This is a genomic window from Fredinandcohnia onubensis (genome assembly GCF_002734285.1).
Lineage (GTDB): Bacteria > Bacillota > Bacilli > Bacillales > Bacillaceae_L > Ferdinandcohnia > Ferdinandcohnia onubensis_A.
In genome coordinates this window covers 1-40,581 of sequence record NZ_NSEA01000012.1, presented here as the reverse complement: position 1 = coordinate 40,581, position 40,581 = coordinate 1, and the positions used below count along the sequence as shown (strand labels likewise).

Below are 40,581 nucleotides of genomic sequence, written 5' to 3'. Positions count from 1 at the left end.
TTTTTTTAGTCTTGATTTACTATCGGAGGGTTAGACTTCTATTATGAACGGTACAATCATCGGCTTTCGTTTCGTTTGTGTAAATAAATATTGACCCACTGCCTTTTTTATTTCTCTTTTCATCGCATTCCACTGATACTTGTTTTCACTTTGAAGATCAAGAATCGACTTTTTCACAAGTCGGTTGGTCTCTCTTAGAAGCTCTTCAGAGTCTCGATTGAACACAAAACCGCGCGTAATTGTATCCGGACCCGATATGATTTTTTGATCTCGTTTACTGAGTGTAACAACGATGACAACCATGCCATCCTCAGACAGCTGCTTACGGTCGCGTAAAATAATATCGCCAACGTCACCGACACCAATTCCATCCACATACGTGTCTCCTGAAGGGATTTTCCGAGTTTGACGGGCCTCCGAATTTGTAACATCAACCACATCACCATTTTGAATAATAAAGGTATTCTCTGGATCCACTCCAACGGATGCTGCAAGCAACTTGTGCTGATGAAGCATTCGATATTCACCGTGAATCGGAATAAAATATCTCGGCTTCATTAAGGTCAACATGAGCTTCAATTCCTCCTGATACCCGTGACCAGAAACATGCATTCCAGTGGCACTGCCACCGTATAAAACGACAGCTCCAAGCTGGAACAAATTATCAATAATGCGTGATACATTTTTTTCATTACCAGGAATCGGCCCCGCCGCTAGGATTACCGTGTCCTCAGGAAGGATTTGGACATCTCGGTAGCTTGCATTCGAAAGACGGGCGAGCGCAGCCATCGGTTCCCCCTGACTTCCGGTACATAAAATACAAACCTTCTCCGGCGCAAGATTGTTCACTTCTTTGGCATCAATCAGCATCCCATCCGGTAGGTTAAGATACCCGCGCTCGACTGCAACATCCACCACATTCACCATACTTCGCCCAAGTAGCGCAAGCTTTCGGTTCGTCTTCATTGCTGCATCGACAACTTGCTGCACCCGACTAATGTTCGAAGCAAATGTTGAAACAAACACCTTTCTTTTCGCTTTAAAAAAGGCTTCCTCAATACTGTTTCCAACCTTTAACTCAGTCGGTGTCGAGCCAGGGCGCTCTGCATTCGTACTTTCAGATAGTAAAACGAGCACACCTTCACGCCCAATTTCGGCCATCCGATGAATGTCCGAATGTTGATCATTCACAGGTGTCAAATCAAATTTGAAGTCCCCAGTATGTACGACCCTACCCTCAGGAGTGTCAAACACGATTCCGAGACAATCCGGTATACTATGATTTACTTTGAAAAAGGAAACCGAAACTTCACCGAACTCAAGCTTTGAATCAGCATCAATTGTTTTTAGCTCAGAGTCCGCAATAAGTCGATGCTCTGTTAGCTTTAATTCAATTAACCCAAGTGTAAAACGAGTCGCATAAATTGGTACATTGAGCTTTTTTAGAAAGTATGGAATCCCGCCAATGTGATCCTCATGCCCATGCGTAACGAGGAGTCCACGAATTTTTTCGCGATTTTCTTCTAAGTAAGTAAGGTCCGGAATAATTAAGTCGATGCCAAGCAGGCTCTCATCCGGAAACTTTCCCCCGCAGTCAATCACCAAAATATCATCATCATACTGGACCACATACATATTTTTCCCAATCTCATTAATCCCGCCAAGTGCAAAAATCGATAATCCGTTACTCAATACACACGCCTCCTACATCTTAAATCGTGTTCTTAGTTTGACCAGAGTTTATTGGATTTATTTATAAGGTGTTCCAAAATATGTTAGTATTGGTTTGTGAGGGGGTATTGAACGTGAAACGATTACCATTTGAACGACCAAACGTACACTATCATGAAAAACTTTTTGAAATAGATGAGCAAATTTGTGCTCTTTTAGAGAAGAGAAAGAACATCTCAAATGACAATCCAGGAATACCAAAGGAAGAAATGATTTCCAGGTGGGCGAAAAAATATGGATTCTACGAGGAATATTTGAATGCTGTTTTCGAATCATTCCGATCTGAAAAATACTTTAAACCTAGGGTAGAGCCCAAAGGTTTTAAAAAGCACCTACCGGTTTTAAAAGCGGTAGAAGTGAAAAATGTATTATATACTGTCAATTTTATTCGACAGTACTCGAACGCAAGTGTCATCAATTTAAATATTGATTGGGATGCATCAGAAGAAATCGAAGAAACGTGGGTACACACATTTTGGGAATTAGAAATGGGAGACAAGTACGATTGTAGAACAGAAGGTGGTAGTGGATCAGGAGGTCATGTTTCTTATAAGTTTGTTGTGTCACCACCACTACCAGACGAACCAAAAGGGCTAGTCCTACAATTCAAAGGTTATAAAACACCACATCGTGAAGCTCCAACTGGAGTAGAATTTGAAATTGAATTATGAAATATTTTATGAAACTAAATGTAATGGGTATCCTCTATGCCCTTTAATTTACTACGTGCATTCATGTACTATAAATATGAACCCGAAACGAAGCACCATATCCTTTTTCTCTATGAATTAGTGATGTTAGTGGTAGTTTGGGCTGTGGCGTATTGGTGGATTTTTGTGTAATTACGGCTAATGGCCATAAAATAAAAATAACGGCCATAAAACATATTTATTGGCCGTATTATTGTGCTAACGGCTATAAAAGTTTAATAAAAGCCATAAACTGTCCTACGTTGAAAAATTAAAAAGGATTTGTAGGGATTTTGTCGAAAAAAGTATTATCAAATCTTAAAGGAGTTAGATTGAATGAGAAAAAAAGAGTTAGAAATCCCTTTACGCATTAGAAAACTTGAAGCTGAACTTAAAAGATTGCCGGAATCGCACCCAAAATATCAAGAAATTAGCGATGAATATGGCCGAAGAATGTCGGGCTACCGCGGTGAACAATCCTTAAAGTACTATTTGTCCTTTTTAAAAGAAAAAAATTACTCCATCTTCCACAACCTCCGTCTTCCTGACGTCTCCGGTGAGCACTTTTTTGAAATAGATCTACTTCTAATTAGCCCTAATTTCCAACTAATCATTGATGCTAAAAATTATCGCGGAGAATTATATTTTGACGGTAAATTTGACCAACTGATCCAAACTTACAAAGAAACGAAGAAACCGTACCACTGCCCAGTTGCCCAAATTAACAGGCACCAACTACAGCTAAAAAGACTCCTCGAAACTTTCAAATTACCCAGCCTCCCAATTGAAACCCTAGTTATCTTCACAAATCCCAATGCTATTATTGATGCAAGCAAAGACTTTAAACATTCTCATAAAGTCATAAAAAGCCCTAGCTTTCTTCCAAAAATAGAATTGTTTGAGAAGAGGAATAGGCAAGAAGTATTGGATAAAAAGCAACTTCAAAAAGTGTTCAAACTGCTTTTAAAGAATCATACCCCACATAATCATGATATACTCGCACAATTCGGGATAAAAGCGCATGAACTCATTAAGGGCGTGCGTTGTCCTAAATGCGATTTTCTCCCAATGACTCGAAATGTTAGATCATGGTTCTGCACTTCTTGCCACTATTCTTCTTCCAAACCTTATTACAATTCTTTAAACGAGTATATTCTGCTCTTCGGCAACACGATTACGAATCGCCAATTACGTGATTTTCTTGATATACAATCCATTTCTACAGCAAAACACATCTTAACCTCTTTAAACCTACCCTATAGTGGTAGCTATAAAGATAGAACTTACACAATTACAGAGAAAGATTTACAATTAATGAATCATAATGAACAATAATAGGGTTTGTCCTGATTAATACTGTCACTAACCCGAAAATACTGTCATTATTCCAGATTTACTGTCACTATCTGAAATTTACTGTCACTATTTCTAAAATACTGTCACTAGCACTTTCATAGCTCCAAAAAGCAGGATTCCCCGCCCCACGTCTCGAATGAATAAAAAATGTCAATCCTACTTACTATCAAGGAGGCCAAAACTAAACCATGTACGAATTAAAAACAAAAGAAAATGATGCGAGTGTCATCGAATTTATTGAAAGTGTCGAGAGTCCGAAGAAGAAAGAGGATGCATACAAACTATTAGATATTTTCACGGAAACGTCAGGGTATCCGGCAAAAATGTGGGGGACGAGCATTATAGGCTTTGGTTCCTATCATTACAAATATGCTTCCGGTCATGAGGGAGATGCACCACTTGTTGGATTTTCACCGCGCAAAGCGAAAATTAGTCTATATTTTGCAACTGGCGATACAAAGCGTGAGGAGCTTCTCGAAAGGTTCGGCAAGCATACAACTGGAAAAGCGTGCGTCTACATCAATAAAATTGCGGATATCGATGTTGACGTACTCAAAGAGCTAATTACCCAATCGATCACATTTTTACAAGAAATGTATCCAGAAAAATAAGATAAACTTATACAAATACATAAAATTTATCAAATTTTGTTATCCCCCGATATGAAGTACGATAGAAGTAACACATATAAAGAGGGGATAAAAATGACTTATACCATTAAGGCAATTGACCATATTCAGCTTGCTGCGCCAAAAGGCAGTGAGGATCAGGCACGCCACTTCTACTCAACCATTTTAGGCTGCAAAGAAGTCGAAAAGCCAGGGGCTCTTCGTAAAAACGGCGGTGTTTGGTTTGCATACGGAACTGTACAAATTCACATCGGTATTGAGGAGCCTTTTGCACCCGCCAAGAAGGCACATCCGGCTTTCGAAATTGAAAACCTTTATGCCTTAAAGCAGCACCTCCAAACCAACAATGTGGGGATAATTAATGACAACAATCTCCCAGGTGCAGACCGATTTTACACGCATGATCCGTTTGGCAATAGACTAGAATTTCTTGAGTGGAAATAGAGGTGAAACTATGAAAATCCTGGTTCGAAGCCACAGCAAATCATTCGCTCGCAGCATGAATGAACCACAAACTGATTGCCCACACTATGGCTAATGTAGAATTTTCCAAGATGGAGGTGGTCAGTTTGCCTAAGGATACGAAAGATGAGAGCATTGAACTTTTTTCAAATGATGCACTTCGCGGGAAGCCATATCTGGATATCGATCGCACCATTGTCGAGGGTGTTTCAGCATATGTTAATAAAGAAACGAAAACAAAGGGTGTATAGGGGCTTGTAGCCTCTTTTTTGTTTTTAACATAGGAGGAGAAAATGGGTAAAATTCAAAAAATCACAACGAACCTTTGGTTCAATGACCAGGCTGAAGAGGCAGCGAAATTCTATACGTCCATCTTTAAGAACTCTACGATTAATCGAATCACTCGCTATGGAAAAGAACGGCACGACAGTATGTCTGAAGGCAAGGTAATGACCATTGAATTCGAATTAGAAGGTCAAAAGTTTGTGGCCTTAAACGGTGGACCGAGATATACATTTACAGAGGCAATTTCACTAATTGTAAATTGTGAGTCACAGGAGGAAATAGACTATTTTTGGGATAGGCTGTCTGAAGGTGGCGACCCAAAGGCGCAAGTTTGTGGATGGTTGAAGGATAAATTCGGTGTTTCGTGGCAAGTTGTGCCCGAAACATTGAACGACATGATTACCGATGTCGATCCTGAAAAATCAGAAAGGGTCATGAAAACGCTGCTCCAGATGAAGACGAAAATTGATATGGAGCAATTAAAAATAGCATACGAAGGATAGTAAAAAGGGATGTCCCACGGACATCCTTTTCGATTTAGCGTCCCAGATAGGAATCGAACCTACGACCTACAGCTTAGGAGGCTGTCGCTCTATCCTACTGAGCTACTGGGACATGATTTAAAAAATATACTACAGAAATTAATTATAAAATTAATTGCAGAAAAAGGTCAAGACATTAAAACGACAAATAAAAAATCCACTCTCCTATCGGAAAATGGATTAGCATGAAATTGGAAAAGCCACAATTGCCGTAATACGCTAAGAAAGTTTAAAACCACCACTCCTCAAAGTGGGTGTTTGCAGAAACATTCCTGTATGTCCTTCAAGTCGCCATGGACGAAGGCCTGCCATTCCAGCTTCAATGTTAAACTCCCTATTTCAGTTCAAAGGTTAAACTTTATTATGATTACGTACAATGTAGCTTGTATATGTATACTACATGATTGAAACCATGAAATCAAATGTAAAAAAAATCCAAAGTGTTGAATTTTGTCGTAGAATTATTCGGTTATAATCAAATGTTGGATCCAATAGTAGTAAAACCAACAACATCTTTAGTAACTAGAAAGAATTTTTGTCGAAAAAAATTTTAAGAGTCTGTTATTTTTGAATACATTTGCTCGGCTTGAAAATACTATATAAAAAAAGTGATGAGGAGTTATGCAATGAATCCAACTAATGAGCAACTTACTTCGGCAGAAATGGGTAAGCTGTGGGCGGTGTATATGGGGAACTCAATGGCCATTTGTGTATTAACTTATTATCAAAAACATTGCCAGGACCCTGATATTATGAACATTCTTAAAAAAGCAAAAAGCCTCAGTGAAAAAATCATTGCTGCCATTACAAAGATATTCAAAAAAGATAATTTCCCATTACCTATCGGATTTGACGTTAAAAAGGATGTTAACTTAGAGGCCCCCAGATTATTTGCAGATGAATTTTACCTTCATTATTTAAAATATACTGCGAAAGCAGGGCTAAGCCTTTACTCTACTGCGATTCCTATGATGATACGGAAAGATGTTAGAGAACTTATTCGTAATATTGATCAGGATACAATTCAATTTTTAGTAGATCTAAATGAAACTTTAGAGAAAAAAGGATTTTTAACAAAACCACCAGCCATCCCAATCCCTAAGGAGGTAAGTTTTGTCGAAAAACAAAACTATCTAGCTGGATTCCTTGGTGACGTAAGACCACTACATGCTTTAGAGGTTGCACACCTACAAGATAATCTCGAAAACAATGTTGCGAGTAAAGGGCTATTGATTGGATTTAGCCAAGTAGCTGTTCATAAAAAGGTAAGAGAGTTTATGCAACACGGAGTGGAAATTACGAACGACCATATTAAAGATGCTACTGCAAAATTGAATGAGAATAATCTTCCGGGGCATCCATTACTTGATGACTTGGTAGAACCATCCTCCATTCCTCCTTTTTCAGACAAGTTGATGGTCTTCCACAAGATTGATATGTTCTCAATGAAGATTAGATCTTATGCTAATGCTATGTCCACGAACGGTAGACGTGACCTTGGGATGATGTATGGCAAGTTCATTATAGATGTAGGGAAATTCGCAGAAGATGGTGCAAACATTATGATCGAAGAACACTGGTTTGAAAAACCACCACATGCTATTGATAGGAAAGCTCTTGTAGATGATCGATAAAAGGTAAAAAAGTCAGGCAACCAAGACCTGACTTTTTTATTTAAGGTAATGTAATTTTAAATGTTTCAAAAACGATAGGTGAAGGTATTTTTAAAGCCTTAAATTCTACATCACTATCTTTTGCTGCTTTAAATTCCTGTTTAAATAAGTTTCCGTTAATTCGTACAGCTAAAGGATTTTCTGGGAAGGATAAATCCTTACCATCCTTTGATTCTAACCATGTACGATTCATCGTTAAATTATCGTCAAACGGAAAATCACTTTCCAATTCAAAGTAAACAACCGTTTTATCTTCAAGAAATTCTACATCTGTTACTGTAATTTTCCCTGCTTCGCCTTGATCAATTTCCAGTGGAAGTGTTTTGTTTAATGAAACAGATAGCTCCTCAACAGCTCCCGATTGATTTGGAATTTTATAAGGAAGAATTGTCAGGCTTTTTGCATCTTCTTTCATTGGCGTATAAAGATATCGGTGATTTGCTACCTCAATTCCGTCAATGGTATCTCCATACCCACTACCAGTAAGCGTTCGTAACACCCTGCCCTGATCATCAATCATAGCAAATTTTAAATCCATATAAGGGTCAATTTTGGTATTATTCGGATCCGATTGTATTTGAATGGCCAAGTCTGTTCCGGCTGGCCCAAGCTTAACGGACTCTACAGTCACTTTCGCATCATAAATGACGTTTGTTATGTTTGGTCGAATAACAGTTACTTCATTTGATTGCTTCACAGGAAACTCAAATTCCCAATTACCCGGCATTAGCCCTACGGCATCAATGATGATCTTCATATCAAATTCTTCCGGTAATTCTTCAGTTGGCGTAATATTCATGATCGCTTCATATTTTGCCGGGGTAATATACTTTCCAGAGCTGCCCGAGCTAAAATTAATCTCTTTTCCGTTAACCAAAATAGTCGGGCGCTCGATATCACCAATTGCAAGGAGAGATTCATGTGTAAGGCCAAATGTTAAACGAGTGCCATCATAAAAAATTTCATTCATGGTTAGTGTCACACCATTGTCCTTAGATTTTTGATTTATTACTTGAGTGAGACCACTTTTTCCGGCAATTTGCAGCCCCTCATCACCTGATTCATTGAAAAAAGTTCCCACTAATGGAATTTCAGAAGCAACTTTAGCTAAAGTAGGTGATAAAGTAGCCGATCCTAAAAATAGAATAAAGGCTGCAGCAACCGATCCGATTGTTGTTAGTACCATTTTTTTGCGTCTTGGTTTTTGTTTTCGATTTTCATTAATTGTCTGCTGAATAATAGTATCAAGCTTGTCAACGGGCACATGAATGTTTTCAAGTTCTTTATTAAATTCAGGGAAATGTTTACTCATTCACAATGACCTCCTTTAATTGATCACGCAAGAGGGCGATCCCACGATGGATATTCGTTTTTACTGTTCCTTCTGGACAATCAAGAAATTCAGCGATTTGCTTGATTGTAAAATCCTTGTAAAACCTCAAAATTAAAACGGTTTTATATTTTTCATCCAAACTTTTAATTGCGTCTAATAAATCCGACTCAATTTCCCGATTCATGTACGAGGGAGCCTTACTCTCAAGTATGTCTCGTTCCATTGGAATGACTCTTTTTTTCTTGCGAAGCTGGTCAATCGCGGTATTAATCAAAATTCGAGTAATCCACGTTGAAAAATATGTATCATTTCGCAAATCTTTCAGAGAGGTAAGAGCCTTATAAACCGTTTCCTGAAACACCTCAAGTGCATCGTCCTCATTTTTCATATATAAATAGGCCATTTTATAAAGCTTCGTTTTTTCAGTATCAATTAATTCCTGAAAAGCACGATTATTACCCTTTTTTGCTTTCGCAACCAGTTTGCTAGTATTCAAATCCCTTCCTCCTTTCTTCTAATAGTTAGAGAAATTAGACATCCAAAACGTTTCAAATATATTAAAAGGATTTTAGTAGTTATTATCGAAATACATATAAATCTTATCATTTTTAAAAAGGGCGGAAGCGAAAAATGTCAGAAACACATGGCAACATTTTTAAGATTAGACAAGCGGTCGGAGCAATCGTTTATAAAGATGAACACTATTTGCTTGTACATAAAACTAAAATTAATACTCAAACAGGTACAGAAAAAATAGATGGCGAATGGGATTTTGTTAAAGGAGGAATCGAAGATAGTGATGAATCGCCAAGACATGCTATCCTCCGCGAACTGCAAGAAGAAACGGGCTCGACCGATTTTTTTATCATTAAGCAGTTTGATGAAAAAATTCACTTCGAGTTCCCTGAAAAAATGAAAAAGAAAACTGGTTATGAGCGCCAGGAAACTACGATGTTTTTAGTGGTATTCACAGGTTCTAAATTTGACTTAGCTCCAGTAGATGAAGAAATTGCAGACCTTCAATTTATTCCTGAAAATGAGGTAGCCGGCAAACTCACTCATGAAGATACAAGAAGCTTTTTTATGAAAAAACTGTCTCAACAAAGCACAAAATGACAGGATGGAAAAACGTGTGACAGATAGAATGAAGGTAAGGAGTGAGGGGAATGAGTTGGCTAGAATCATTACAGAATGCAATTGATTATATGGAGGACCACCTGCTTGTGGATGTCTCAATTGAGGAGATAGCGAGTCGCGCAAATGCATCACCGTTTCATTTTCAACGGACATTTTCGATTCTAACAGATATCACAGTGGGTGAATACCTTCGCCGACGCAGGTTAACGCTAGCAGCTGAAGAGCTATCGAGAACAGACACAAAGATTATTGATCTAGCCTACAAATATGGCTACGACACTCCCGAGGCTTTCACAAAAGCCTTTCGGAAACAACACGGTGTAACGCCAAGCGACGTTCGGAAGGGGATTGGAAAGCTGCAATCATATAGCCGCCTGGTCATCCAGGTGAGTCTGAAAGGAGCAGATCCAGTGAAGTATCGAATAGTTGAGAAGGAAGGATTTAAAGCAGTTGGGGTGAAACGAAAGTTTTCATGTGTGAATGATGAGCATCTGAGTCAGATACCGAAATTATGGGATGAAGTGAATTCCGATGGTACCTGCGATTCATTGATTCCACTAATGAATGGTGAAACAAACGGGATATTAGGAATTTGTGTTAGTGAGCCAAATGCCAGAGCAATCGATTATTGGGTTGCGGTAGAGAACACCGATGGCGCATCTGGAAAGTATGACATTTTAGACATACCAGCTTCAAAATGGGCCGTATTCGAAGTTCATGGCGCGATGCCACACGCGATGCAGGACGCATGGAAAAAAATCTACTCAGAATGGTTTCCATCAAGCGGGTATGCGTATGCAGGGACTGCTGAGTTCGAACTTTACCCAGGCGGAAACGCATCAGACCCCAATTACTACTCAGAAATTTGGATACCAGTGAAGTAAAGAGAGAGCCCCAAGGAGATTCCTTGGGGCTTTGATGTGGGGGCGGGTTCGCTAGTGACAGTATTTTTTGGATAGTGACAGTATTTCTGGAATAGTGACAGTAAATTAGCGAATAGTGACAGTAAGTTGGCGATTAGTGACAGTAACAAGTACTATATGGGCGATTTAGACGAGTGGTTACCAGGAAAAAAATGTCATCGCAGCGATTTATGGCTGATAATCCCAAAATACGGCTAATAAATTAAATTTATGGCCAATAAAAAAGTTTTATGGCCAATAATTCGAACTTATGGCCGATAGCTAAAATTGCTCTCACACTTTGCGCACTCAAACAGAAGAGGCAACCCCAAATTGTCTATTCCCATAGCCGAAACTTAAGTCTTAGCACACACAAATAAATTAGACAGAAATTTTCGAAAAACATATAATGGAAATATCTAAATACATATTATGAGTTAACATTTAATAAAGGAGGGACTAGATGAACTTAACACATATTCGTCTGTTAGTAGATAACTATAAAGAATGCTTCTTATTTTACAGAGACACACTAGGTTTTGAGGTTTCATGGGGGGATGAAGATTCCAATTATGCTGATTTTACTGGGATCGGAGGAGCAAAACTTGGGCTTTTTGAAAGAAAACAAATGGCGGCAGCGATTGGAGCTGAATGTGCCCCACTTGTTGATAATCAGGACAAATCAACATTGATTTTTAAAGTGGACAGTGTCGAGGATACATACGAAAAAATGAAAGATAAACTTGAGTTCATCACGAAGCCGCACGAACAAGCTGCTTGGATGCTGAAGGTTGCTCATTTTCGAGACCCAGCCGGAACCCTAATTGAAATTTATGAGAACCTTTAAAACCCCATTGTAAAAACAAGAAGGAGTGCTGACCATGCATTATGGCTGGGTTGTGGTTTGGATTACATTCGTTGCGGTATTGATTGCAGCTGGGATCCGCTCTATTACCGGAGTTATTTTAATTCCGCTTGAACAAGAGTTTGAGTGGAGCCGTTCATCGATTTCATTTGCATTTGCTATTAATCTCATACTCTATGGAATTTCAGGACCGTTCATTGCTGCGGGGCTTGAGAGATTAGGCGTTCGAAAAATCATGGCTTATTCAATGGTCCTGTTGGTTATTGGGTTAATTACAAGTCTTTATATGACACATATTTGGCATCTCCATCTCATTTGGGGAGTCATAATTGGGATAGGTTCAGGCGTATTCCTGTCCGTTCTTTCTGCAAATATCGCAACGATTTGGTTTGAAGAAAAACGCGGAATGGTCTTGGGTCTACTCATGGCTGCGACTGCAGCGGGGCAAATGATCTTTTTACCGTTATTGTCGTTCTTAACAGAGGAATTCTCCTGGAGAATGGGGATGACTGTATTCATTGGACTCGGCCTTCTAATAACCCCGATCATCTTCATCTGGATGAAGGATCATCCTCGTGATAAGGGGCTTCTTCCCTACGGAGCGACCGAGGAAGAAGTGAAAAATGAAACAAAAAAGAATCCAATCACATCCGCCTTTGAAGTGCTATGGATTGGAATGCGCTCCGTACCATTTTGGTTACTATCAGGTAGTTTCTTCATTTGTGGTTTGTCGACTGCTGGACTTTTAGGTACACATTTTATCCCAGCCTCAACCCACCATGGAATTCCTGAGGTTCACGCAGCGAGCATTTTCGCGTTCATGGGAGTTTTTAATATAATCGGAACGATGATTGCGGGCTGGTTATCTGATCGATTCGACAACCGCTGGCTCTTATTTTGGTTTTATGGTCTTCGAGGACTGTCGTTGCTTGTGTTGCCGTACGCCCTGCAGATGCAGTCGTATGTGATGCTTATCGCCTTTGCCGTGTTTTATGGATTGGACTGGATTGCTACGGTTCCGCCAACGGTCCGACTGGCGGCTGACTTTTTTGGAAAAGTAAATGGGCCAATTGTTTATGGATGGGTATTTGCAGCCCATCAGATTGGTTCAGGCGTAGCCGCATATTTAGGAGGATACTTTTATGAGGTCTTCCATAGCTACACGATCACATTTCTTTCAGCAGGAGTCCTGTGTATCGTCGCGACCCTGTTCGTTTTAATCATTAAAAAGCAATCCTCAAGCGTCTCGCAAGACCCTAGTGTGACGGTTGGTAATTAATCGGAAAGGGATAAATTTGTTTTTTACTACTAAAAAAGAAGGTGTTCTAGAATGAATAAAGGTAATCCATTTCTACAGAAAGTTGAAACAGAAGAAGAATTACGCTCCATGATGGGTACTCCAAGTGAGTTGGTCAAAAGAAAAGCTATTTCTTATCTTGATCAAAATTGTGTGGAATTCATTTCTAACTCACCATTTCTTGTCATATCTACTTCCGACGAATCTGGCTTTTGTGACGTTTCTCCAAGGGGGGATCATGCAGGTTTTGTTCAGGTGTTAAGCAAAAAATATTTACTCATACCCGAGAGACCTGGGAATAAGAGAATGGACTCACTTCGAAATATTTTAACGAACCCTAGGATAGGTCTTCTTTTTATGATTCCAGGATTAGGTGAAACATTGAGAGTGAATGGAAAAGCAATGTTGGTTAAGGACGAGGAACTCTTAGGGGAAATGGCCGTTAATGGAAGGAAGCCGCTCATAGGCATAGGAGTAGAGGTAGAAGAGTGTTTTATCCATTGTGCCAAAGCTTTTATCCGATCAGGATTATGGAAGCCAGATTCTTGGCCGGATCGAACAAAATTACCATCCCCAGCAAAAATGTTACTTGAACATACGAAACTTCCACATGAAACTAAAGAATCGATTCAGGATAGCCTTGAAGAAAGCTATACGAAAAGACTTTATTAGGGTAGGTCGGATTACGATGAACGTATGTAGGCGCGTTGTTCTACGAAGGGTTAACGCGCCTTTTTGATTTTGAAAGTTAATCCATTAAACCGCAGTATTATTGAATTAGACTAGTATTTAGCCCCGTTGTTTTTCATTCTCCACAACCGATTGTTTAATCAACGCTTTGCAACACATCACAATACCAGAGAGAAATGCCGTAATGGTGTAGCCAAAGGGTAAGTAAAAAAAGCAAAACAATGTTGAGACAAACAACCAAATGAGCCAAAAGAGTAATTCTTTATTCATTCGTTGCATTCACTTTCTCGGCATCGATGATATGTTCACTGATTACTTTTGCGAGCGCCTCAACAGTGTTTTTAATTTCTTTCATATCATTATCAACTCCGCCGACCTCGATGAGAATGGAGTTTTCCGCTAAATCTTGATTATACACTCCGTTCCCTTGGTCCAGTCCCTTTCCAACCACACCCCTGCTGATTCCCGGAAACTGTGCTTCAATCGACTTATCTAGAGACTCGGCTAAGGCTAAGCTACGTTCAAAATGACGACTCGCTTTTCCGACCACAAAAAATACTCTCGCATATGGTTTATTGTTGATGGTAACAGTCGTCACATCTTTTCGTACACTATCACGATGAATATCGATTAAAAAGTCAATGTCGGAGTCACTCGCCATTGCCGATTGGACGATCTCACGTGAGACTGCATAAGATTTAGTAGTGCTCCACCCTTTTTTCTTCAATTCTTGCCCAATATTTGTTTTATCAACAACTGCCCCAACTCCGTATTTTTCTAACTCCTTCCCAAGAAGTTCGCCAACAACTGTGATGTTTGTTTTAGAATCAACCGCTTTATTCATATCTGGGTCATTAGTAAGTCCAAGGAGAGGTAAGTAAGATTCATAACTGTGAGAGTGGTAGATCAATACTTTTTTATCGGTGGCTAGATTAGCTGGTGGTGTTTTCGGATCTTCCTTGTTAAACTCCTCCAATTCCTTTTGAGCCATTTCTCTTTCTTGTAATAAGACATCTAAAGGTGGGGCCGATTCGTATGGGAGATTGGTGAAATCTGTTCCCTCCCCAGATACTAGGATTTCGGTATGATACAAAGATAATCCGGGTAGTTCATGACCGAAAAAGCTTCGTAAGTCACCGTAGTTAAATTGAAGGGTGGATTCTACTAAGGTTTTTGTGAAAGATTCCTGTTTCACGGTTAAAGATTGTCCGAAATAGGCATTTTCAGATTCAAGTAATTTCACAAAAAACTCAGTTGGAAAGGTTCGAATGTTAACATCGATTTCCCGAAAATTAATCAAATCTCTTTTAATAGAGGATATGCTTGATGCAGCAGCAAAACAAATGAGTACGGTTAAGATAAACAAAAGGGCGATTCTTGAAAGAAACATTTGCCCATACCCTGAATTTTTCATGATATCCGTCCTTTATTGCTTTTGGACATATATATATGAAAAGTAGTATAAAAATAGAATGTTTATTTTCCTATGATAGATTTTGTTCAAATGAAAAAAGCATGGCGGACCATGCTTTGTATGTAAAACTCTCTCTTATTTATCTTCTCGTAATAAATACTCATTTCCATCTTGATCGTAGAAGGTGAACATAGAGCCATACGGCATTTTTTGTAATTCACCAACTTTGACGCCGTTTGATTTCATTTTTTCATATGCAGATTCAATATCAGTTGTGCTGAAAAGAATTGATGGATGAGAAACCTTTGATGGGTCATGCTGCTCCATAGCTGCCTTCGCATAGAGTACCAGCGTCGTAAACTCGTTCTCACTTGGACCAACCTCAATCCATGAGAATTCAGGTCCCATCGGTTGTTCAAACTTTAAAACGAAACCAAGTTTGTTCACCCAGAAATCCTTTGCTTGTTCTTGATCTTCCACATATACAGTTACTTTACCAATTTTATTAATCATCATTATCACCTATTTCTATAGTGTCATCATAAATTTTAACAAATCTACAAGTGAAAACGAAATTCTTGTATAACGAAAAAATACAGAGGCCACCCTAGCCTCTGCATTTACTATTTAATGTCCGCTACCGTTTCCAAAATTACTACCCGTCACATCGGCTATATTTTCAATCGCAATCAATGCACTTGGGTCCATTTCATGTGAAATTTCCTTTAGTGTGGAAAGCTCAATCCGGCTTACAATTGTATAAATAATTTTCCTTGGTTCATTTGTGTAGGCCCCTTCGCCATGAATAAAGGTAATCCCACGACCCAAAACCTTGTTCAATTCATTAGCTAGCTCATCAGGCATATCAGAAATTATGGTTACTGATTTTAGTTCTTCCAAACCTTCAACCACAATATCAATCATCTTAAAAGCAATGTAATATGTAATAATAGAATACATGGCCGTCTCCCAGCTGAACACGAGTAAGGCAGCAAGGATAAAAATAAACACGTTCATGATCATTACAAATTGTCCAACAGATACTGGTCTTTTTTTACTTACGATGATGGCTAAAATCTCCGTACCATCCAAGGCTCCACCAGTTCGGATGACCAATCCAACACCCGTTCCCAAAATAACCGCGCCAATAATCGTTGCTAAAAATAGATCATTTGTTACAGGTTCAAAATGATGTAAATAAGCAGTAAAGGCGGATAAAACGACAACGCCATATAACGTATGTAAAGTAAATTTCATTCCCATTTTTCGATACCCAAGAAAAAGGAAGGGGATATTAAAAACAATCAGGAAGATACTCATTGGAACTCCAAATATCTTGGACGCAATAATGGAAAGACCGATAACCCCACCATCCAAAATATCATTTGGCACTAAAAAAAGTTCCAACCCAAAGCCCGCGATTAGAGCCCCAATGGTAATCATGATAAGTTGTTTAATTTCTGTTAATACCCGTTTTTTCTTTGTTTTTCCCACAAAAACCAAGCCTTTCACTTTCAAAATAGAATTTACTTATTAATATTACCACAATTGACGGACATGCTTATAATTTTAGAAGGAAATTAATACCTTTATGTGGAAATCAATAATAAGTAATCTTGATTAGTTAATTAAAGGAGAACAAATGAACCAATTCGATAATTTTGAGGAATACAAAGATCCGGTCCTTTATGACCGAGAAAATGACCCTTTCCAGGATGATGTTGAATTTATAAAAAAATGGGCTAGAAAAGTTAACGGGCCAATCATTGATTTGGCTTGTGGAACAGGTCGAGCAACAATTTCCTTAGCAGAAGCGGGATATTCCCTTATTGGGGTAGATATACATAATGGCATGCTTACTCAAGCAAAAAAGAAAACAGAACATACGGACCTAAACATTGAGTGGATTGAGCAAGATTGCACGAATCTCCAATTAGGTGTAAAAAGTCCACTCATTTTTATCGTAGGAAACTCTTTTCAGCATTTTCATACGAATGAAGAGCAGGATCAGCTTCTAACTTCCGTGCACAACCACCTTGTAAAAGAGGGGATTTTCATCTTCGGCACGAGGTTCCCAAGTCCGGATGAATTGCTTCAACCACCTATTGAGGAATATTGGCGAAGCTATAAGGATGAAACAGGGAAAACGGTAGATGTCTACACGATAAGTAACTATGACACGCTTCAGCAGGTGCAACACTATATAACCATTAGACGATTAAAGGATGACAGTGGTAAAACAGTTGAGGAACAGAAAACCAATATCAAATTGCGCTATGTGTTCCCGCAAGAGATGAATCGTTTACTCAAACAAAACGGATTTGAGATTTTAGGAGTTTACAAGGATTGGGATGAGTCGACGTTAACGCAAGATAGCCATCAAATGATTTATGTATGCAGAAAGGTTTCTAAATGAATAGAAATGATGAGAGAGCTTGCATTCACATTAGTAGCTTTATTAGCTCATCAAAAAAGGAAGTGGGAATGTGGTAGTAACGAAGCAATTTGCTCAAACCATAGAAACAGCTGAAATACAGGTATTGCAATCTAGACTAGAGGCCATACAAGCAATCGAAGGAAATCCGATGGGCGTAGAAGTGAAACAATTTGGAAGTGCAACAGCCTTTTCTGTTAAGAACATTCCAGGACCATCATTCAACACAGTAAAGGGTATATCTGATGGCGATGAGAAATACATAGAAGAAATCATTCATTTTTACAAACAGAAGGATATTCCTGTTCGATTCGAACTAACGCCGGGACATGTTTCTTCGGATTTCTTAATGTTTTTGAACAACAAAGGTTTTTATCAATCCGATTTTCACACAACTCTTTACTCAGAACATTCTTCACATCAAGATACGGAAACTAATTCTAAGATCATTGTTCGCAAGTTAGAACATAATGAATTTGATTTGTTTGCTGAAATTTACACTAAGGGCTTTGGTATGCCGGCATTTTTAAAAGATGGGGTCGCACAGAATAACGAAATACTTTACGACAATGAACATTGGACATTTTATCTTGCAAATATTGAAAATGAACCAGTGGGTATAGGAGTTTTATATACTCAGAATAGTATTGGAACTCTTGCTGCCGCAACGACCCTGCCCGAATTTCGTAATCTTGGTATACAAACAGCATTAATTAAGAAGCGGATGCAAAAAGCACTGGAACAAGAGTGTAGAATCATTGTAGGTCAGGCGAAATTTGGCTCAGTCAGTCAAAACAACATGGAACGAGCAGGTATGAGAATAGGGTATACAAAGGCTATTTGGATGATGAAATTAAGGAGAGATGACGATGGCACGTATAGTAGGTTTTGAAATCAGCAGCCAAGACCCTGAAAAAGCGGTAAAATTCTATTCAGCTGTTTTCGGTTGGGAATTTGAGGAACCAAATTGGGGATTTTATCCTGTTAAAAGCACCGGTCAAGTAGACATTCAAGGTGGGATAAGCAAAGGACCGCATGATTATCCGCATGGAACCAGAATCCAGATTGAAGTTGAATCAATTGACGATACAATTGTAAAAGCTGTAGACAATGGCGCGATGAGTGTTCGTGAAAAAATGGAGTTTGATGAGTTTTATTTAGCTTATTTGGTTGACCCAACAGGGCTGGGGTTTGGTCTTGTTGAAAGAAAGTAATCTTGCATTGTAATTTTACTATTGTTAGCCGCAATATATAGAATATGGTCTTTTAATATTGCGGCTTATTTTAACCTCTTTATAATTTATTTTTATCGCTTTTAGGTCTGTCAACGATATCCATGTCCATGTAGTAGTCTTTCTTTGGAGTACTTGTGCGCTTATGCAACTTCCATAAGAGAACGAGAAACATGATTTCCATGATCAGACCTAAAGGGATCGTAAAGAAAAGGTAACCTGCTATAATGTCTCTGGAAAGGTTCATCGCAAATGTGTGTGTGAGCGTGATCAGCAGCATGATAGTCATATATATTTTAAAAGTTTGCGCACTTCTACTTACTAAAAATTCATCCCCTAGAGTAGAGACAACTGTCATGATTAACTGAAAAACAAGGAATACAATGACCAACTTTAAAATTTCTAGAAAAAAGGTATAGGTATCCCAAATCGGTATGCCGACAAAAGATCCTAATTCATTCCCATTCACATTTTGTTGGATAAACACAGTTGGAATACTAATGAGTATAAGCACGATCAAAAGCCTTTTTAATAGATTGCCGATTCGGCTTTCTGAAGGAACTCCTACTAGGCTTGCGAGAATGAGATAATACCCGATTGGCTCTGGCAAAATATCAACGTAAATCAAATGGATCTCTAAAAGAATAAAAACGAAGCCCCAGAACATTTGCTTAAAATTAATTTTCATTCGCGCTCACCAGCCTCTTTTTCCTCGATGATTTCATTGATCACTTTTTGGTCTAAATCAGGGTGATCTATGATTGGTAACTCTCTCACAAACTCTTCACCAGCCTCTGTTTTTCCGTTGAGTTTGATGCTGAATTGAAAGTAACTATGCCTTGTCGGATTGAATTGCATTAAGAAGCGAACCCATTCATTTTGTTCCAAACTAAATGGAAGTATATCATCACGAACGGTGACACCAGGTAAGTCATTCCAATCCTTTTCGCGGTCTTCATCGAACCATTTTGGAGGATTTGCACCAGTCTTGAGTTTTTCGAGTTCGCTCAATTTACTCTGTTCAAGGTCAACCTTAATGAAAATGTCATCTGACAATTCCTCTTTAAAAGGAATCTCAATTTCCTCTATGGTGATCGGTTCTAAAGCAAGCATCGTTTTCTCTTCCCGATGCTGATTACTACTTGAACTTATTTGTGTCTCTAACACATTGAGGTATTCTGTATCTTTATGAAGAATGACTTCTCCAATATCAGCCAAAAGGGTTTTCCCATTGGAGAGATGGACCTCCATTTCTGAAAACGAAAAAGGACCTTCACCTTCGAAATCCGCAGCAAACGTAACATAAAGTGCTTTTAAATAATGATGTGTATACTCTTGTTCAAACTGAGGTTCCTGCGACTCCCACATAAAGTCCATATTCGAGCTCGCATAAGCCTCAATTCCATCAATTTGTACATGGTTAATTGAGGAAGAGTCCGACTTATTGGTTACGTAATAAAATGTGAGCATTGTCTCATCTTCATCGTTCAAAGTGAGTTCATAATAATGCTCCAAAAATAGTGGAGCATCCAGCTGTTTAGATTGGAAATACAAATAATTGCCGATATAGCTTAGAATAATCACCAATATACTGAACCAGAATATTTTCTCCTTCAAACAATAACCCCCAATTCTATAAATCTCTAAAGTTATTTTATCATCTAGTTATGGTAATATTTTTATTTATTTCAATTTTCTTGAAATAATGCAATAATGGAGATAACAGATATCTAATAGGAACGGAAGGAGGAGTTACGATTGTATTATGATAGTATCTTTGATTTCATCTATGTAGCATTATTCTGGTGGGTGATTTTTCTAGTTTTTCAACGTATCAACAACCGTTATCCAAAGAGTAATCCGTGGAAAAAGGATATCATTTTAACGTTTATTCAAGCATTAGTCGTCACGTTTATATTTCCATTAATCATGATGCTCATTATATAGAATAAAACGATCGTCACCTGTTGTATAAAAGGCATCGGAGGATATCCAATTGCCTTTTATAACTCCCATGAAAACCATTTTCCATGCCCTTCTGTTTGACCAACAACATGTTTATACTCTTTCCCATCAAGAGAATAATCTAGATGAAGGTCGCGGTCTTGTATATTGTTATATAGATGGAAAATCTCACGTTCGGATCCGATCTGCTTAACCTTCTCTAGCAATCTATTCCTCACTCCTGTAGGCATTTGGTTAGCCACATGGGTGTGAAACACACAAATAGCATATTCGCTTGAAACTTCTTTAGAAAGTTCATCAAGCATTTCAACACCATTCCCTTTAATCAACCGCATTTCGTTCGCTTTAACAATTTCCGCAGCATTTTCAAATAACTCATGTCTTTCATGATGTTCCGGCCAAATGAGGGCTTTTAGCCAGAGGACATTTTCATCATCCCTTAAATCAATAGGATGGAGGTCGATTCCAATACGTTCAGATACTGGTGGAATAAAGTCTTGTAGATTAGGAGTATTGTCTCCTTTTATTTCAGCTGTTATACGCAAAGTTGATTCTCTGTTTCCGAAAACTGCACCCGTTCCATACGAGTAACTATACTGATCCCATAGCAACTGAAGGCCGGCACTGGTCCCAATTTCAATCAAAGCTAGCGGCTTTTTTACGATATTATAAATAAATTGAAAGGCTGGAAAAAGATAGGAACATCGTCTTACTTCATTTGTCTGAACCAATTTTTCCTGTAAAAGCGGGATGATTTCAGTAGAATATTGACTGCAAAACTCTTTAAAAGGTAAAAAGGATTCCTCTACTTTCCGAGGATTCTTCGTCATACTTGGATAAAAATCTCGAAGCCGGTGGTTCTTTCCTTTTAGTAAAAGATAATGAACAGCACCAAACAACAAATTAGATGAAGGTTGGCCACTAGGTGCGTGAGAAGCCAACTCAAGTAGTTCATCATCGTCGGCAATCTGTAATGAAAGAAATTCATACAAGCTACTTGAGCCCTTACACTCGGTGTTGGCGAAGTTTCGAAACTTAATAGACTGAGTGTTATTCATATTTCTCTCCTCCTGAAATTTTTCTCGAACTTGACCCTCAAACCAAGATAAGCCTAAGCGAATAATATACTGAAAGGTTTGGTGGATTACATGAAGGAACAAACAGTTAAGTTTACGTATAATGAAATCGACTTGCTTATAGAAGCAATGGATAAGGATATATGGAAAGATATTAAATGGAAGTTTGTAACTGAAGAAGAAATTGAATCTTTATTAAAGACCTCTTAAGGGATCCCTTAGGGGGTTATTTATTTTTTATTATTCCTCAACCCACTCCAATTGCTCGTTTTCAATTAGGTTTAATAGCTTGTTTTCACCCTCGATTTCATAGCTTTTGTCTTCGATTCGCAACTCACTTTCGGTAACAACTAAACTGTAGACATCTTCATCAATATAGACTGTCACGAAATAGCCCAAACCAGGTCCAAATCTTGTCCTCATAAGGTCCATATCTGAAGGTTCAAAAATGAGTCTTTGTATCATTGATTGATCAGTGATTGTTGAATAACTGTGAATGTATCCCTTTGCTTCATCTAATGTAATCCATGTTAATTCAATTTTGTCGATTTTCTCTGTTTCCCCAATGTATTTACTAACTTCCTCACCAAAAGTAGTATTAGTGATTTTCTCATAAGTAAAAAAGATTCCAAAAGTAGCAATAACAGAAACGACCATTAAAACAAGAGACAATTTGTACTTTTTTCCCTCAACATATTTCCATTCCATGAATGACTGAAATCCCCAAATAGAAATCATAAAAAAGATAAGGAGCCATTTTACTTGGTTCATATTATCAATATCAAAAAACACATAAGCACTTCCCAAAAATAAGATGACGATAAGGATGCCACCTACCCGGAATTTTACACGGCCGTCTGATTCGGCCACATTATACCCTGGTTCTAATCGTTTTCCTAATAAACTATCGATTATAGAAAGAAGCAAAAACATCAATAATATGATGAGACCCATCAAAACCCCCCAATCTTACTTTAATTATACTGACTACTGGAAAAATATACTAGGTGAAGTCTAAATCCAAAGCGTAATTTTTGTGCAAATACACCTAACATGTCAAAATGAAATGGAAATAGGAAAGAATACAAGTATGGACAAGCAAGGAGTGAACGAAATGAGTTCCCTTTTTAAACGAGATCTAAAAAAGCATTGGTATATAAAATACAACAATAATGGGTATCCCCATGTTCAACAAGGCTTTGTGCTACCACCAAATCGGTTCGAGGAATTTGACCCATTTTTAATTATGGCAGAGGACTGGTATCAGCGTGGTGCATTTCCGGATCACCCACACAGAGGGTTTCAAACGATTACCTATGTAATCGATGGACGATTGGAGCATATTGATAACCATGGTGGAAACTCAATTTTAGAGGCCGGTGATATCCAGTATATGAATGCTGGAAGTGGTGCAAGACATGCTGAGGAGCCAGTTGATCAAGATATTGCTCATACGCTTCAGCTATGGTTGAACTTACCGAGTTCCCTAAAAAATACACAAACCTCCTACCAAAATGTGTACATAGAGGATGTACCTCGTGTGAAGATTGAAGGTGGGGAATTAAAGGTCTACTCCGGAGAAATAGCGGGAGTTAAAGGGCCGATGAATAGCTTGGTTCACATTACAATGACCGAGATTTCACTTGCGAAAGGCATGACATACAAACACATACTTCCTGAAAACCACAATGCGTTTGTATACGTACTTTCCGGTGAAGTAGAGCTTGGTGAAAGTAAAACACTTCTGAAAAAAACAGGGGCAGGTACCCTTACCTTTAATGAAAATGGTAAAAATGAAAGTGAGTTTCAAATAACAGCAAATAGTCGCTCAAAATTACTTATTTACTCAGGGGTCCCACTACGCGAAGAAATTGTCGCTTATGGCCCATTTGTAATGAATTCGATGGAAGAAGTCCAACAAGCATACCGTGATTTTCACGCAGGAAAATTTGGCCCACCGGCAGAATAAGGAGTATGGCTACAATGAATAAAGAAGTAATTGTCTATACAACAAATGACTGTGTCGAATGTACTTTTGTCAAAAAGGTTCTCACTGAAAATGGCATTACATTTGACCTCCGAAATATTGCAGAAAACGAGGTCTACCAAAAAGAAGTGGAACGCTTCGGTTTTCTAGGTGTCCCTGTAACAGTTGTAGGAGACCGCGCTGTTAAAGGATTTACCCCTGAACTTATTGAACTATTAGAGCCGTTGAAAAAGTCTTAATCTCCTAGCAGTGGTTAAAAGTGGTAAAGGTAGGAAATCCTAAAGGTATACACACCTAATAAAGTTGGGAATAAAATAAGGAAACAAAATCAATAGGTGAACTTATGGAGAAAATCAAAAGTTGGGCAAAACGTTTAAAAAAACAAATATTCGTCTTGTATTTTGCATATAAGGATGCGAGGGTTCCATGGTATGCTAAGCTTTTTACTGCTGGAGTGGTAGCTTACACATTCAGCCCTATCGACTTAATCCCAGATTTTATACCAATCCTCGGATACCTTGATGAGGTCATCCTTGTCCCAATTGGAATCATGTTTGCATTGAAAATGATTCCAAGTGCGGTCATAGCAGATTGCGAAGTTAAAGCAGAAGAAATGATGAAAAACGGCAAACCAAAGAACTGGGTTGCAGGATCACTTATCCTGATTCTATGGGCCTTGATTTTTATCTGGATGATTTTCAAAGCGTCTCAATATATGCTCTAAACCTGTATTTCAAAACGAAATACAGGTTTTCTTTTGATTGTAACTAATCTTCAAAAAAATTTGTTCACATGCACAGAACAGACTAATTGTGATGAAATAGCATTATTCGCGACGGAACAAAAATAAGGGAGATAAGGCAGTATATATTGAGTTATAACCATGCGTGAATGCTTAGAAAAGCGCTGTCACTTGTCGAATTATTATGATTTATTTTGCATGAAATTTGATGTTTATGCTTTTTTTCATGTTATAATAACAAAAGATGGAATGAAGAATAAGAGTTTATTAGTACTACATTCATTCTTCTGAAGATGCAAGGCTATATTGTCGGAGCCACGAAACATCTAAATAAACATCATACTTTTAACTGGCTTTTAAATAGCCTATAATTATCATATAATAATGAAATATTAATCTATGAAAAATTGCCATCCAAAATGGCCTTAATTGAGACGAGAAAGAGATTGTCTGACAATGGTGAGCCCGATTTTGTGACCGCCTTCATCTTTTTTGTCCAAATTTTAAAAGAAAAGGTTGATAAATATGAGCAACATAGAAACCAAAACAGATGTCATTTTAATCGGTGCTGGTATCATGAGTGCGACACTAGGGACACTCTTGAAGGAACTAGTGCCTGAATGGAACATTACCGTTTTTGAAAAGCTCGATAAGCCAGGAGAGGAAAGCTCTCACGAATTGAATAACGCTGGTACAGGTCATGCTGCACTTTGTGAACTTAACTATACCGTTGAAAAACCAGACGGAACATTAGATATTAAGAAAGCAATTAATGTCAACGAACAGTTCCAAGTTTCTAAGCAGTTTTGGGCACATCTTGTGAAAAATAATTTAATCCAAAACCCACAAGATTTCATCATGCCATTACCACATATGAGTATGGTCCAAGGGGAAAAGGATGTCGAATTTTTAAAGAAACGATTTGAAGCGCTGTCAAAAAATCCGTTGTTCCAAGGAATGGAATATACTGAAGATCCGGAAAAACTAATGGAGTGGATTCCGCTCATTATGAAGGATCGCCCATCAAATGAACCAATTGCAGCTACAAAAGTAGACGCTGGTACAGATGTGAACTTCGGTAATTTAACACGCATGTTGTTTGACCATTTGAAGAATAAAAATGTCAAAATTAATTACAACCACAGTGTAAAAGATGTGAAACGTACAAGTGATGGTCTATGGGACTTGAAGGTAAAAGATCTAAACAGTGGTTCTGTTGAACATCATAAAGCAAAATTCGTCTTTATTGGAGGCGGTGGAGGAAGCCTACATCTACTCCAAAAGTCCGGTATTCCTGAAGGAAGACATATTGGTGGATTCCCAGTAAGCGGAATTTTCATGGTATGTAATAATCCGGAAGTGATTGAAAACCATCATGCCAAAGTATACGGAAAGGCAAAGGTTGGTGCGCCACCAATGTCTGTTCCACATCTTGATACAAGATATATTAACAACAAAAAGTCATTACTATTTGGACCATTTGCGGGATTCTCTCCAAAGTTCCTAAAAACAGGTTCAAATATGGATTTAATTACGTCAATCAAACATGATAACTTGTTAACGATGTTAGCAGCTGGGGTAAAAGAAATTCCGCTAACAAAATACTTGATTCAACAAGTCATGTTATCAAAAGAACAACGAATGGAAGAACTCCGTGAATTTATCCCAAATGCAAAAAGCGAAGATTGGGATTTAATTGTAGCTGGCCAACGCGTTCAAGTCATTAAGGACACTGAAGCAGGCGGAAAAGGAACCCTTCAATTTGGTACTGAAGTGATTACCGCAGCTGACGGTTCAATTGCAGCGTTGCTAGGTGCATCACCAGGTGCTTCAACTGCTGTTCATGTTATGCTTGAAATCATCAAAAAGTGCTTCCCACAACATATGTTAGAATGGGAGCCAAAAATCAAAGACATGATTCCTTCATATGGGTTATCTCTTATGGAACACCCAGATCTTCTGGCGAAAATCAATGCTTCAACTGGAGAAGCACTTGGCTTAATCGAAAAACAAGAGAAGATAGAAAAAAAACAAAAGGAACTTGTCCTAAGTTAACCACTTACGATTCATAAATAAAAAGAACCTTCAATCTCGATTGGGATTGGAGGTTTTTTGTCGAAAGAAAAACTTCCTGTTGTCCGCTATTCTGTGAAGGAAGAACTCTACATTTGTTGAATTTATAGGATGGTTAATTATTTTCAACTAAAAAGGAGAACTTCCATGAACATTAAATTAGTTGATGTAACAGAGGATAATTTCTATGATGTGATCAATTTAAAGTCTGATGAAAACCAAGAAAAGTATATCCAAATCTATGAAAGATGGGTAGGATCAAATACGTATTTTCTTGCACTATGCCAAACATTTGGTTTTACTCCAAAAGCAATCTATGACGGTGATACACTAATTGGTTTTGCTTCCCATGGATTTCAAAAAGAAACAAATCGGTATGAATTGATCAGTATGATGTTAGGGCATAAGTATCAAGGAAAAGGATATGGAACCCCAGTTTTAAATGCAATTATTGAGGATATGGTAAATACCTATCAATGCGAGGAAATCTATCTATCTGTTATCTATAATAATGAGCGAGCAATACGAACCTATGAAAAAGCGGGTTTTATCCCAACCGGAGAGGTAGAAGAGGGTCATCATCCTGAGCCGATTTATTGTTTGAAAGTAAAATAATGAAAGGGGTGTTCAAAGGTCGAAACTTCCGACCCTTGGACCCCCTTTTTGTCATTGCAAAGTAATAAAGGGATAAGATAGTTATAGGAGAATAAAATATAAATGGAAGTAAGTAAGAAGGGGGTTGTAAATAGTGGATAATCAGTTAAAACAACATTTAAAAGAATTAGAGGAAATGCATATAAACGTAGAAGTTCGAAAAAGTCGTGAGGAACTAGCTAAGCTTCTAGCAGATGACTTCTTTGAGATTGGTAGTTCCGGTTATATGTTTAATAAAAAGGAATGTCTTGAATCTAGAATTGATCTTACGGTCATGTCTCTCCATAACTACGAGATTTGTCCTTTGGCACCAGATGTCGTTTTAGCAACCTATTTCATTGTCAATGAGACGAGGAAAAGGAATACCCTGCGAAGTTCCATATGGAAGCATATTGAAGGAAGATGGCAATTGTACTTTCATCAAGGGACAATCACACCAATGAAGTTGAATGAAGTACTTATTCAACGAAATAAATAAGTGATTGCCAAGCCGTATTTCAATCCTTTTAAATAAACATACCAAGTTGCTATAATCGATATGTACCGCAATTTACTTATATTGGACGTGATTTATATTTTACATGCAATTTTCTTTTTTATCATAGCGGGAATCGCTGAAATCGGGGGAGGTTATTTGATTTGGCTTTGGTTAAGAGAAGGAAAGCCATATTATTGGGGAATCGGTGGCGGAATCGCATTGGCCCTATATGGTGTGATTGCCACTTTTCAAACCTTTCCTTCTTTCGGTAGAGTTTATGCCGCCTATGGCGGGGTCTTTATCGTTCTTTCTGTCCTCTGGGGGTGGGGAATTGATAAGAAAACACCCGATCTATACGATTGGGTAGGTGCAGGAATCTGTATTATAGGTGTTTCGGTCATGTTATTTGCACCGCGACAATAAGAAAAGGCGATGATCTAAGAAAGGATCAACGCCTTTTTTCTTTTTGGGGATTTCTGTTTAGTCTTTTTAGAGACGGTCTTAATGAAAAATACACCTGCAATTAGGGCCAGTAAATTGAGAGAATCACCGAAATTCACCGTGAAATTTATATGGTTATTCACTCTAATTTTGTTATAGTTTCTATTATCGGTCTTCGCCTGTGGTTCTTTTTCAATGTTATCCAAAATAAATCCCTCCATTTTGAGTGGTTGTCCTAAACCCAATATATGAAAGAATAAAATAAGTATTCGAACCAATGTCTTCACAACGAAAATATTTTGGTTTGTCCGATAAAATGTGTTTTGTGTCCGATAAATTGGCAAGCATTGTCCGTTAAAATCAAAATATTGTCCGATATCCTGGCATCTATGTCCGATAACTTCAATACTTTGTCCGATATCCAAGATTATTAAAAACCAAGAATATCTCGCAATTATAGGAGTTCAAAAAAACAAGAACATATCGCTGGTATATGTTCTTGTTTTTGTGTGATGTTTTTGAAGGCTAGCTTTTACTTAGCACTTTGGAAAATAACAAGCACCGATAATGATTAATAAGATAAACAACACAACGACTAATACAAAGGTATTATCGTGACAAGGTTCAGGACAAGCATATCCATAACTAGGGGTAAAATCATAGCTTGGGGCTGTATATGTTGGTTGTGGTGCCATGTAAGGGGTCTGAAAAGATGCCGCATTTACGTTAGATACATTTAGCTCCATGTTCTTACTTCCTTTCTCTGTGTAGATTCCCTACAGTATACTCACCTAGTCTCATATTGCCACGTTTTCCTAGGAAAATGGGTGTTTGTCACGAGCCTAAAAGGACTTCTATTTTGAATGTTTTACTAGTTTCATATTTTATGTTTTTTCTAGTGAATTAGTAGTCATTCTGATAAAGACAGAATAATTTGAAACTAAATGGTGGATAAAACCGTATATTTTATAAAAGGATTAAATCTTCACTAGGGGGGACTGGTTTGGCAGAAGTCATTTTGTATTTTACCTTAATGATTCCTTTATATGCATTGTTAATATGGACCTATTTCAACCCCGAGGAAAGTTTGATTTTCGGGCAAAGGTGGATGTATAAGAAAGAACCTGAGTTTTCGGATGATGCCATTCGTTATACGAAATTTGGGGCTCGCGTAGGTATTTTACTTCTAACAATGCCATTTGTACTCTTTATCATTGATCATTTCATGATTCGACTTATCATCATTCTAGGATGTATTTCTTATGTGATAATTGGTGGCTATCAAATACTACAAAAATACTTGGACTCTTAAAATGTCGAAAATTCCGGATGTAAAAAAACGAAAAAAATATCATTTTTTGTAAACGATTTTTGTATAATGGATTTAGGCACTACAGGTATCTGCAGTGCTTCCTTTTTTATAAGAAAAATGGAGGGGAACATTCGATGGAGAATGAGGTTTTGGTTGATAAGGACAAACAAGAAAAACCGAAAATGAAGGTGGAGCGGAAAGAAGGGGAACCAACTGCAGCCTTTAAAGGAGCTTCGTGGGCAGCGTTAGTAGTGGGTGTTTCTGCTTATCTGATCGGTTTATTTAACGCCGCAATGGAACTAAATGAAAAAGGCTATTACTTTGCAATCTTAATTTTTGGTCTGTATGCATCCGTTTCTTTGCAAAAAGCCGTAAGGGATAAGGAAGAGGGAATTCCTGTAACAAGTATCTATTATGGAATTAGTTGGGTTGCACTTATCGTATCTGTATCATTAATGGCGATTGGACTTTACAACGCTGGAAGTATCGTTTTAAGTGAAAAAGGTTTTTACGGAATGTCATTTGTCCTAAGTATTTTTGCTGCAATTACCGTTCAAAAGAACATCCGTGATACACAAAAGGCAAGAGAAAGGGATTAAGTGATATAAAAAGGGACCGTCCATGTCTATAATGGTTGGTCCTTCTTTTCTTTTTGTTTGTTTCGTTTCCATAACAGAAACGGTAGCCAACTTAATAAAATGATTAAAAAGATGGATACGAGCGTTAGGATTACGGTTTCCGTCATTAAGATTGCAGTGTAATCGCTAAAATCCATTTCCTCGGCAAAGACCTGGTAAGGATTATCGACATTATAGATGATTGGCATTTCCTTTTTATATTTGTTATAAGTATGCCATGTGACGCCTTTTACGACAAAAATGGTGTTATGGTTCTTAGGTTTATACATCAAGGAGATGTAGTACTCACTTCTGTTGTACTTTGACGTTCTCCTTTCAAAACCGCGGTCCGTTACAATTGCCATTGTTTCAGCATGATTCTTTCCAAAATATTTCTCATACCCATTTTCAAAAGCAGATTTCGTTTCAGTTGATAGAAAGAGAAGGAGAGCTATTATTAAGCCACCAAATATGAGCACAGGAATCACAAAACCCGCAATTTTATCAAGCAACAAGCGTCTTGATATATTCGAAAACAAATTCCATATCGATTTAATTTTAGAAAGCCAATATAATATATACCCGATTGGATACAGACTAAAGACGGTTAACAAAATATAAAACCATCGTATTTCCTCTTTTAACAGTGTCTCCGTATAAAACTTTCCGTCGACTTCATAACCGGGAATGGTATCTCCTACGTCAATTTTGTCAAATAGATCCTGAGAAATCGTAATCATCGAATCATTATGTTTTGTAGGGATACTACTTTCAGGCAAAGCTCCGATTTGGACGGAAAACCTAGGTCCTTCCAATAGCCCATTCACCACATACTTCCGCCAAACCCTCTCTTCAACTTGATTTGCCTCTACTTTTTCAAGGAACTCCTGGTGCTCCTGAACGTTATCATAGATCGTGTAACATATAATAATAAATGCAGCAAATGCTACTATTTTTGGCCAACTTATTTCCTTCATAACTAAACATCCTTACATATCATTATTCTTTAAGTATATGAAACAATTTTAGAAATAAAAACAAGTCGAAAGTACTACTGAACTTTGAAAAAACGATTTAACCATAATGTAATGGAAGTTTAAAGTGTTGTGTTAAAATGGGGTTAAGTTTTAATGGAAGGATGGGGTTCTGATGAGATGTGGTGCAAAATGTTTTCTTGTCGAAATTGAGGTAGACGGGAAAACACAAGTTCAGTCAGTTAATGCAAGAACACCTGCAGAAGCTCGAAAAAACATCCGAAACGAATTGGGAACCGAAACTCAAATTCTAGCTGTTAAGGAAGAGAAGAAGTAATGAAGCAGGGTGCTTTAAAGTAACATAATTAAGATTCCAATATAAATAAAAGGGAGATCACGGTTGATGAGCCAATTAATTCGAGACCAATATCCACTCAAAGGAAAAAATGTACTTATTACTGGAGTTAGCCGTCGCCAAGGGATTGGGTATGCGATTGCCCGTCAAGTGGCTGCATGGGGAGCATCTGTTATAGTTCATCATTTCCAGCCTCATGATCAAGAACAATCATGGGGTGCGGATGATTTGAGTGAAGTACTTAAAGGGATCAAAGCAGAGCTAATCGAAGATGCATTTCTGTATGACACAAGCGGGGATTTTTTAGACCCTGAAGAACCAAAAAGGGTGATGGAGGAAATCCGTAATAATTGTGGGCATATAGATGCTCTTGTTTGCAATCATGCAATGAGTGGGAGCGATGGCGCACTTGGTGAACTGACTGTAGAAATGTTAGATAAACACTGGGCTGTTAATGCACGTTCATCCATTTTACTGGCACAATATTTTGCAGCTCAACATGATCCTAAATCAGGCAGAGGAAAAATTATTTTCATGACGTCGGGTCAACGATTAGGTCCGATGTTAGGCGAAGTTGCGTACGTTGCTTCGAAGGGAGCGCTAGCTGATCTAACGCTGACACTATCAGATCAATTGGCTGATCAAAACATAACTGTGAATGCCGTGAATCCAGGACCAGTTGATACGGGGTATATGACCGAGGAACTATGGGGAAATCTTAAACCCATGTTCCCATTTGGAAGAATTGGGCAGCCGGAAGACCCAGCGCGTCTTATTGCGTGGTTGTTAACGGAAGAGGCTTCATGGATTACCGGACAAATCATTGATACTGAAGGTGGCTTTGGCAGGTGGCGTCCTCATTCCTAATGGAGGAGTTTGAAAAACAATTCTGTACTCAACAGACCGAAAAACGATTAAAGCTATATCGGAAAGGGAGCAATCTGTATATCCCTGTATCGAAAAACGATAAGTGCTATATCGCAAACAGTGTAATCGGTATAGCACCAGATCGAGAAACGATAAATGCTATATCGCAAACAGTGTAATCGGTATATCCCAGTATCGAAAAACGATAAATGCTATACCGCAAACAGTGTAATCGGTATATCCCAGTATCGAAAAACGATATGTGCTATATCGCAAACAGCGTAATCGGTATATTCCCTTATCGAAAAACGATAAGTGCTATATCGCAAAGAGCGTAATCGGTATAGCACCAGATCGAAAAACGATAATTGCTATACCGCAAAGAGTGTAATCGGTATATCCCAGTATCGAAAAACGATAAATGCTATACCGCAAACAGTGTAATCGGTATAGCACCAGATCGAAAAACGATAAATGCTATATCGCAAAGAACCTAATCGGTATATCCCTGTATCGAAAAACGATAAATGCTATATCGCAAACAGTGTAATCGGTATATCCCCGTATCGAAAAACGATAAGTGCTATACCGTAAAGAGCGAAATCGGTATATCCCTGTATTGAAAAACGATAAGTGCTATATCGAAAAAGAGTGTCGAAAATCAAAACACCTATTTCAAACACAAGGCACCCTTAGTTAAGGGAGTTTTAGGAATATTGTCACGAACTGAAGAATAAACGTTAGTATACAAGCCTTCCTAAATCTTCGTTAAGGTGCTGATTTTTTGAATAGGAATAAGAATATTACTGTAGCAATTCTATTGCTGATTTTGATACTCGTAATCCTGATTGTCCATGTGATCCTTCATGTAAATGTATACGTCGTATACAGCGCAAGTCTTGGTACGATTTTTATGATTGGCCTTATCATTTTTCTCATTATCTTACTCATACTAAAGACGTAACCGTCAAAAGAGGTGTTAATCTAAGCAGGATTAACACTTCTTTTTGTTGAACTTATTCTAGTAATAATACAGTTGTCATTTCTTACAAATTGGAGGTTTCTATGGCATTTCTATTTTGGCCGTTTATGATTGCATCACTTATACTCTCGGTTTTATCAATCTATAAAAATAAACCTTTCTTACTCGTAATAGCTGCAGTTCTTCTAGTACCACTGTCACTCTATCTTGCAGCTACACCACGTTTTGAAATATGGGGACTCATATTTCCGCTTTTTTATATTGGGGCTGCCGTGTCTCAGGCGAAAAAGATAATATGGTTATCGGTCTTACTTATTGTTCCAAATTTTGTTCTTATAGGATGGATCGGATTTTCAGTAATGAATCAGTAAAATTTTAGAGGAGTGTCCCAACATGGAAATTAAATTAGTCAATTTACAAACAGATAGAATGGAAGAGATGAAGAAGTTCTATGTTGACCTTTTCGGATTTCCTTTAATTAAAGAAAATAACAGCAGTTTTCGAATTAGAGTGGGTTCAAGTGAGTTGGAATTTACCACACAAAACGTAAAAGGGAATCCCTATTATCACTTTGCATTTAATATCCCTTCTAACAAGTTTAGAGAAGCAAAGTCATGGGTCAAAGAGAGGGTGGAATTAAGTGTGGAGGATGGGGAGGACGAAGCCTATTTTTCTTTCTTTTCCGCGCATGCTCTCTATTTTTACGATCCAGCTGGGAATATTGTAGAGTTTATTTCAAGGCAGGGTTCTGAAGAAGAAAAAAAGCCATTCTCGATAGACAGTGTGATCAATATTAGTGAAATAGGACTTACGGTAAATGATGCGATTAGTGCTGGCACTAAGTTAATAGAGATTGGTATTAATGAAAGAAACAACAACCCACTAAGCCAAACATCACTAAATTTCATGGGAGATAAATCAAAGGGAATCTTCATCATCTTAAATCAACCTGGAAGAATATGGATCTTTTCCGATAAAATTTCTGCAATATTTCCACTTGAAATTTTAACGACAGATGGCAGTAAAATTGTAGTCAATTCTGAAAATCTTTTTGAAGTGTATGAATTATAATTACGATTTTACTTTTTTTTAACTATTTTGGAAGGTGATTATATATGGAACAGGTTACATTAATTCGGCCATCACTAGACTATCAATCTGAATATCTGTCCTTCTACAATGAATGGAAAGAAAGTCAGGAAGATATGGTACCTTGGGTGATTAGTAAGGACCCATCAAATTTTCAAGAAATGCTTCAAACTCTATTTGATTCTGAAAAAGGAGAAAATCTCCCTGAAAATTGGGTGCCTGACTCAACCTTTTGGTTAGTGGGCGAAAACAAAAATGTAATCGGAGCAGTAAATATCCGCCATCAATTAACCGAACCGTTATTCAATAGTGGCGGTCATATTGGGTATGGAATCCGCCCCTCTGAACGACGTAAAGGGTATGCAACGAAACTATTGGCATTATCTTTAGAAAAAGCGAAAGAACTTGGGATTCAGAAAGCCTTAGTTGTTTGTGATGAGGATAACATCGGGTCATTAAAAACTATAGTAAATAACGGTGGGGTACCTGATACGGATTTTATCGAGGAAGATGGAAATGTCATAAAACGGTTTTGGGTAGAAATTTAGATTTTTTGCTTAGAGTTAAATTAATTAGCATCTCATGCAACAGTATTAATTCTTCTTGAATTAATGCTGTTTTTTTTAATATTTATGGGACAGTTGTATTTTAGATACGTTATGGTTAACAGCTGGTCAAGGAAGCTATGTGGCAGAAGTTCCTGCTGCATCAGATCCGGAAATTTTAGCTGCAGGTGTAAAATACGCATTCTACTTTGTTACTGGAATTTCAGTTGTCACCTTAATTTTATCCTTGTTTGTAAAAAGGGAATCCTCTGTAAAGGAACAAGCAATATCAACAGTAAAAGCAACAGACAGAACCTGTGTCAGTAAGAAATTAATGAACTTTGTATGATTAGTAAATAACCAAAAGAAAAGGCGCTAGATTCCACTTAGCGCTTTTCTCAAGTTTTTTATTTTTTCACCAAGTCATTCATTTTCAGCTCAAACTCTGCATGGTCTCCAAGTGCATGAGGAACTTGAATACTTATGATAACAGCTTCATCAAGAAAGTATGAAAAAACGCCATAAGGGTTTTCTTCAGGATTTGGGTGATCTGCTTTCGTAATGGCCTCAATAAAAGTTTGTGAATCAAAAGTCTTTAAGTATTCAACAATAGCAGCCTGTTTTTCCTGGTTTGGCTCCTTTGGATTTTCCCAATCAATAAAAGGTGCATTTTGCAATTTTTCAATGAAGCCTTCATCTATAATAAACATATCCGCTAGTCTAACTTTTTCTCCATTTTTCCAGTCAATAGTGGTGGTGAAAAAAAGGCTCGTAGGATACATCCCACCATTATAGTCACCGGTATATCGAATACTAAAGGTATCAGAATCTGGTAATACAACCTCATAATTCATTTCAAGTGGAGAGTCCCCACCTTGATATTGCTTTAGAAAGAGTGTTGCGTCTTCTTGAATAAGAGTATTGATTTGCCGCTCTAGTTCCTTATCATGCATTTTATTTAGCTGAGGATAATAAATTATAAGCTCCCCATCCTCATAAGTGGCTGTATCCATTTCGAAAGGCTCTGTATTTTTTTCTTCGCCTTCTACTTGTTTTGGTGGTGTATTATTTTCATCCACCCGTTGTGATAGTCCTGTCTGCTCACTACTACAGCCTGCTAAAAATAGAGCACAAGCAAACACAACCAATAAAAGAATTTTATTCATTCTTCTCGCCCCTTGAAAAATATTCCAAATCATTACATTCTATTTTATTACAATCAATTATGGAAATGAATATCAGTTGACCAAATAAATCTTGGTTGTTATCATTTAATTATCGTTTAGTGAACTTTGTTTCTTATTAGGAAACATTATTGCATCATACGATTATAATAGAAGGTGATAACATGAATTTACAGACAGATGTTTGTATTGTGGGCGGAGGTCCTGCGGGTGCACTACTTGGCTTTTTAATGGCGAAGAAGGGTATATCAACCATCGTCGTTGAGCGTACTTCTGGAAATGAACGTGAATTTAGAGGTGAACACATCAACGCAGAAACCGAAGCTATATTAGAAGAACATCAACTTTTCGATAAAATAGAAGCACTTGGATTATTAAAGATGAAAAAGGTTCAATATATTAATGGTAGTCATATTGTAAAAACAATCACACCAACACTTGAGGATCACGTTGGAATTCATATACCACAGCCGCATTTTTTAACAGCTGTTTCTAACGAAGCAGCACAGTTTCCAAACTTTCAGTTGCTTGTAAACACAACTGTTACGGGGTTAGTTCTGGATGATCAAGGACACTATACTGGTGTAAAAGCGAAACAAAATGGACAAGAAATCAACATTGCGAGTAAAATCGTTGTGGGAACGGATGGCCGTTACTCAACTGTTCGAAAACTTGCGGGTATTGCAGCTTCTGAGGAATCACATGGATATGATGTGCTTTGGGCTAAAATTCCAGCACCTGCTGATTGGGAGCCTTCAACAAAAATGGTTCTTGCCAATGGAAATCAACTAGCATTGTTTACACAAACAGGTGGGATGATTCAAATTGGCTGGAACATTGAAGAAGGTACATTCAATTCGTTACGTAAGCAACCGCTAGAGCCATTTCTGGAGCCACTATTAACCAGTTTTCCAGAATTAGATTCAACGGTAAGGGAACATATTCAAACCTGGAAAAACTTCGTTTGCTTAAAAGTGTTTAGCTCAAATGCAGACACTTGGGTAAAAAATGGCCTCATCATCCTTGGAGATGCAGCACATACCATGACACCAACGGCAGCGATTGGTATTAACTGTGCGATTAAAGATGCCCATGTATTGGCACCCATCCTGGAACAAGCATTAAATGAAGGCGATCTTAGTGAAACAAGATTAAAGGAATTCGAGATGGCAAGACGAGTGGAAATCGAACAACAACAAGAAATGCAATTTGAAAAAGAAGAGTCATTCAAAGACAATTTCTTAGAGGTTGTTGGAAACTAAGCATGCAGTAGCATAACGCTGCATGCTTTTTTGATGCCGAAAAATGGCTTTTAAAAGTACAGTGCTTTTTCCCAGTAACGTTTTAAATAAAAGAAAGGATTTTCTCTGTTTCATAACGAATAAAACATACATATAGGAAATATGTTGGAAATTAACGTTTTAAAGAATATCAGGGGGATCAAGATGAATCTAGTCAAAATAAAAGGAGAAAAAGTCACTTTACGTCCAGTCGAAAAAGAAGATTTACCTATAATTTGGGAATTGCGCTACGGTAACCCTAGTCCAGAATGGAAAAAGTGGGATGCGCCCTATTTTACGCTTAAGTATATAGATAAAGAAACGTATTTAAAAAAGGCGGAACATCAACTCGCCATGCAACACCACCCATTAGATCACATGATTATTGAAGCTGATGGCCAAATTATCGGATCAGTTATTTTCTACTGGGAAAGTGAAGCCACTAGATGGCTAGAGATGGGCATTGTTATCTATCTCCCAGAATATTGGGGAGATGGCTACGGAACCGAGGCAATGAAGCATTGGATTGACTATTTATTTGAAACGATCCCATATATCGAAAGAGTCGGATACACGACATGGTCAGGCAACCAACGTATGATCAAGGTTGGCCAAAAGCTCGGCATGACACTCGAAGCGCGCATGAGAAAATGTCGCTACTATAACGGCTTTTACTACGACTCAATCCGGATGGGTTTGCTTAGAGAAGAATGGGAACAAGAAAAATAAAATCTCGAACCTGCATTCCTAGTGAAATGCAGGTTTTTTAATGGGACACAGGGACAGGTTCATTGTCCCACAAAAATTTTCCAATTTTAATTGACACCTTTCAAATACCAGCTTAATATTATATATGAGCATATGCTCATATACTTTAAATGAAGTAGGGATATTTATGTATGATGTTGTGATAATCGGAGCCAGTCAAGCGGGTTTAGCCATGGGTTATTATTTAAAACAAGCCGTTCAATCATTTCTACTTATAGATAAAGCGAAGGAAATCGGGGAATCATGGAAAAATCGGTATGATTCATTAACCCTTTTTACACCAAGAGCTTATAGTGAGCTTCCTGATTTCAAAATGAACGGTCCAAGGCAAGGTTACCCAACAAAGGATGAGGTTGCCGATTATATAGCTAAATACGCATCATACCATTCGCTTCCAATCCAACTAAATACAACAGTAACCAGCGTTACAGAGGTAGAAGATGGCTTTAAAATTGAAACGACGAAAGAAATAATCCAGGCTAAAAATATAGTGATTGCAACTGGCCCATTTCAAGAACCATCGATCCCAAATTTTGCAAAGAACTTATCCAATCAAGTTTTTCAAATCCATTCATCACAATATAAAAATCCAACGCAACTAAAAGATGGACCAGTATTGGTTGTGGGGGGAGCAAATTCTGGTGCACAAATTGGAGTTGAGTTGGCAAAAGAGCGGACTGTGTATCTCTCGGTTAGCCAAAAATTCAACTTTATCCCGCAGGACTTCGGTGGGAAGAGCATTTTTTGGTGGTTTGATAAATTTGGTATACTCAAAGCCAGTACAACATCCAAATTAGGTACTTTTATAAAAAAACGTCCCGATCCGATTTTTGGATTTGAATTAAAGACAGCCATTAAATCTGGTAAAGTTACGATAAAACCAAGAACCACTACTATAAAAGATGATACATTCATTTTTGAAGATAAAAGCGACCTTAACGTTCATAATGTTGTTTGGGCAACAGGATTCAAACCTAATTATCATTGGCTACAAATCCCGAACGCCTTACAAGAAAACGGTCAGCCTGAGCACATAAAAGGAATCACCAAAATAAAGGGTCTTTATTTTTTAGGATTACCCTGGCAAACGAGAAGAGGCTCAGCCTTACTTCAGGGTGTCGCTGATGATGCAAAGTTCATTGCTCAGCATATCCAGGTAACCTAGCACAATTAAAGAAAGAAGGGTTAAATAGTGGAACAAAAAGATCATTCCTTTTTATCACAAACAACAATTGACGAAGCATCACGCATTTTTAAAGCACTCGCAGATCCAACGCGAATTAAAATTCTCTATTTATTATCACAAGAGGAATGTTCGGTTACCCATATTGCAGAAGTCCTCGAAATGTCACAATCAGCGGTATCCCATCAACTCAGCTTACTACGTAATCTTCGCTTAGTGACATACCGGCGCGAGGGGAATACATTCCTTTATACATATGATGATGAACATGTCATTACTTTGCTTCACCAAGTCATTCATCATATCGAACATGAATAGGAGGGGAAAATGATGGGACATCACCATCATCACCATCATCACGGTCACGACCATCATGGTCACCATCACCATCATCATTTTGATGAAGTGAGGGAAGGTAATAAAAAAGGCTTACTCATTGCTCTAATCATTACAACGGGAATCATGCTGCTGGAATTTTTCGGCGGTCTTATTACAAACAGTTTAGCTTTGTTATCAGATTCAGGACATATGCTTAGTGATGCAAGTTCATTAGCGTTAAGCTTAGTTGCATTTTGGTTTGCTACCCGACCTGCATCTCCGAAGAAGACCTATGGGTTTTACCGATTTGAGATTTTAGCGGCCCTCTTTAATGCAGTTACCCTGTTTGTCATTGCAGGTTTTATCGTTTATGAGGCGTTTCAGCGATTTTTTGAGCCTCCGACTGTAGCAAGTGGGACCATGATGATCATTGCCGGAATTGGTCTTTTGGCGAACATACTAAGTGCTTGGTCATTGATAAGTAAAGGCGATGTAAAAAATAACGTTAACCTTCGGAGCGCATACCTTCATGTTCTTGGGGATGCACTAGGATCAGTAGGTGCCATAATTGCAGGACTCTTGATGCTGATGTTTGAATGGTATATAGCGGATCCAATTATATCTGTAGTTGTCGCAATCCTGATTTTAAAAAGTGCATGGGGTGTGTTAACACATTCAATTCATATTTTAATGGAAGGTACGCCGATTACAATTGATCAAAAAGAAGTGAAAGCCACGCTTGAAGAAATTGAAGGAGTGATTGATGTACATGATCTTCACATTTGGACGATCACATCAGGCATTGATTCGCTCACTTGTCATATTTTAATCAAAGACGACCATGACAGCCAGGAAATTTTACAGCAATCCATTGATAAAATACGTGACAAATTCAAAATCGAACATACCACCATTCAAATTGAAAAATCATCGATTGAGCATGGGGAAATGAGAGTTTAACATTTTGGGGGCTACGTTTTCGTAGTCCTTTTCATAGGTAGTGTCAAAAGTTCTATGAAA

Annotated in this window: 52 protein-coding genes, 1 tRNA gene and 1 other RNA gene; 39 read left to right on the top strand and 15 right to left on the bottom strand. The window is 37.9% G+C overall.

The window, feature by feature from the left end; translation table 11 throughout:
- Positions 1-30 precede the first annotated feature (30 nt).
- A complete protein-coding gene (locus tag CKJ95_RS13275; protein ID WP_099353917.1) occupies positions 31-1,692 on the bottom strand; it encodes a ribonuclease J in 1,662 nt (553 codons plus the stop codon).
- Positions 1,693-1,805: 113 nt separating this feature from the next.
- Between CKJ95_RS13275 and CKJ95_RS13270 the strand changes: the two genes are divergently transcribed.
- The 6 genes from CKJ95_RS13270 to CKJ95_RS13250 all read left to right on the top strand — a co-directional run bounded on the left by CKJ95_RS13270 (position 1,806) and on the right by CKJ95_RS13250 (position 5,655).
- Positions 1,806-2,402: a hypothetical protein gene (locus tag CKJ95_RS13270; protein WP_099353916.1), complete on the top strand. Its 597-nt coding sequence runs from the start codon at positions 1,806-1,808 to the stop codon at positions 2,400-2,402.
- A gap of 354 nt (positions 2,403-2,756) precedes the next feature.
- Positions 2,757-3,755 carry a nuclease-related domain-containing protein gene (locus CKJ95_RS13265; protein WP_099353915.1) on the top strand — a complete coding sequence of 333 codons (999 nt, stop codon included), beginning with the start codon at positions 2,757-2,759 and terminating at the stop codon, positions 3,753-3,755.
- A 209-nt stretch (positions 3,756-3,964) separates the two neighbouring features.
- Positions 3,965-4,387 carry a DUF1801 domain-containing protein gene (locus CKJ95_RS13260; RefSeq protein ID WP_099353914.1) on the top strand — a complete coding sequence of 141 codons (423 nt, stop codon included), beginning with the start codon at positions 3,965-3,967 and terminating at the stop codon, positions 4,385-4,387.
- 93 nt (positions 4,388-4,480) lie between these two features.
- Positions 4,481-4,849, top strand: coding sequence for a VOC family protein (locus CKJ95_RS13255; RefSeq protein ID WP_099353913.1), 369 nt, complete (start codon positions 4,481-4,483; stop codon positions 4,847-4,849).
- A gap of 125 nt (positions 4,850-4,974) precedes the next feature.
- Positions 4,975-5,118, top strand: coding sequence for a hypothetical protein (locus tag CKJ95_RS23400; protein ID WP_180271508.1), 144 nt, complete (start codon positions 4,975-4,977; stop codon positions 5,116-5,118).
- Positions 5,119-5,160: 42 nt separating this feature from the next.
- The gene (locus tag CKJ95_RS13250) at positions 5,161-5,655 is read left to right on the top strand and encodes a VOC family protein (protein WP_099353912.1); all 495 of its coding nucleotides are present in this window, start codon (positions 5,161-5,163) and stop codon (positions 5,653-5,655) included.
- Between the two features lie 38 nt (positions 5,656-5,693).
- Here CKJ95_RS13250 and CKJ95_RS13245 read toward each other — a convergent pair.
- Positions 5,694-5,767: transfer RNA gene (locus CKJ95_RS13245), tRNA-Arg, on the bottom strand.
- Positions 5,768-5,887: 120 nt separating this feature from the next.
- Positions 5,888-6,082: non-coding RNA, 6S RNA (gene ssrS, locus CKJ95_RS13240), on the bottom strand.
- A gap of 238 nt (positions 6,083-6,320) precedes the next feature.
- Here ssrS and CKJ95_RS13235 point away from each other — a divergent pair.
- Positions 6,321-7,328: a DUF3231 family protein gene (locus CKJ95_RS13235; RefSeq protein WP_099353911.1), complete on the top strand. Its 1,008-nt coding sequence runs from the start codon at positions 6,321-6,323 to the stop codon at positions 7,326-7,328.
- A gap of 40 nt (positions 7,329-7,368) precedes the next feature.
- Here CKJ95_RS13235 and CKJ95_RS13230 read toward each other — a convergent pair whose 3' ends face one another.
- Positions 7,369-8,679 carry a DUF4179 domain-containing protein gene (locus CKJ95_RS13230; protein ID WP_099353910.1) on the bottom strand — a complete coding sequence of 437 codons (1,311 nt, stop codon included), beginning with the start codon at positions 8,677-8,679 and terminating at the stop codon, positions 7,369-7,371.
- Complete coding sequence (locus tag CKJ95_RS13225) at positions 8,672-9,196, bottom strand: sigma-70 family RNA polymerase sigma factor (RefSeq protein ID WP_099353909.1); 525 nt, start codon at positions 9,194-9,196, stop codon at positions 8,672-8,674. The genes CKJ95_RS13230 and CKJ95_RS13225 overlap by 8 nt, the downstream gene beginning before the upstream one ends.
- 134 nt (positions 9,197-9,330) lie before the next feature.
- Between CKJ95_RS13225 and CKJ95_RS13220 the strand changes: the two genes are divergently transcribed.
- The 5 genes from CKJ95_RS13220 (at position 9,331) to CKJ95_RS13200 (ending at position 13,573) form a co-directional block, all read left to right on the top strand.
- Entirely contained in the window at positions 9,331-9,816 is a 486-nt protein-coding gene (locus tag CKJ95_RS13220; protein ID WP_099353908.1) for an NUDIX domain-containing protein, read from the top strand.
- A gap of 50 nt (positions 9,817-9,866) precedes the next feature.
- Positions 9,867-10,721 (top strand): AraC family transcriptional regulator, encoded by an 855-nt coding sequence (locus tag CKJ95_RS13215; RefSeq protein ID WP_099353907.1) that lies wholly within the window; start codon positions 9,867-9,869, stop codon positions 10,719-10,721.
- 481 nt (positions 10,722-11,202) lie between these two features.
- A complete protein-coding gene (locus CKJ95_RS13210; RefSeq protein ID WP_099353906.1) occupies positions 11,203-11,586 on the top strand; it encodes a VOC family protein in 384 nt (127 codons plus the stop codon).
- Between the two features lie 34 nt (positions 11,587-11,620).
- Positions 11,621-12,883 (top strand): MFS transporter, encoded by a 1,263-nt coding sequence (locus tag CKJ95_RS13205; protein WP_099353905.1) that lies wholly within the window; start codon positions 11,621-11,623, stop codon positions 12,881-12,883.
- Between the two features lie 51 nt (positions 12,884-12,934).
- Positions 12,935-13,573 carry a pyridoxamine 5'-phosphate oxidase family protein gene (locus CKJ95_RS13200; RefSeq protein ID WP_099353904.1) on the top strand — a complete coding sequence of 213 codons (639 nt, stop codon included), beginning with the start codon at positions 12,935-12,937 and terminating at the stop codon, positions 13,571-13,573.
- Positions 13,574-13,853: 280 nt separating this feature from the next.
- Here CKJ95_RS13200 and spoIIP read toward each other — a convergent pair whose 3' ends face one another.
- From spoIIP to CKJ95_RS13185, 3 genes are all read right to left on the bottom strand, one after another.
- On the bottom strand, positions 13,854-15,005 hold the full coding sequence (gene spoIIP, locus CKJ95_RS13195; protein WP_099353903.1) for a stage II sporulation protein P: 1,152 nt from the start codon (positions 15,003-15,005) through the stop codon (positions 13,854-13,856).
- A 135-nt stretch (positions 15,006-15,140) separates the two neighbouring features.
- Complete coding sequence (locus tag CKJ95_RS13190; protein WP_099353902.1) at positions 15,141-15,518, bottom strand: VOC family protein; 378 nt, start codon at positions 15,516-15,518, stop codon at positions 15,141-15,143.
- Between the two features lie 114 nt (positions 15,519-15,632).
- Complete coding sequence (locus CKJ95_RS13185; RefSeq protein ID WP_099353920.1) at positions 15,633-16,499, bottom strand: YitT family protein; 867 nt, start codon at positions 16,497-16,499, stop codon at positions 15,633-15,635.
- A 148-nt stretch (positions 16,500-16,647) separates the two neighbouring features.
- Between CKJ95_RS13185 and CKJ95_RS13180 the strand changes: the two genes are divergently transcribed.
- The 3 genes from CKJ95_RS13180 to CKJ95_RS13170 all read left to right on the top strand — a co-directional run bounded on the left by CKJ95_RS13180 (position 16,648) and on the right by CKJ95_RS13170 (position 18,653).
- Positions 16,648-17,421 carry a class I SAM-dependent methyltransferase gene (locus CKJ95_RS13180; RefSeq protein WP_099353901.1) on the top strand — a complete coding sequence of 258 codons (774 nt, stop codon included), beginning with the start codon at positions 16,648-16,650 and terminating at the stop codon, positions 17,419-17,421.
- Positions 17,422-17,491: 70 nt separating this feature from the next.
- Positions 17,492-18,331 carry a GNAT family N-acetyltransferase gene (locus tag CKJ95_RS13175; protein WP_099353900.1) on the top strand — a complete coding sequence of 280 codons (840 nt, stop codon included), beginning with the start codon at positions 17,492-17,494 and terminating at the stop codon, positions 18,329-18,331.
- A complete protein-coding gene (locus CKJ95_RS13170; protein ID WP_099353899.1) occupies positions 18,309-18,653 on the top strand; it encodes a VOC family protein in 345 nt (114 codons plus the stop codon). The genes CKJ95_RS13175 and CKJ95_RS13170 overlap by 23 nt, the downstream gene beginning before the upstream one ends.
- A 79-nt stretch (positions 18,654-18,732) precedes the next feature.
- On the opposite strand, the gene CKJ95_RS13165 is transcribed toward CKJ95_RS13170, so the two are convergent.
- Positions 18,733-19,359, bottom strand: coding sequence for a hypothetical protein (locus CKJ95_RS13165; protein ID WP_099353898.1), 627 nt, complete (start codon positions 19,357-19,359; stop codon positions 18,733-18,735).
- Positions 19,356-20,288, bottom strand: a complete 933-nt coding sequence (locus CKJ95_RS13160) for a hypothetical protein (RefSeq protein ID WP_099353897.1) — start codon at positions 20,286-20,288, stop codon at positions 19,356-19,358. The genes CKJ95_RS13165 and CKJ95_RS13160 overlap by 4 nt, the downstream gene beginning before the upstream one ends.
- 141 nt (positions 20,289-20,429) lie before the next feature.
- Between CKJ95_RS13160 and CKJ95_RS13155 the strand changes: the two genes are divergently transcribed.
- Entirely contained in the window at positions 20,430-20,618 is a 189-nt protein-coding gene (locus CKJ95_RS13155; protein ID WP_099353896.1) for a hypothetical protein, read from the top strand.
- Positions 20,619-20,674: 56 nt separating this feature from the next.
- On the opposite strand, the gene CKJ95_RS13150 is transcribed toward CKJ95_RS13155, so the two are convergent.
- Complete coding sequence (locus CKJ95_RS13150) at positions 20,675-21,694, bottom strand: DUF2332 domain-containing protein (RefSeq protein ID WP_099353895.1); 1,020 nt, start codon at positions 21,692-21,694, stop codon at positions 20,675-20,677.
- A 90-nt stretch (positions 21,695-21,784) separates the two neighbouring features.
- Between CKJ95_RS13150 and CKJ95_RS23395 the strand changes: the two genes are divergently transcribed.
- Positions 21,785-21,922 (top strand): hypothetical protein, encoded by a 138-nt coding sequence (locus CKJ95_RS23395; protein ID WP_180271154.1) that lies wholly within the window; start codon positions 21,785-21,787, stop codon positions 21,920-21,922.
- A gap of 30 nt (positions 21,923-21,952) precedes the next feature.
- Here CKJ95_RS23395 and CKJ95_RS13145 read toward each other — a convergent pair whose 3' ends face one another.
- Positions 21,953-22,666: a DUF4181 domain-containing protein gene (locus tag CKJ95_RS13145; RefSeq protein WP_099353894.1), complete on the bottom strand. Its 714-nt coding sequence runs from the start codon at positions 22,664-22,666 to the stop codon at positions 21,953-21,955.
- A gap of 160 nt (positions 22,667-22,826) precedes the next feature.
- Here CKJ95_RS13145 and CKJ95_RS13140 point away from each other — a divergent pair, with 160 nt between their 5' ends.
- From CKJ95_RS13140 to CKJ95_RS13110, 7 genes are all read left to right on the top strand, one after another.
- On the top strand, positions 22,827-23,681 hold the full coding sequence (locus CKJ95_RS13140) for a pirin family protein (protein WP_099353893.1): 855 nt from the start codon (positions 22,827-22,829) through the stop codon (positions 23,679-23,681).
- A gap of 14 nt (positions 23,682-23,695) precedes the next feature.
- Positions 23,696-23,938: a glutaredoxin family protein gene (locus CKJ95_RS13135; RefSeq protein ID WP_099353892.1), complete on the top strand. Its 243-nt coding sequence runs from the start codon at positions 23,696-23,698 to the stop codon at positions 23,936-23,938.
- A 104-nt stretch (positions 23,939-24,042) separates the two neighbouring features.
- Complete coding sequence (locus CKJ95_RS13130) at positions 24,043-24,423, top strand: YkvA family protein (protein ID WP_099353891.1); 381 nt, start codon at positions 24,043-24,045, stop codon at positions 24,421-24,423.
- Between the two features lie 543 nt (positions 24,424-24,966).
- A complete protein-coding gene (locus tag CKJ95_RS13125; protein ID WP_180271507.1) occupies positions 24,967-26,496 on the top strand; it encodes a malate:quinone oxidoreductase in 1,530 nt (509 codons plus the stop codon).
- A 165-nt stretch (positions 26,497-26,661) separates the two neighbouring features.
- On the top strand, positions 26,662-27,129 hold the full coding sequence (locus tag CKJ95_RS13120) for a GNAT family N-acetyltransferase (protein WP_099353889.1): 468 nt from the start codon (positions 26,662-26,664) through the stop codon (positions 27,127-27,129).
- A 130-nt stretch (positions 27,130-27,259) separates the two neighbouring features.
- On the top strand, positions 27,260-27,646 hold the full coding sequence (locus tag CKJ95_RS13115) for a nuclear transport factor 2 family protein (RefSeq protein ID WP_099353888.1): 387 nt from the start codon (positions 27,260-27,262) through the stop codon (positions 27,644-27,646).
- 60 nt (positions 27,647-27,706) lie between these two features.
- On the top strand, positions 27,707-28,069 hold the full coding sequence (locus CKJ95_RS13110) for a YnfA family protein (RefSeq protein ID WP_180271506.1): 363 nt from the start codon (positions 27,707-27,709) through the stop codon (positions 28,067-28,069).
- A gap of 554 nt (positions 28,070-28,623) precedes the next feature.
- Here CKJ95_RS13110 and CKJ95_RS24035 read toward each other — a convergent pair.
- Complete coding sequence (locus tag CKJ95_RS24035) at positions 28,624-28,833, bottom strand: YjcZ family sporulation protein (RefSeq protein ID WP_306475365.1); 210 nt, start codon at positions 28,831-28,833, stop codon at positions 28,624-28,626.
- 257 nt (positions 28,834-29,090) lie between these two features.
- Between CKJ95_RS24035 and CKJ95_RS13095 the strand changes: the two genes are divergently transcribed.
- Positions 29,091-29,399, top strand: coding sequence for a hypothetical protein (locus CKJ95_RS13095; protein ID WP_099353886.1), 309 nt, complete (start codon positions 29,091-29,093; stop codon positions 29,397-29,399).
- A gap of 134 nt (positions 29,400-29,533) precedes the next feature.
- The gene (yiaA, locus tag CKJ95_RS13090) at positions 29,534-29,998 is read left to right on the top strand and encodes an inner membrane protein YiaA (protein ID WP_099353885.1); all 465 of its coding nucleotides are present in this window, start codon (positions 29,534-29,536) and stop codon (positions 29,996-29,998) included.
- 26 nt (positions 29,999-30,024) lie between these two features.
- On the opposite strand, the gene CKJ95_RS13085 is transcribed toward yiaA, so the two are convergent.
- Positions 30,025-30,993, bottom strand: coding sequence for a hypothetical protein (locus CKJ95_RS13085; protein ID WP_099353884.1), 969 nt, complete (start codon positions 30,991-30,993; stop codon positions 30,025-30,027).
- Positions 30,994-31,165: 172 nt separating this feature from the next.
- Between CKJ95_RS13085 and CKJ95_RS23390 the strand changes: the two genes are divergently transcribed.
- The 8 genes from CKJ95_RS23390 (at position 31,166) to CKJ95_RS13055 (ending at position 35,177) form a co-directional block, all read left to right on the top strand.
- Complete coding sequence (locus CKJ95_RS23390) at positions 31,166-31,327, top strand: hypothetical protein (RefSeq protein ID WP_180271505.1); 162 nt, start codon at positions 31,166-31,168, stop codon at positions 31,325-31,327.
- A 66-nt stretch (positions 31,328-31,393) separates the two neighbouring features.
- Positions 31,394-32,212: an SDR family oxidoreductase gene (locus CKJ95_RS13080; protein WP_099353883.1), complete on the top strand. Its 819-nt coding sequence runs from the start codon at positions 31,394-31,396 to the stop codon at positions 32,210-32,212.
- A complete protein-coding gene (locus CKJ95_RS13075; RefSeq protein ID WP_142353946.1) occupies positions 32,194-32,391 on the top strand; it encodes a hypothetical protein in 198 nt (65 codons plus the stop codon). Before CKJ95_RS13080 ends, CKJ95_RS13075 begins: the two co-directional genes overlap by 19 nt.
- Before the next feature lie 605 nt (positions 32,392-32,996).
- Entirely contained in the window at positions 32,997-33,176 is a 180-nt protein-coding gene (locus CKJ95_RS23215) for a hypothetical protein (RefSeq protein WP_142353945.1), read from the top strand.
- Between the two features lie 101 nt (positions 33,177-33,277).
- Positions 33,278-33,565, top strand: a complete 288-nt coding sequence (locus CKJ95_RS13070; protein WP_099353881.1) for a hypothetical protein — start codon at positions 33,278-33,280, stop codon at positions 33,563-33,565.
- Between the two features lie 22 nt (positions 33,566-33,587).
- On the top strand, positions 33,588-34,265 hold the full coding sequence (locus CKJ95_RS13065) for a VOC family protein (RefSeq protein WP_099353880.1): 678 nt from the start codon (positions 33,588-33,590) through the stop codon (positions 34,263-34,265).
- 44 nt (positions 34,266-34,309) lie between these two features.
- Positions 34,310-34,831, top strand: coding sequence for a GNAT family N-acetyltransferase (locus CKJ95_RS13060; RefSeq protein ID WP_099353879.1), 522 nt, complete (start codon positions 34,310-34,312; stop codon positions 34,829-34,831).
- Positions 34,832-34,970: 139 nt separating this feature from the next.
- A complete protein-coding gene (locus tag CKJ95_RS13055; RefSeq protein WP_180271504.1) occupies positions 34,971-35,177 on the top strand; it encodes a hypothetical protein in 207 nt (68 codons plus the stop codon).
- A 58-nt stretch (positions 35,178-35,235) separates the two neighbouring features.
- Here the strand turns inward: CKJ95_RS13055 and CKJ95_RS13050 are convergent, their stop codons facing one another.
- Positions 35,236-35,994 carry a hypothetical protein gene (locus tag CKJ95_RS13050; RefSeq protein ID WP_099353878.1) on the bottom strand — a complete coding sequence of 253 codons (759 nt, stop codon included), beginning with the start codon at positions 35,992-35,994 and terminating at the stop codon, positions 35,236-35,238.
- 182 nt (positions 35,995-36,176) lie between these two features.
- Here CKJ95_RS13050 and CKJ95_RS13045 point away from each other — a divergent pair, with 182 nt between their 5' ends.
- The 5 genes from CKJ95_RS13045 to CKJ95_RS13025 all read left to right on the top strand — a co-directional run bounded on the left by CKJ95_RS13045 (position 36,177) and on the right by CKJ95_RS13025 (position 40,521).
- On the top strand, positions 36,177-37,274 hold the full coding sequence (locus tag CKJ95_RS13045) for an FAD-dependent monooxygenase (RefSeq protein WP_099353877.1): 1,098 nt from the start codon (positions 36,177-36,179) through the stop codon (positions 37,272-37,274).
- A 183-nt stretch (positions 37,275-37,457) separates the two neighbouring features.
- The gene (locus CKJ95_RS13040; protein ID WP_099353876.1) at positions 37,458-38,021 is read left to right on the top strand and encodes a GNAT family N-acetyltransferase; all 564 of its coding nucleotides are present in this window, start codon (positions 37,458-37,460) and stop codon (positions 38,019-38,021) included.
- 166 nt (positions 38,022-38,187) lie between these two features.
- On the top strand, positions 38,188-39,225 hold the full coding sequence (locus tag CKJ95_RS13035; RefSeq protein WP_099353875.1) for a flavin-containing monooxygenase: 1,038 nt from the start codon (positions 38,188-38,190) through the stop codon (positions 39,223-39,225).
- A 27-nt stretch (positions 39,226-39,252) separates the two neighbouring features.
- Entirely contained in the window at positions 39,253-39,561 is a 309-nt protein-coding gene (locus tag CKJ95_RS13030; protein WP_099353874.1) for an ArsR/SmtB family transcription factor, read from the top strand.
- 12 nt (positions 39,562-39,573) lie between these two features.
- On the top strand, positions 39,574-40,521 hold the full coding sequence (locus CKJ95_RS13025) for a cation diffusion facilitator family transporter (RefSeq protein WP_099353873.1): 948 nt from the start codon (positions 39,574-39,576) through the stop codon (positions 40,519-40,521).
- The last annotated feature ends 60 nt before the right edge of the window (positions 40,522-40,581 follow it).

What these genes read in the sequence shown, in the direction of transcription:
- CKJ95_RS13265 (WP_099353915.1), top strand. Translation starts at nt 2,757, where the DNA reads ATGAGAAAAAAAGAGTTAGAAATCCCTTTACGCATTAGAAAACTTGAA.
- CKJ95_RS13260 (WP_099353914.1), top strand. Translation starts at nt 3,965, where the DNA reads ATGTACGAATTAAAAACAAAAGAAAATGATGCGAGTGTCATCGAATTT.
- CKJ95_RS13255 (WP_099353913.1), top strand. Translation starts at nt 4,481, where the DNA reads ATGACTTATACCATTAAGGCAATTGACCATATTCAGCTTGCTGCGCCA.
- CKJ95_RS13250 (WP_099353912.1), top strand. Translation starts at nt 5,161, where the DNA reads ATGGGTAAAATTCAAAAAATCACAACGAACCTTTGGTTCAATGACCAG.
- CKJ95_RS13235 (WP_099353911.1), top strand. Translation starts at nt 6,321, where the DNA reads ATGAATCCAACTAATGAGCAACTTACTTCGGCAGAAATGGGTAAGCTG.
- CKJ95_RS13230 (WP_099353910.1), bottom strand. Translation starts at nt 8,679, where the DNA reads ATGAGTAAACATTTCCCTGAATTTAATAAAGAACTTGAAAACATTCAT.
- CKJ95_RS13220 (WP_099353908.1), top strand. Translation starts at nt 9,331, where the DNA reads ATGTCAGAAACACATGGCAACATTTTTAAGATTAGACAAGCGGTCGGA.
- CKJ95_RS13215 (WP_099353907.1), top strand. Translation starts at nt 9,867, where the DNA reads ATGAGTTGGCTAGAATCATTACAGAATGCAATTGATTATATGGAGGAC.
- CKJ95_RS13210 (WP_099353906.1), top strand. Translation starts at nt 11,203, where the DNA reads ATGAACTTAACACATATTCGTCTGTTAGTAGATAACTATAAAGAATGC.
- CKJ95_RS13205 (WP_099353905.1), top strand. Translation starts at nt 11,621, where the DNA reads ATGCATTATGGCTGGGTTGTGGTTTGGATTACATTCGTTGCGGTATTG.
- CKJ95_RS13200 (WP_099353904.1), top strand. Translation starts at nt 12,935, where the DNA reads ATGAATAAAGGTAATCCATTTCTACAGAAAGTTGAAACAGAAGAAGAA.
- spoIIP (WP_099353903.1), bottom strand. Translation starts at nt 15,005, where the DNA reads ATGAAAAATTCAGGGTATGGGCAAATGTTTCTTTCAAGAATCGCCCTT.
- CKJ95_RS13190 (WP_099353902.1), bottom strand. Translation starts at nt 15,518, where the DNA reads ATGATTAATAAAATTGGTAAAGTAACTGTATATGTGGAAGATCAAGAA.
- CKJ95_RS13180 (WP_099353901.1), top strand. Translation starts at nt 16,648, where the DNA reads ATGAACCAATTCGATAATTTTGAGGAATACAAAGATCCGGTCCTTTAT.
- CKJ95_RS13170 (WP_099353899.1), top strand. Translation starts at nt 18,309, where the DNA reads ATGGCACGTATAGTAGGTTTTGAAATCAGCAGCCAAGACCCTGAAAAA.
- CKJ95_RS13165 (WP_099353898.1), bottom strand. Translation starts at nt 19,359, where the DNA reads ATGAAAATTAATTTTAAGCAAATGTTCTGGGGCTTCGTTTTTATTCTT.
- CKJ95_RS13150 (WP_099353895.1), bottom strand. Translation starts at nt 21,694, where the DNA reads ATGAATAACACTCAGTCTATTAAGTTTCGAAACTTCGCCAACACCGAG.
- CKJ95_RS23395 (WP_180271154.1), top strand. Translation starts at nt 21,785, where the DNA reads ATGAAGGAACAAACAGTTAAGTTTACGTATAATGAAATCGACTTGCTT.
- CKJ95_RS13145 (WP_099353894.1), bottom strand. Translation starts at nt 22,666, where the DNA reads ATGGGTCTCATCATATTATTGATGTTTTTGCTTCTTTCTATAATCGAT.
- CKJ95_RS13140 (WP_099353893.1), top strand. Translation starts at nt 22,827, where the DNA reads ATGAGTTCCCTTTTTAAACGAGATCTAAAAAAGCATTGGTATATAAAA.
- CKJ95_RS13135 (WP_099353892.1), top strand. Translation starts at nt 23,696, where the DNA reads ATGAATAAAGAAGTAATTGTCTATACAACAAATGACTGTGTCGAATGT.
- CKJ95_RS13130 (WP_099353891.1), top strand. Translation starts at nt 24,043, where the DNA reads ATGGAGAAAATCAAAAGTTGGGCAAAACGTTTAAAAAAACAAATATTC.
- CKJ95_RS13125 (WP_180271507.1), top strand. Translation starts at nt 24,967, where the DNA reads ATGAGCAACATAGAAACCAAAACAGATGTCATTTTAATCGGTGCTGGT.
- CKJ95_RS13120 (WP_099353889.1), top strand. Translation starts at nt 26,662, where the DNA reads ATGAACATTAAATTAGTTGATGTAACAGAGGATAATTTCTATGATGTG.
- CKJ95_RS13110 (WP_180271506.1), top strand. Translation starts at nt 27,707, where the DNA reads ATGTACCGCAATTTACTTATATTGGACGTGATTTATATTTTACATGCA.
- CKJ95_RS24035 (WP_306475365.1), bottom strand. Translation starts at nt 28,833, where the DNA reads ATGGAGCTAAATGTATCTAACGTAAATGCGGCATCTTTTCAGACCCCT.
- yiaA (WP_099353885.1), top strand. Translation starts at nt 29,534, where the DNA reads ATGGAGAATGAGGTTTTGGTTGATAAGGACAAACAAGAAAAACCGAAA.
- CKJ95_RS13085 (WP_099353884.1), bottom strand. Translation starts at nt 30,993, where the DNA reads ATGAAGGAAATAAGTTGGCCAAAAATAGTAGCATTTGCTGCATTTATT.
- CKJ95_RS23390 (WP_180271505.1), top strand. Translation starts at nt 31,166, where the DNA reads ATGAGATGTGGTGCAAAATGTTTTCTTGTCGAAATTGAGGTAGACGGG.
- CKJ95_RS13080 (WP_099353883.1), top strand. Translation starts at nt 31,394, where the DNA reads ATGAGCCAATTAATTCGAGACCAATATCCACTCAAAGGAAAAAATGTA.
- CKJ95_RS13070 (WP_099353881.1), top strand. Translation starts at nt 33,278, where the DNA reads ATGGCATTTCTATTTTGGCCGTTTATGATTGCATCACTTATACTCTCG.
- CKJ95_RS13065 (WP_099353880.1), top strand. Translation starts at nt 33,588, where the DNA reads ATGGAAATTAAATTAGTCAATTTACAAACAGATAGAATGGAAGAGATG.
- CKJ95_RS13060 (WP_099353879.1), top strand. Translation starts at nt 34,310, where the DNA reads ATGGAACAGGTTACATTAATTCGGCCATCACTAGACTATCAATCTGAA.
- CKJ95_RS13050 (WP_099353878.1), bottom strand. Translation starts at nt 35,994, where the DNA reads ATGAATAAAATTCTTTTATTGGTTGTGTTTGCTTGTGCTCTATTTTTA.
- CKJ95_RS13045 (WP_099353877.1), top strand. Translation starts at nt 36,177, where the DNA reads ATGAATTTACAGACAGATGTTTGTATTGTGGGCGGAGGTCCTGCGGGT.
- CKJ95_RS13040 (WP_099353876.1), top strand. Translation starts at nt 37,458, where the DNA reads ATGAATCTAGTCAAAATAAAAGGAGAAAAAGTCACTTTACGTCCAGTC.
- CKJ95_RS13035 (WP_099353875.1), top strand. Translation starts at nt 38,188, where the DNA reads ATGTATGATGTTGTGATAATCGGAGCCAGTCAAGCGGGTTTAGCCATG.
- CKJ95_RS13025 (WP_099353873.1), top strand. Translation starts at nt 39,574, where the DNA reads ATGGGACATCACCATCATCACCATCATCACGGTCACGACCATCATGGT.